General features: G+C 66.7%; 52 protein-coding genes, 4 tRNA genes and 1 other RNA gene (1 of these 57 only partly in view). 27 read left to right on the forward strand and 30 right to left on the reverse strand.

Going from position 1 to position 56267, the window contains the following annotated elements; all coding sequences use genetic code 11:
- Positions 1-24: 24 nt before the first annotated feature.
- A complete protein-coding gene (locus V5F89_RS10995; RefSeq protein WP_338445687.1) occupies positions 25-615 on the reverse strand; it encodes an RNA polymerase sigma factor in 591 nt (196 codons plus the stop codon).
- An 82-nt stretch (positions 616-697) separates the two neighbouring features.
- On the opposite strand from V5F89_RS10995, the gene V5F89_RS11000 reads away from it, so the two are divergent.
- The gene (locus V5F89_RS11000) at positions 698-3685 is read left to right on the forward strand and encodes a TonB-dependent receptor (RefSeq protein ID WP_338445688.1); all 2988 of its coding nucleotides are present in this window, start codon (positions 698-700) and stop codon (positions 3683-3685) included.
- 65 nt (positions 3686-3750) lie between these two features.
- Complete coding sequence (locus V5F89_RS11005) at positions 3751-4896, forward strand: CehA/McbA family metallohydrolase (protein WP_338445689.1); 1146 nt, start codon at positions 3751-3753, stop codon at positions 4894-4896.
- A gap of 181 nt (positions 4897-5077) precedes the next feature.
- Here V5F89_RS11005 and V5F89_RS11010 read toward each other — a convergent pair whose 3' ends face one another.
- Complete coding sequence (locus tag V5F89_RS11010) at positions 5078-6052, reverse strand: SDR family NAD(P)-dependent oxidoreductase (protein ID WP_338445690.1); 975 nt, start codon at positions 6050-6052, stop codon at positions 5078-5080.
- Between the two features lie 128 nt (positions 6053-6180).
- Here V5F89_RS11010 and V5F89_RS11015 point away from each other — a divergent pair, with 128 nt between their 5' ends.
- The gene (locus V5F89_RS11015; RefSeq protein WP_338445691.1) at positions 6181-7110 is read left to right on the forward strand and encodes an AraC family transcriptional regulator; all 930 of its coding nucleotides are present in this window, start codon (positions 6181-6183) and stop codon (positions 7108-7110) included.
- A gap of 49 nt (positions 7111-7159) precedes the next feature.
- Here V5F89_RS11015 and V5F89_RS11020 read toward each other — a convergent pair whose 3' ends face one another.
- Together V5F89_RS11020 and V5F89_RS11025 are read right to left on the reverse strand one after the other, a co-directional pair.
- Positions 7160-7687 (reverse strand): SixA phosphatase family protein, encoded by a 528-nt coding sequence (locus tag V5F89_RS11020; protein ID WP_338445692.1) that lies wholly within the window; start codon positions 7685-7687, stop codon positions 7160-7162.
- Positions 7684-10434 carry an ATP-dependent DNA helicase gene (locus V5F89_RS11025; protein ID WP_338445693.1) on the reverse strand — a complete coding sequence of 917 codons (2751 nt, stop codon included), beginning with the start codon at positions 10432-10434 and terminating at the stop codon, positions 7684-7686. Before V5F89_RS11025 ends, V5F89_RS11020 begins: the two co-directional genes overlap by 4 nt.
- Positions 10435-10631: 197 nt before the next feature.
- Between V5F89_RS11025 and V5F89_RS11030 the strand changes: the two genes are divergently transcribed.
- Together V5F89_RS11030 and V5F89_RS11035 are read left to right on the forward strand one after the other, a co-directional pair.
- Complete coding sequence (locus tag V5F89_RS11030; protein WP_338445694.1) at positions 10632-11258, forward strand: hypothetical protein; 627 nt, start codon at positions 10632-10634, stop codon at positions 11256-11258.
- Between the two features lie 103 nt (positions 11259-11361).
- Complete coding sequence (locus tag V5F89_RS11035; protein WP_338445695.1) at positions 11362-12993, forward strand: lysine--tRNA ligase; 1632 nt, start codon at positions 11362-11364, stop codon at positions 12991-12993.
- Positions 12994-13020: 27 nt separating this feature from the next.
- Here V5F89_RS11035 and V5F89_RS11040 read toward each other — a convergent pair whose 3' ends face one another.
- Positions 13021-13689: a 2OG-Fe(II) oxygenase gene (locus V5F89_RS11040; RefSeq protein ID WP_338445696.1), complete on the reverse strand. Its 669-nt coding sequence runs from the start codon at positions 13687-13689 to the stop codon at positions 13021-13023.
- A gap of 87 nt (positions 13690-13776) precedes the next feature.
- Here V5F89_RS11040 and V5F89_RS11045 point away from each other — a divergent pair, with 87 nt between their 5' ends.
- Positions 13777-14334, forward strand: coding sequence for a cytochrome b (locus tag V5F89_RS11045; protein WP_338445697.1), 558 nt, complete (start codon positions 13777-13779; stop codon positions 14332-14334).
- Positions 14335-14432: 98 nt separating this feature from the next.
- Here the strand turns inward: V5F89_RS11045 and V5F89_RS11050 are convergent, their stop codons facing one another.
- The 7 genes from V5F89_RS11050 to V5F89_RS11080 all read right to left on the reverse strand — a co-directional run bounded on the left by V5F89_RS11050 (position 14433) and on the right by V5F89_RS11080 (position 21845).
- Positions 14433-15413, reverse strand: coding sequence for an RcnB family protein (locus V5F89_RS11050; RefSeq protein ID WP_338445698.1), 981 nt, complete (start codon positions 15411-15413; stop codon positions 14433-14435).
- Between the two features lie 210 nt (positions 15414-15623).
- On the reverse strand, positions 15624-17303 hold the full coding sequence (gene ettA / locus V5F89_RS11055; protein ID WP_338445699.1) for an energy-dependent translational throttle protein EttA: 1680 nt from the start codon (positions 17301-17303) through the stop codon (positions 15624-15626).
- 120 nt (positions 17304-17423) lie between these two features.
- Positions 17424-18806: an MATE family efflux transporter gene (locus V5F89_RS11060; RefSeq protein WP_338445700.1), complete on the reverse strand. Its 1383-nt coding sequence runs from the start codon at positions 18804-18806 to the stop codon at positions 17424-17426.
- 63 nt (positions 18807-18869) lie between these two features.
- Positions 18870-18946, reverse strand: a tRNA-Pro gene (locus V5F89_RS11065).
- A 21-nt stretch (positions 18947-18967) separates the two neighbouring features.
- Positions 18968-19044: transfer RNA gene (locus V5F89_RS11070), tRNA-Ile, on the reverse strand.
- 54 nt (positions 19045-19098) lie between these two features.
- The gene (locus V5F89_RS11075; RefSeq protein ID WP_338445701.1) at positions 19099-20097 is read right to left on the reverse strand and encodes a polysaccharide deacetylase family protein; all 999 of its coding nucleotides are present in this window, start codon (positions 20095-20097) and stop codon (positions 19099-19101) included.
- Between the two features lie 32 nt (positions 20098-20129).
- Positions 20130-21845, reverse strand: a complete 1716-nt coding sequence (locus V5F89_RS11080) for a histidine kinase dimerization/phospho-acceptor domain-containing protein (protein ID WP_338445702.1) — start codon at positions 21843-21845, stop codon at positions 20130-20132.
- Positions 21846-22057: 212 nt separating this feature from the next.
- Between V5F89_RS11080 and V5F89_RS11085 the strand changes: the two genes are divergently transcribed.
- Positions 22058-22522, forward strand: a complete 465-nt coding sequence (locus tag V5F89_RS11085; protein WP_338445703.1) for an Lrp/AsnC family transcriptional regulator — start codon at positions 22058-22060, stop codon at positions 22520-22522.
- A 109-nt stretch (positions 22523-22631) separates the two neighbouring features.
- Here V5F89_RS11085 and V5F89_RS11090 read toward each other — a convergent pair whose 3' ends face one another.
- The 8 genes from V5F89_RS11090 to V5F89_RS11125 form a co-directional block, all read right to left on the reverse strand.
- Positions 22632-22988 (reverse strand): endonuclease domain-containing protein, encoded by a 357-nt coding sequence (locus V5F89_RS11090; RefSeq protein ID WP_338445704.1) that lies wholly within the window; start codon positions 22986-22988, stop codon positions 22632-22634.
- An 82-nt stretch (positions 22989-23070) separates the two neighbouring features.
- Positions 23071-24432, reverse strand: a complete 1362-nt coding sequence (accC, locus tag V5F89_RS11095) for an acetyl-CoA carboxylase biotin carboxylase subunit (protein ID WP_338445705.1) — start codon at positions 24430-24432, stop codon at positions 23071-23073.
- A gap of 8 nt (positions 24433-24440) precedes the next feature.
- The gene (gene accB / locus V5F89_RS11100; RefSeq protein WP_338445706.1) at positions 24441-24938 is read right to left on the reverse strand and encodes an acetyl-CoA carboxylase biotin carboxyl carrier protein; all 498 of its coding nucleotides are present in this window, start codon (positions 24936-24938) and stop codon (positions 24441-24443) included.
- 78 nt (positions 24939-25016) lie between these two features.
- A complete protein-coding gene (locus V5F89_RS11105) occupies positions 25017-25451 on the reverse strand; it encodes a type II 3-dehydroquinate dehydratase (RefSeq protein ID WP_338445707.1) in 435 nt (144 codons plus the stop codon).
- Positions 25452-25454: 3 nt separating this feature from the next.
- Entirely contained in the window at positions 25455-25721 is a 267-nt protein-coding gene (locus V5F89_RS11110; RefSeq protein WP_338445708.1) for a Txe/YoeB family addiction module toxin, read from the reverse strand.
- Complete coding sequence (locus V5F89_RS11115) at positions 25718-25972, reverse strand: type II toxin-antitoxin system prevent-host-death family antitoxin (protein WP_338445709.1); 255 nt, start codon at positions 25970-25972, stop codon at positions 25718-25720. Before V5F89_RS11115 ends, V5F89_RS11110 begins: the two co-directional genes overlap by 4 nt.
- A 59-nt stretch (positions 25973-26031) precedes the next feature.
- Complete coding sequence (locus tag V5F89_RS11120) at positions 26032-26445, reverse strand: holin family protein (protein ID WP_338445710.1); 414 nt, start codon at positions 26443-26445, stop codon at positions 26032-26034.
- Between the two features lie 73 nt (positions 26446-26518).
- Positions 26519-27427, reverse strand: coding sequence for a CoA ester lyase (locus tag V5F89_RS11125; RefSeq protein ID WP_338445711.1), 909 nt, complete (start codon positions 27425-27427; stop codon positions 26519-26521).
- Positions 27428-27732: 305 nt separating this feature from the next.
- On the opposite strand from V5F89_RS11125, the gene V5F89_RS11130 reads away from it, so the two are divergent.
- The gene (locus V5F89_RS11130; RefSeq protein ID WP_338445712.1) at positions 27733-27990 is read left to right on the forward strand and encodes a hypothetical protein; all 258 of its coding nucleotides are present in this window, start codon (positions 27733-27735) and stop codon (positions 27988-27990) included.
- Positions 27991-28130: 140 nt separating this feature from the next.
- Here V5F89_RS11130 and V5F89_RS11135 read toward each other — a convergent pair whose 3' ends face one another.
- Positions 28131-28583 carry a hypothetical protein gene (locus tag V5F89_RS11135; protein WP_338445713.1) on the reverse strand — a complete coding sequence of 151 codons (453 nt, stop codon included), beginning with the start codon at positions 28581-28583 and terminating at the stop codon, positions 28131-28133.
- 172 nt (positions 28584-28755) lie between these two features.
- Positions 28756-28832, reverse strand: a tRNA-Pro gene (locus V5F89_RS11140).
- Positions 28833-29042: 210 nt separating this feature from the next.
- Between V5F89_RS11140 and yajC the strand changes: the two genes are divergently transcribed.
- The 3 genes from yajC to secF are packed head-to-tail and all read left to right on the forward strand — an operon-like array spanning position 29043 to position 31962.
- A complete protein-coding gene (gene yajC / locus V5F89_RS11145) occupies positions 29043-29363 on the forward strand; it encodes a preprotein translocase subunit YajC (protein WP_047805889.1) in 321 nt (106 codons plus the stop codon).
- Positions 29364-29376: 13 nt separating this feature from the next.
- Positions 29377-30972: a protein translocase subunit SecD gene (gene secD, locus V5F89_RS11150; RefSeq protein WP_338445714.1), complete on the forward strand. Its 1596-nt coding sequence runs from the start codon at positions 29377-29379 to the stop codon at positions 30970-30972.
- Between the two features lie 12 nt (positions 30973-30984).
- Complete coding sequence (gene secF / locus V5F89_RS11155; RefSeq protein ID WP_338445715.1) at positions 30985-31962, forward strand: protein translocase subunit SecF; 978 nt, start codon at positions 30985-30987, stop codon at positions 31960-31962.
- Positions 31963-31996: 34 nt separating this feature from the next.
- Here the strand turns inward: secF and V5F89_RS11160 are convergent, their stop codons facing one another.
- On the reverse strand, positions 31997-33175 hold the full coding sequence (locus tag V5F89_RS11160) for a glycosyltransferase (protein WP_338445716.1): 1179 nt from the start codon (positions 33173-33175) through the stop codon (positions 31997-31999).
- Complete coding sequence (locus tag V5F89_RS11165) at positions 33172-33744, reverse strand: helix-turn-helix transcriptional regulator (protein ID WP_338445717.1); 573 nt, start codon at positions 33742-33744, stop codon at positions 33172-33174. Before V5F89_RS11165 ends, V5F89_RS11160 begins: the two co-directional genes overlap by 4 nt.
- A gap of 98 nt (positions 33745-33842) precedes the next feature.
- On the opposite strand from V5F89_RS11165, the gene V5F89_RS11170 reads away from it, so the two are divergent.
- Positions 33843-34319, forward strand: a complete 477-nt coding sequence (locus V5F89_RS11170; RefSeq protein ID WP_338445718.1) for a DUF6456 domain-containing protein — start codon at positions 33843-33845, stop codon at positions 34317-34319.
- A 46-nt stretch (positions 34320-34365) separates the two neighbouring features.
- On the opposite strand, the gene V5F89_RS11175 is transcribed toward V5F89_RS11170, so the two are convergent.
- Both V5F89_RS11175 and V5F89_RS11180 read right to left on the reverse strand, forming a co-directional pair.
- Positions 34366-36201: an ABC-F family ATP-binding cassette domain-containing protein gene (locus V5F89_RS11175; protein WP_338445719.1), complete on the reverse strand. Its 1836-nt coding sequence runs from the start codon at positions 36199-36201 to the stop codon at positions 34366-34368.
- Between the two features lie 49 nt (positions 36202-36250).
- A complete protein-coding gene (locus tag V5F89_RS11180; protein WP_425334385.1) occupies positions 36251-37795 on the reverse strand; it encodes an amidohydrolase family protein in 1545 nt (514 codons plus the stop codon).
- Positions 37796-37946: 151 nt separating this feature from the next.
- On the opposite strand from V5F89_RS11180, the gene V5F89_RS11185 reads away from it, so the two are divergent.
- The 4 genes from V5F89_RS11185 to V5F89_RS11200 all read left to right on the forward strand — a co-directional run bounded on the left by V5F89_RS11185 (position 37947) and on the right by V5F89_RS11200 (position 41322).
- Positions 37947-38675: an SIMPL domain-containing protein gene (locus tag V5F89_RS11185; protein WP_338445721.1), complete on the forward strand. Its 729-nt coding sequence runs from the start codon at positions 37947-37949 to the stop codon at positions 38673-38675.
- An 80-nt stretch (positions 38676-38755) separates the two neighbouring features.
- Positions 38756-39061, forward strand: a complete 306-nt coding sequence (locus tag V5F89_RS11190) for a PepSY domain-containing protein (RefSeq protein WP_338445722.1) — start codon at positions 38756-38758, stop codon at positions 39059-39061.
- Between the two features lie 124 nt (positions 39062-39185).
- Positions 39186-39863 (forward strand): response regulator transcription factor, encoded by a 678-nt coding sequence (locus V5F89_RS11195; protein WP_338445723.1) that lies wholly within the window; start codon positions 39186-39188, stop codon positions 39861-39863.
- A 127-nt stretch (positions 39864-39990) separates the two neighbouring features.
- Entirely contained in the window at positions 39991-41322 is a 1332-nt protein-coding gene (locus V5F89_RS11200) for a HAMP domain-containing sensor histidine kinase (protein ID WP_338447566.1), read from the forward strand.
- Positions 41323-41343: 21 nt separating this feature from the next.
- On the opposite strand, the gene V5F89_RS11205 is transcribed toward V5F89_RS11200, so the two are convergent.
- Complete coding sequence (locus V5F89_RS11205) at positions 41344-41667, reverse strand: chorismate mutase (RefSeq protein WP_338445724.1); 324 nt, start codon at positions 41665-41667, stop codon at positions 41344-41346.
- A gap of 78 nt (positions 41668-41745) precedes the next feature.
- Here V5F89_RS11205 and V5F89_RS11210 point away from each other — a divergent pair, with 78 nt between their 5' ends.
- The 9 genes from V5F89_RS11210 to V5F89_RS11250 all read left to right on the forward strand — a co-directional run bounded on the left by V5F89_RS11210 (position 41746) and on the right by V5F89_RS11250 (position 52255).
- Positions 41746-42774 carry a polyprenyl synthetase family protein gene (locus V5F89_RS11210; protein ID WP_338445725.1) on the forward strand — a complete coding sequence of 343 codons (1029 nt, stop codon included), beginning with the start codon at positions 41746-41748 and terminating at the stop codon, positions 42772-42774.
- A 106-nt stretch (positions 42775-42880) separates the two neighbouring features.
- Entirely contained in the window at positions 42881-45346 is a 2466-nt protein-coding gene (gene hrpB / locus V5F89_RS11215; RefSeq protein WP_338445726.1) for an ATP-dependent helicase HrpB, read from the forward strand.
- 17 nt (positions 45347-45363) lie between these two features.
- A complete protein-coding gene (locus V5F89_RS11220; protein ID WP_338445727.1) occupies positions 45364-45642 on the forward strand; it encodes an NADH dehydrogenase ubiquinone Fe-S protein 4 in 279 nt (92 codons plus the stop codon).
- Positions 45643-45709: 67 nt separating this feature from the next.
- Positions 45710-45804, forward strand: an RNA gene (gene ffs / locus V5F89_RS11225) — signal recognition particle sRNA small type.
- 45 nt (positions 45805-45849) lie between these two features.
- Positions 45850-47685, forward strand: coding sequence for a DNA polymerase III subunit gamma/tau (locus tag V5F89_RS11230; protein WP_338445728.1), 1836 nt, complete (start codon positions 45850-45852; stop codon positions 47683-47685).
- Between the two features lie 27 nt (positions 47686-47712).
- On the forward strand, positions 47713-48054 hold the full coding sequence (locus V5F89_RS11235) for a YbaB/EbfC family nucleoid-associated protein (protein WP_338445729.1): 342 nt from the start codon (positions 47713-47715) through the stop codon (positions 48052-48054).
- Positions 48055-48183: 129 nt separating this feature from the next.
- Positions 48184-48978, forward strand: a complete 795-nt coding sequence (locus tag V5F89_RS11240; protein WP_338445730.1) for a class II aldolase/adducin family protein — start codon at positions 48184-48186, stop codon at positions 48976-48978.
- A 357-nt stretch (positions 48979-49335) separates the two neighbouring features.
- The gene (lon, locus tag V5F89_RS11245) at positions 49336-51762 is read left to right on the forward strand and encodes an endopeptidase La (protein ID WP_338445731.1); all 2427 of its coding nucleotides are present in this window, start codon (positions 49336-49338) and stop codon (positions 51760-51762) included.
- Positions 51763-51982: 220 nt separating this feature from the next.
- Positions 51983-52255: an HU family DNA-binding protein gene (locus tag V5F89_RS11250; RefSeq protein WP_160732729.1), complete on the forward strand. Its 273-nt coding sequence runs from the start codon at positions 51983-51985 to the stop codon at positions 52253-52255.
- 109 nt (positions 52256-52364) lie between these two features.
- Here V5F89_RS11250 and V5F89_RS11255 read toward each other — a convergent pair whose 3' ends face one another.
- Together V5F89_RS11255 and rlmB are read right to left on the reverse strand one after the other, a co-directional pair.
- A complete protein-coding gene (locus V5F89_RS11255) occupies positions 52365-53249 on the reverse strand; it encodes a hypothetical protein (protein ID WP_338445732.1) in 885 nt (294 codons plus the stop codon).
- A gap of 30 nt (positions 53250-53279) precedes the next feature.
- Positions 53280-54068, reverse strand: a complete 789-nt coding sequence (gene rlmB / locus V5F89_RS11260) for a 23S rRNA (guanosine(2251)-2'-O)-methyltransferase RlmB (RefSeq protein WP_338445733.1) — start codon at positions 54066-54068, stop codon at positions 53280-53282.
- A gap of 138 nt (positions 54069-54206) precedes the next feature.
- Here rlmB and V5F89_RS11265 point away from each other — a divergent pair.
- A tRNA-Tyr gene (locus V5F89_RS11265) sits at positions 54207-54292 on the forward strand.
- Between the two features lie 58 nt (positions 54293-54350).
- The gene (locus V5F89_RS11270) at positions 54351-55481 is read left to right on the forward strand and encodes a beta-ketoacyl-ACP synthase III (protein ID WP_338445734.1); all 1131 of its coding nucleotides are present in this window, start codon (positions 54351-54353) and stop codon (positions 55479-55481) included.
- Here the strand turns inward: V5F89_RS11270 and V5F89_RS11275 are convergent.
- On the reverse strand, positions 55442-56267 hold the 3' portion of the coding sequence (locus V5F89_RS11275) for a phosphatase PAP2 family protein (protein ID WP_338445735.1). The gene runs 257 nt beyond the window's last position; the window shows 826 of its 1083 coding nt (coding positions 258-1083); its start codon lies beyond the right edge, outside the window — the gene reads right to left on this strand; the stop codon is at positions 55442-55444. The genes V5F89_RS11270 and V5F89_RS11275 overlap by 40 nt on opposite strands.

The following is a 56267-nucleotide window of genomic DNA, read 5'->3' on the forward strand; positions in this document are numbered from 1 at the left end:
GGCATCTGCCCTGTTCCGGCATGATCACCACGACGGGTCGTCCGATCGGGCCAGATCTCGCGAAATCTTGACCAGCGCCCGTTCTATCAGGTGGCTCACCTGTTTCGAGGTGAGGCCGAGCTTCTTTCCGATGTCCGCGTGTGACAGGCCGTGTACGCGCGCCTGCACGAGCGCCTCGCTCTCTCTTGTGTCCAGCCGCGCGAGCGAACCTTCCACATCGGCCACGCGCGCCCGGGAGAGCGCGATCCTTTCCGGATCGAACGCGTTGTCGTCAATCAGGTACAAATGGTCATCCAATCCAACATGCCGATCCGAATTGCGGGCATTTTTGCGCCGAAAGCTATCGATCAGAATGTTTGACGCAACCCGCGTCAGAAATCCGCGCCAATCGCGAATTTGGGATCGTTTTTCCGCATCGAGCGCCAGCACCCGGGCCCATACTTCCTGGATGTAGTCGTCGCATTCGTGGTCATTCTTGAGCCGCTTCGACAGATAACGCCGCAAAAGCAAGCTATTAGCCTCGAAAGTGACCTCGTCGCGCCACGGCGTGCCGGTAGCAGCGGTGTCTCGCTCTTCGTGGAGAAGGGCCCCCGTATCCTTTTTTTTCGTGGTCACGCCGGAATTGCCCTGCGGCTTGCGTCAAGTCGGTTGGATCGAACCACTAAGGGGAATTTACGGCATGCGAGTTACAGGCAGAATGGCAGCTTTTCTGGTGGGCACGGCGTTTGTCGGGGCGCTTCCAGCCGCGCCGCTGATGGCGCAGGAAACCGCTGCGGCAAGCCTGGAGGGCGTCGTCGTGGACGAGGACGGCCTTGCCGTTCGCGGTGCAACCATCACTCTGCGCGATACCCAAACCAATGCGAGCCAGGTCGCTCTTTCGGACAGCCAGGGGCGCTTTTCGGAAACCGCGCTGGTCGCAGGACGCACCTACGAGGTCACCGCCCGCGGACCCGAAGGGAAGCGCACCGAGCCGCAGACCGTGACCGTTTCTGCAGGGAGCAACCCGGAACTGCGCCTAGCTTATGAGGTCGGCATTGTCGTGACCGGCTCCTTCGCCGGGAGCCTCGAGCGTTCGCTCGACACCAAGCGCCGGGCGGCAACCATCTCCGACGCGGTCGTCGCGGCGGATATCGGCAAGCTGCCCGCAGCCAATGTCGCGGAGGCTCTGCAGCGCGTCCCCGGCGTCACGATCGTGCGCGAGGCGGGCGAGGGCCAGTTCATCAGCGTACGCGGTCTCGGTCCGAACTTCCAGGTGGTGACGCTCAACGGCATGCCGCTGGCCTACAACGAGAATATCCGCAATTCGGGCCAGTCCGGGCGCCAGTTCCGCCTGCGTGTGCTGCCCGCCGACCTCATCGACGGGATCGTCGTGACCAAGGCACCTACGGCTGACATGGTCGAAGGCGGCATCGGTTCCAACGCCGACATCCGCTACATCCAGCCGCTCGAGCGCGACTCTTTCGTCGGCATCAATGTGGCAGGCAATTACGTAGAGCGCGCGGATGCCTTTGCGCCCGAAGGATCGCTTTCGGCCGCCTGGCGCAACCAGGATCGCACGTTTGGGGCGTTTGCAGGCGTTTCCTATTCCGAGCGCGAAGTGCAGTTCGAGCGGCTGCGCTATGGCTGGACGGACGCCGAGATCGACGGCCTGGGCACGGTCCGCAGCCCGGGCGATATCCAGCCCTATCTGGAACAGGAGGAGCGGCAGCGCATCAGCGCGGTAGCGGGCCTCGAGTGGCAGCCGGGCCCGGACGTCACCCTAAGCCTGGGCGGCCTCTATTCGGTATTCAACAATGCGGTCACCGAACGGCGCCTGACCTATTACATCCCGAGCGAGCTGGAGCGGCTCGATCTTTCGACCGCAGTGGTCGAGGAGGGCCGACTGGTCGCGGGCACCATCAACGGTGCGCGCATCCGCAATTACACCGAGTTCATGGACCAGTCTCACGAGAACTTCCAGCTCAACGGATCGGTCGAGTGGGCGCTCGGGGATTGGACCATCACCCCGCGGGTGAGCTACGCCGAAGCGCGCAGCGACCTCGATACGCCGATCTCGCGCGTCGAATATCGCACCGCGAGGGGCGCAGGCGGCAACCTGACCTTCGACGTCAGCGGCGATATCGCGAACAAGGCCCGTATTCCCGCGCTCGTCACCGATCTCGATCTGACCGATCCCGCCGCAGTCCCGTATTATCGTTTCCGCATCCGGCCGATCAATTCGCGCGACGACGATACGACCGCAATTCTCGACATTTCTCGCCGGCTCGACGCCGATCTTGGCGGGCTGTTTCTGACCGAACTCCGCTTCGGCGGGCAATATTCGGATCGTTCGCGCGACTATCAGCGCCGCGACCGCGACCTGCGCGACAGCCTGCGGCCCGGCTTCTCGCCCGACGATCCGGAATTCCTCGGCACGCTTGTCCCGGGCAATGCGTTCGATCAGTCGATCGACCGGTTCCAGCGCTGGACGAGCGCGGATATCGGCCGCTTCGGCGAGGCCTTTTTCGTCGATGGGGAATTCGACGGAGCCGCGCCGAGCGCCTACGACCTCGAACCGACTGCCAGCGACTTGCGCAATTCCTACCGGATCGGCGAAGAGATCTGGGCAGCCTATGGCAGGTTCGATTTCGAAAGCGTGTTCGGCGATGTGCCGGTCTACGGAAATATCGGCGTACGGTACGTCGCCACCGACACGACCGTCGACGGCACGCAGGTGGTCGCGGTCACCGACGATCAAGACAATGTGACGACCGAAACCTCGCCCGCCCGGTTCGAATCGTCCTATTCGAAATGGCTGCCGAGCTTCAACGCCAATTTCGAGCTGAGCCGGGACGTGCTGCTGAGGCTCGCGGTATCCAGGACGATGACGCGTCCTTCGCTTTCGGAGCTGCGCAACTCGATCAACACCAACAGCTCGACCGTGTCCGAGATCTTCATCAACGGCGCGGCCGCGCTCGACGATCCGACGCTCGAACTGACGGCAAGCGCGGGCAATCCCGACCTGAAGCCTTACACCTCGTGGAATGCCGACGCTTCGCTCGAATGGTATTTCAACGAGTTCGGTGCCTTCACCGTCGCGGCCTTCCACAAGAGCGTTTCAGACTACATCGCGAGCGACGTCGAACTGCGCACGCTTCCGTTCGCGGTCCAGGACGGATCGACCCTGCCGGTCGACGTGCTGGTCTCGACCCCCGTCAACGTGGGCGATGCCACCATTACGGGGCTGGAATTCGGCTTCACCGGCAAGCTCGATTCGGGCTTCGGGGTGACGGCCACCGCCACCTTCGCCAGCACCAATCTGGAACTCGACAAGGAGGGGCAGGGCTTCGTTTCGGCGCGCGTGCAGGGTGTTTCCGATACCAGCTTCTCGATCACGCCGTTCTTTCAGAAGGGCCCGTTCGAACTCAATGTGAGCTACACCTACCGCGGCGACTATCTCACCGACACTGGAGCCACGGTCACCTCGCGCCCGACCGAAGAGGACACGTCGCCTTTCTTCCAGAAGGGTTTCGGCGTCGTCGATCTCGGCGCGCAGTTCGAATTCACCGACAATGTCGAACTCTATCTGCAGGCGGTGAACATCCTGAACGACCGGCAGGTCTCGTTCCAGGGGAGCGAGAAGGAGGTCGCCCAGATCCATACCTTCGGCCGCACCTTCAACTTCGGCGTGCGCGCCCGGTTCTGACATCGTGAAAATGCGGCTGGCGGCGCTCTTTCGCGCGTCGCCGGCCGCGACAGGAGCTACGTGCAATGCGATTTGGATGTTTTCTCCTCGCGGCCCTGATCGGCCCGGCCGTCGCGCAGCCTGCGTCGTTCGAGGCAGGACGACTTGCGCAAGGCGAGGGCGAATGGCTGGCGGGGGATCTGCATTCGCATTCGCGCCACAGCGAGGATTCCTCGAACCACCCGATCCGGGCAATGCAGGAATTCGCCGCGCGCCACGGCCTCGATTTCCTGCTGATTTCCGATCACGACAACCATGTCGGCGGAGCGACCGCGCAGCACACCTGGGTGGATCCCGAATTCGCCTCCGACGAGATCGTGATGCTCTATGGCGCCGAACTCACGGCCGAACGCGGGCACATCAATACGATGAGCTGTGCGCCCTACGATCATCAGCGGCTCTACGACCTGCGCGACGCTCTCGATATCCAGATACAGGCGGCGGCCAGGGACATGGGCGTACAGCTGTCGGCCAATCATCCCGCCGGCAAGGATGCGTTCAGCTTCTCCTACGACATGGTCGCCTCGGTCGAGGTCTGGAATTCAGCCTTTTTTGAGGACAAGCAGGCCGCGCTCATGCTGTGGGACGATCTGCTCAAGTCGGGCAGGATGGTCACCGGCATCGGCGGAAGCGACAGCCATCACGGGATCCGCGCGAATGGCGATCGCAGCACCCCGCGCGCGCTCGAGGCGCTGACCACCAACCTCGGCACCCCGACGACCTGGGTGCTCGCACAGGCTCGCGATTGTGCGTCGGTGCTCCGCGCGATCGACCGCGGGCGGGTCTCGATCAGCGCCAACCCTTACGCTCCGCGCGTCGAACTGGCTGCCGATACCGATGGCGATGGGGCAATCGACATGCTGATGGGCGACAACCGGGCGGCGACGGGCCAGGAAATATCGTTCACCGTCCGCCTCGCCGGCGGCGACCTCGCCGACGCCGCCTATTCGATCGCCATCGTCAAGAACGGCCATCCGTTCAGGACGCTGGAGCTCGTCGGAGCCCGGTCGCTGACCTTCGCCGACACGACGGAGCCGGGCAAGCGATCCTATTATCGCGTCGAGGTGCTCGGCCCCGTTCCGGACCATCCCTCCGTGCCCTACCAGAAGAGCGTCGCGGGGCAGACGGTGGCGCTTTCGAACCCGCTCTTCTTCAACTTCGACGGCGGCTGAGCGACCGGGTTCGCTTCGAAACAGCATCGGCCAAGGAGATTGGCGAGGCCGGGTTCGACCTGATCACAATGTTCGACTGCCTCCACGACATGGGGCCCCCGCAGCTGTGCGGAGCACGTGAGCGGCCTCCTCAAGGATGACGGAACGTGGATGCTCGTGGAGCCGGATGGCCGATGCCGCTTCAGCCCTGCTGAAAACGACCCTGGGACGCTCCGATGCCTGTCATCGCTGCCGAGAGGTCCCACAGGCGCGAGGCGGCATTCGCGTCGATCGCATAGCCTTTGACGCCTTCCAGCGTTGCTTCGGCCGTTTCGTTTCTCTCGGCGACGTCGCAATCTTCGCAATACAGCCCGCCAAGGCCGTCGAGCAGAGGCGACGTCGCGGCCCAGACCTGCGTCGCCGCCCCCTGCGCAGGCGTCTTGAAGGTCGGGTCGGCAGGGTTCCCCTCGCTGTCTATCCAGCCGGCCTCGATCATTTCGGCCCGGCTTACATGGCGCAGAAGCGGGGTGAATATCTTGCCGGGATGGATCGAGAACGCGCGGATGCCCCGGTCCCGCCCGATCCGGTCGAGATGGACGGCGAACAGGGCATTTGCCGTCTTGGACTGGGCATAGGCCAGCCACCTGTCGTAGCCGCGTCGAAACTGCAGATCCTGCCACCGCATAGCCGAATATTGATGGCCGGCCGACGACACGGAAACCACGCGCGCGCCGTCGCCCAGCAAGGGCCATAGGAGGTTGGTCAGCGCGAAATGGCCGAGATGGTTGACGGCAAAGTGCGCTTCCCATCCCGGTCCCAGGCGGGTTTCGGGGCAAGCCATGATGCCGGCATTGTTGATCAGCATGTCTATGCGATCGCCTCGCTCGCACACCCGCTCCGCAAATCGGCGAACGCTCGCGAGATCTCCGAGATCGAGGGACGCCACGGTCACATTGGCGAGATCGGCAGTGGCGGTTCGTGCCGCGGCGCTGTCACGCGCGGCGACGATCACTTCGGCGCCGGCCCCGGTCAGCGCGCGCGTGGTCTCCAACCCCAGCCCCGAATGGCCTCCGGTAACGATCGCACGCCGACCGCTCAGGTCGACGTCGGCAAGCACGTCCGATGCGGTGGAGCGGGCGCCGAAGCCCGATCCCGCCGGTTGCTGATGGTCCGTCATGAGCTTTCTCCGAAATCTGGTTTCCGCGAAACCCGGCGGGTCCGCGATGGCGAACATGATCTTCGACGCGCGGACGATCCATGCGCTATGGTTCGCGAATCTTTCGCGGCCATACGGAAACCGTCACCTTGGATCCCCTCTCCGACGTTCTTTCCCTTCTGCGGCCGCGGACCGCCATCAGCGCCGGGCTGGATGCGGGCGGGCAATGGGCGATCCGGTTTCCCGGCCATGAGGGGATCAAGTTCAACGCCGTCATGCAGGGCGCCTGCTGGGTGTCGGTGGAAGGCGAAGTCGAGCCGCAGCGGATCGCCGCGGGCGACTGCTTCCTGCTGACCCGCGGTCGGCCGTTCCGGCTGGGCACCGACCCGTCGCGACCGACGATCGATTCGGCGACGATCTACGAGCAAGCGAAAGAGGGGATCGCGACTTGCAACGATGGGGGCGATTTCTTTCTGATCGGCGGGCGCTTCGCTTTCGAGGGCGATCATGCCGGCCTGCTGTTCGGCGAGCTTCCCCCCATCGTCCACGTACGCAATGCGACCGATCAGGCTGCGGTGCTGCGCTGGTCGCTGGGCCAGCTGGCGATCGAACTGAAACGAACGTCGCCGGGCAGCACTCTGATGAGCGACCATCTGGCGCAGATCATGCTCCTCCAGGTCTTGCGGCTATGGCTGGCCGGGGAAAGGCGTTCGGGCTGGCTCGGCGCTCTGGCCGATCCGCGACTGGGCCGCGCAATGCAGGCCATGCATGCCGAGCCCGCGCGACGCTGGACGCTGGCCGGGCTGGCAGCAGAAGCCGGCATGTCGCGGACCAGCTTTGCCGAGCGCTTCCGCGATGTCGTGGGCCAGACCCCGTTCGATTATCTTTCGGGATGGCGCATGCGACTTGCCGCCGACCGCCTTCGCCGCACCGAAGACAGCGTCGCCGCGATCGGCTACTCGGCCGGCTATGCCTCCGAAGGCGCCTTCAGCTCGGCATTCCGCCGTGCGATGGGGTGCACACCGACACAATATCGACGCACCGCCGCCGCTGTCCTGTCGGCGCAGGACAGGGCATGACTCCGCGCAGGTGCGGCCCGGTGCCGCTTCGGCCGCGCCGAAACCGAATCTAGTCTTCCGGGCCCAGGGCCGGATCGAGATCGCGCGGGCGGACGAAATGGACCAGTCGCCCGCAATCGGGGCGCAGGTCGGCCCAGTCGTCGATATCGAGTTCGAACACCGCGAAAGTGGCGGTCGGATATTTCGTGGCCGCCTTGTCGAACAGCCGGTCTTCCGCGGACGGGGGGACCAGAGCGAAGAGCGCCTCCTGCAGGCCGGGGTTGTGGCCTGCCACCAGCACGTTGTCCGCATCGCCCGCATGATCGCGCACGACCTCGAGGATGGTTTCCGCCTCTGCGAGATAGAGCCGTTGATCGAACACCGGTTCATGCCGGGGCAGCGCCGCCTCCAGCGTGCGGCGCACGCGTTCGGCCGGGCTGGCCAGCACGATCCCCCAATCCACCCCGTGCGCGGCAATGTGCCGGCCGATCAGCCGCGCACCCTTGCGCCCGCGATCGTTGAGGCCGCGGTCGAAATCGCGCTTGCCCACGTCGTCCCAGTCCGACTTGGCATGGCGCAGCAATCCCAGGATCTTCACGACGGCTGGCAATCCTCTGTCTGGCTGTCGGCCCCGGCCCCTGAAGCACCTGTGGCCACCCGTTGTAAAGCTTCCGCCAGCGTCAGCCTGATGACAGGCGTGCCGGCGGGGAAGGCGGAGAGGAGCCGGCTGGGAAAGGCGGCCGACAGAACGACGAAGTGGCCGCGATCGTCTTTCGAACGGATCAGGCGGCCGAAGGCCTGGGCCAGCCGGGCCCGGATGATCCGGTCGTCGTAAGCCGATCCGCCGTTCGCGGCGCGCCGGGCGCGGTGAAGGATGTCGGGCCGGGGCCAGGGCACCTGCTCCATGACCACGCAGCGCAGCGAACGGCCCGGGACGTCGACACCGTCGCGCAAGGCGTCGGTGCCGAGCAGGCTGGCGACCGGATCGTCGCGGAAGATGTCGACCAGGGTGCCGGTGTCGATCGGGTCGACATGCTGGGCATAGAGCGGCAACCCGGCGCGGGCCAGCCGGTCGGCGATCCGTCCGTGAACCGCGCGCAGCCGCCGGACCGCGGTGAACAGGCCCAGCACGCCGCCGCCCGCGGCCTCTATCAACCGGGCATAGGCGCCCGCCAGCGCGGGCAGATCGCCGCGCTTGATATCGGTCACGATCAGAACTTCGGCGCGCGAGGCGTAATCGAACGGGCTTTCGGCATGGGCGCGGTGCAACTCCACCTCGATATGCCGCGCGCCTGAGCGTGCGATCGCGCTTTCCCAGTCGTCCCCGTCGCGCAAGGTGGCGCTGGTCAGCATGACGCCGTGCGCCGGTTGCAGCACGACTTGCGCAAAGGGCTTCATCGGGTCGAGCCAGCGCCGGTGGATGCCGACATCGAACTCGCGCGCGCCGTGATCGGCGGGGCTGCGATCGACCGCGAGCCAGTCGACGAATTCGGGATCTCCCGGGCCGCCCAGCCGGTCGAGCAGCGCCTCCCACGCCTGGATCAGGTCGATCCGCCAGGCGAGCGAATGGCGCGCGCCCTCGATCCGGGCGCGGCCCTGGCCGTCGAGCCAGTCGGGCGCGTCTTCGACGACCGCTTCCAGCCGGGCGCCGAGCTTCGCCAGCGGCCGCCGGATCGCGGCAAGCGCAGACTGCGCGCTCTGGGCCGCCTCGATCACGTTTCCGGGCAGGCCCGCAGCTTCCGTTTCGATGCCATAGCCTGCTTCCTGCCCTCCGCTCTCGTCCCGGGCGTAGACGCAGGCTCTCACCGCGGCGAGCAGCGCCTCGACCGGGCCGTAGGGCTCGCCATCGTGCAGCCGCTGGAGCCACCCGTCGGAGGGGAGCGCCTGCGCAGCCTCCAGCGCGGCTGCGATCGCCTCGCCGCCCGCCCCGTCGTAACTCGCGACATCGGCCAGTCGCGCCGCGAGGCCGCGCCGGCGCCCGCGATTCTTGCGTTCAGGCCCGACGATCCAGCGCCGCAGCTCGATCGTCTCCTGCCCGGTCAACGCGGCTGCGAACGTGCTGTCGGCGGCATCGAAGACATGGTGCCCTTCGTCGAACACGATCCGCGTCGGGCGTTGCGCCTGGTCGCGTCCGGGGCCGAACCCGGCCCGCGCGGCGTTGATCATCACGAGCGCGTGGTTGGCGATTACCAGATCGGCCTGGGCCGAAGCCCGCGCGGCGCGCTCGATGAAGCATTTGCGATAGTGAGGACACCCCGCATAGACGCATTCGCCGCGCTGGTCGGTAAGCGCGGCGATCCCGCGCTTGCGGAACAAAGTGCCGAGCCAGCCGGGCAGGTCCCCGCCGATCATGTCGCCGTCGCGGCTATAGGCGGCCCAGCGCGCGACGAGGTGGGCCAGGATCGCCGCCCTTCCGCCGAAGCCGCCCTGCAGTGCATCCTCCAGGTTGAGCAGGCACAGGTAGTTTTCCCGCCCCTTGCGGACGACCACCGGCTGCGTGTCGTCGGCGCGCCGTTCGGGCCAGGCGCGGCGGCTTTCGGCACGCAATTGGCGTTGCAGGTTCTTGGTATACGTCGAAACCCATACCGTACCGCGCGCCGCCGCGGCCCAGAGCGAGGCCGGCGCGAGGTACCCCAGCGTCTTGCCGATTCCGGTGCCCGCTTGCGCCAGCAGGACATGCGGCGCCCCGCGTCCGGCGCGGGGCGCGAAGACTTTGCCCGCTTCGCGCGCGTAGAGGTATTGGCCCTCGCGCCGTTCGGCGCCGGTGCCGGTGAGGTGGGCCAGTTGCCCCTCGATCTCGGCCTCTTCGATCAGAACCTGGCCGGGCGGGGGGCGCTCGGGCGCATCTTCCCATTCGGGCAGGCGGGAGAACAACCACTTTTCGGCCCGTTGCGGGCGAGCGATATGGGGGGAGAGCACTTGCGCCCAGGGCCAGCGCAGCCTGACCAGCGATTGCAGGGCCGACCAGGCGCCTTCGCGTTCGGGCCACGCGGGATCGGCACAAGTGGCGAGCAGGACCCCGGCGGCCTGCTGCAGGAGGGCCGGGATAGCGTCGTCCGCCTGCGGTTCGGCCAGGCCGAGCGCGTGCGCCAGCCCCTTGGGGGTGGGGACGCAGAAGCGCGCGGGATGAACGAACGCGAACAGCTCCAGCAGGTCGAGACCGGAAAGGTCGGGATACCCCAGCCGGTTCGCGACCAGCGGCGCGTTGAGCAGCAGGACGGGCGTATCCGCCGCTGCCGTGATCGCCTCCCCCTTGGAACACCCGTGCGTCGGCCCCGCGGCTTCGCGCAGCCAGGTCCCGGCATGGCTGGCATGAAGCGCGGGGAGGGCGACCGGCGGAGGCATCGGCCGACGATGCGGCAGCCGGAACGGAAAGTAAACAAGGCCGAACCGCCCGATCCGGCGCCAGACGATCCGGCGCGCGAGGCGGCGTTCCGATCGCGATGCCGGCAGCGCCGGTGCCGGAAATACATTGGGGATCGAAGTATTGTTTTTTCGGAACGGGGAACGCGGCAAATTCTTGCTGCGTTGTGGATCTAGACATGACTGCCAACGACCATCATCGCCGCTATGCTCGCTTCGCAATCGCCGCAATCTTCGCATTTGCCGCCGCGCCGCAGGCCTGGGCGCAGAAGGCGCAGGCGACGGGCGCAAGCAGCGCCGAGCGCGGAATTATCCTGCGCCTGCCCGTGGACCCGATGGTCGAACCCGACCCGCCCGAATCGGAAACCGCTCCCCTGCCGCTCGACACTTCGCAGCGTGCCAGCAACCCGGTGGTGATCCAGCTCCCCCCTGCGGAAACGACGCCTCACGAACAGCCGTCCGCTATCGCGCCTTCGGCGGAGACGCCGGACCCGGCCTCTCACCCTTCCGGCCCGTCCTTCGCTCCGGAGGGCCAGCGCGCCGAACGCTTTGGCCGGGCAGGCACCTCCGGTCCGGCCGGCGCCGCGACGCCGGATGCGGAGCGCAGCGCGCCGCCGTCGTCGGAGCGTGCCGCACCGGCGCTCTCGCCGGATGCGTCGGCGGTCGCATCGCACGACAGCGCGCCTGGTGCGCAATGGCTCGGCTTTATCGCCCTGGCGTTAGCCGGCCTCATTCCCATCGCCCTCGCGCTCGTGGCATTCGTGTGGGTGCGGCGGCGCACGCGGTCGGCACGATCCAAGTCATAACCCGTCAGGGTCGCAGGGAAGGGGCGTTTCGCGAGAAGCGCCCCTTTTCGCTGTCCGGCCTTCGCGCTTGCAACGCGGTGCCGCTTGGGCAAGAGGCGGCACGATGACCGAGCAGACCCTTATCGAAGCCGCCCGCGTGTCCAAGGCCTGGCCGTTCCAGGAGGCGCAGAAGCTGCTCAAACGCTATCCCGACGGCAAGCCGGGCGGCGCGCCGGTGCTGTTCGAAACCGGGTACGGCCCTTCGGGCCTGCCGCATATCGGCACGTTTCAGGAAGTTCTGCGCACCACGCTCGTGCGCCGCGCCTACGAGGCGCTGATCGGCGCGCGCCCGGAAGACGGGAAGACGCGGCTGATCGCTTTCAGCGACGATATGGACGGGCTGCGCAAAGTGCCGGACAATTTGCCCAACCGCGAGATGCTGGGCGAACACCTGGGCAAGCCGCTGACCCGGATCCCCGATCCGTTCGAGGCCGGCTTCGACAGTTTCGCGCATCACAACAACGCCAGATTGCGCGAGTTTCTCGACCGGTTCGGTTTCGCCTACGAGTTCGTTTCCGCCAGCCAGATGTACAACGACGGCGCGTTCGACGAGGCGCTGCGGCAAGTGCTGCGGAACAATCGGGCGATCCTCGATATCATGCTGCCGACCCTGCGCGAGGAGCGGCGGAGGACTTATTCCCCGGTGCTCCCGATCAGCCCGACCACCGGTGCGGTGCTTCAGGTCCCGGTGGAGGTGGTCGATGCCGAGGCGGGGATCGTGCGGTTCGAGGACGAGGACGGCAGCACCGTCGAGCAGTCCGCTCTGGGCGGAATGGCCAAGCTGCAATGGAAAGTCGACTGGGCGATGCGTTGGTATGCGCTCGGCGTCGATTACGAGATGTGCGGCAAGGACCTGACCGACAGCGTCACCCAGTCGGGCAAGATCGTACAGGTGCTCGGCGGACGCAAGCCGGAAGGGCTGATCTACGAGTTGTTCCTCGATGCCAATGGCGAGAAGATCTCCAAGTCCAAGGGCAACGGCCTGACGATCGAGGAATGGCTGACTTACGGCAGCGAAGAGAGCTTAGGCTTCTATATCTTCCCCAATCCGAAGAGCGCCAAGCAGCTCCATGTCGGGGTGATCCCGCGGGCGGTGGACGATTACTGGCAGTTCCGCGAACGTCTGGCGGAGCAGCCGCTCGACAAGCAACTGGGCAATCCCGTCTGGCACCTGCTGCGCGCCAACGGCGGTTTCGACGGGGCCGAGGCGCCGGGCGCGGGCGAGAGTCTGCCGGTGACTTATGGCCTGCTGCTCAATCTCGTGGGCGTGCTTGGCGCCGGGGCGACGCGCGAACAGGTCTGGTCCTACCTCGGCAACTATATCGACGATCCCGATCCGGCGAAGCTGCCCGAACTCGACGGGCTGGTCGACAGGGCGCTCGCCTATAGCCGCGACTTCATCGCGCCCACGCTGAACCGGCGCGCGCCGGCAGCGAACGAAGCGGCCGCGCTCGAAGCGCTCGACCGGGCGCTGGAGACAGTGGCGCCGGATGCCGGGGCGGAGGAACTGCAGACGATCGTTTACGAGATCGGCAAGCAGGAGGCGTTCGGGTTCGAGAACCTGCGCGACTGGTTCCGCGCCCTGTACGAAACCCTGCTCGGGTCGAGCCAGGGGCCGCGCATGGGCAGCTTCATCGCGCTTTACGGCATCGACGACACGCGCAAGCTGATTGCCGAGGCGCTGGCGCGCGCCTGAGGGTTGCTCGATCCCGGCTGGTGCCGGTCAGCCCCACTTGCGGGTGCGATACCACTTGGTGATGACATATTTCACCCCGCGTTCCACCGGGGTGCCGGCGTGAAGCGTGTCGTCGTTGGGCGTGCCGTCGGGCCGGGCGTTGTTCCAGGTCAGCAGCACGCCGGGCTTGGGCGGGATCTTGATGCCGACTTCGGTGAAGTGCGTTTCGCCGCCGGCCTCCACCGCGTTGAGAAAAGCCATGGCGGTCCACGATCGCTGGCCGCCGCGCTTGCGTTCCGACTTCCAGTAATCCTCGGTCGTATAGAACCAGTCGTTGTGCGGCTTGAACTGCTGGCCGGGCATATAGCGCTGGCCCTGAATCGCCTCGCCGGTTTCGGCTTTCAGGCCCAGGGCGTCGTCGATCCGCCGCGAAATGCCCGCGACGAACCGATCGCGCGGATCGAGATTGCCCGAATAGGACGTGCGGAAGCCGGTCGAATAGTCGGCGTCGAACAGCGTGCTGGGCTGGGCCACGGCGTCGATCATCAGGATCAGCCGCTGGCATTCGGCCGCGCTCAGGAAATCGCCGAAGGCATAGATCTCGGCCTTTTCGGTCGGCACCTTGTAGGCCTGCGGATCGGCTTCGAGCCGCTTGCGGACCGATGCGCCGACGCGCTTGAGCGCATCCTTGTCGGGAATCGTTGCGGTCTTGGTCATTGCGCGCTTTCCTATCAGCGCCAGAATGTGCTTCAAGAGGGCGAACGGGGGCGCCCGTTGGAAACGAGATCCGGGAGGAGAGACGCGATGACCGATATTCCCGCACGCCGATACCCGAAAGTGGCGATGGTCCTCCACTGGCTACTGGCGATCGGGGTGATCGCGCAGTGGCGGCTGGCTGTGGCGGGCGAGAACGCCGCGTCCGAGGCGGCCGGGCGCGAGATCATGGGCAATCACTTCTCCCTCGGGGTCGTCATATTGCTGCTGGCGCTGGCGCGCCTGGCGTGGCGCCTGGTGCAGCCCAACCCGCCGCTGGCGAGCGATCTTGCGGCATGGGAACGCTGGTTGGCGAAGACGACCCACACGTTATTCTACGTCCTCCTGATCGTCATGCCGCTGGCGGGCTGGTATGCGATGTCGAAGTACGGCAACGGGGTGGACGTGTTCGGGGTCTTCTCCCTGCCTGCCCTGCCGGTCGCGCCGGATCCGGAAGGGGCGAGCGAGATCTTCGGCCTCCACGCCGCCGCGGGCGTCGCGCTGCTGGTGCTCGCCGGGCTGCACATTCTCGGCACGCTCAAGCACACGCTGGTCGACCGCGACGGCAACCTGTTCCGCATGCTGCCCTTCGGCCAGCCGCGGGCCTGACTGTCCGCGCCATCCACGCGAAAACCCCCGCCAGGCTGCTGGCGGGGGTTCGCAAAGGGTCGCCGGGCTGAGGGACCCCGGCGACGGGAAAGGCATTTTTACCAGAAGAAGTCGTAGATCACGTCGACCACCTGGCCGTTGTAGGTGTTCACCAGCAGGACGTCGTCGTAATAGCGGACCCAGCGATAGGGGCCGTATGCCGGCGGCAGGCGATAGCGCCACGGATCGTTGATCCAGTAACGGTTGCTGTAAAACACGCTGCCGATGTGCAGGCCGATGCTCAGGCGGTCGTAGCGATAGCCGCGATAGGGCGCGTAGTAGCGGCCCGGGCGATAGACATGCCGGTTGGCGGCGCGATAGCGATGCCAGTTGTAACGGTTGTTGTTGCGCCAGGTGCGGTTCCATGCGCGATGATTGCGGTTGTCGCGGCGGTTGTCCCACCGGTCGCGCCGACGGTCCGATCTGTCGCGGCGGTTTTCATGGCGATCGCCCCATCGATCGCGCCGATCGTGGTTGCGATCGCGGCGGTTGTCGCGGCGATCCTCCCACCGATCCCGGCGGTCGTCATTGCGATCGCCCCATCTGTCACGCCGGTTGTCGCGCCGATCTTGCCAGCGATCGCGCCGGTTCTCGTTCCAGTCCCGCCGGCTTTCGCGCCGTTCGCGGGCCTGTTCGCGGCGACGTTCGATCGCGCGTTCGGCGCGCTGGCGTTCGCGCTGCTGTTCGGCGCGTTGCCGCGCCACGGCCCGGCGCGGGCTCTCGGCATCGCCCGTCTCAATGCGTGCCGGGCGGGTATTCTCGCGGTTCCAGCCGGTGTTGGAGCGCAGCCCTGTGCGATCGCGGCGCAGCTCGCGGCGGCGTTCGCTGCGCTGGCCGCGCGCCTCGCGCCGCTGCTGGGCGCGCTCGCTGCGGACCTGGCGGCGATGCTGCCGTGCTTGCTGGCGTTCGCCGCGCTCACGCTGCGCACGCGGTTGCTCGGCCGCTTCGGCGGCGAAACTCGGGGCGGGAAGGGCGGTCAGCGCCATTGCACCGGCCAGGCCGGTCAGCGCGCTCCCTTTCAGGAATTGTCCAAATGTCATGTGCGGCTCTCCGTTCGGTCGAGAAACGCCGCGCCCACCACCAGCGGCCCCTCTGCTGTAATGAGGGCCTTGTACGATGAGGCGAATGACCGCGAACTGAACCGCTCGTGCAGGCTTCCGTTCAGGTTGAGCGTTGCTGACCTGAATGCGTGCGCACGGTCTGTCGCTCGTCGGGAAGGCCGCGACGAGCGGACAGGCCGCCGGTCTATCTCACCGAGTCAGCTTCTTGTACGCCAGCCTGGTCGGGCGGTCCGCCGCATCGCCCAGCCGGCGCCGCTTGTCTTCCTCGTACGCTTCGAAGTTGCCTTCGAACCATTCGACGTGGCTGTTGCCCTCGAACGCCAGGATGTGCGTCGCCAGGCGGTCGAGGAAGAAGCGGTCGTGCGAGATGACCACGGCGCAGCCGGCGAAGTTTTCGATCGCCTCTTCCAGCGCGCCGAGCGTTTCCACGTCGAGGTCGTTGGTCGGCTCGTCGAGCAGCAGGACGTTGCCGCCTTCCTTCAGCATCTTGGCCATGTGCACGCGGTTGCGTTCGCCGCCCGAGAGCTTGCCGACGTTCTTCTGCTGGTCCTGTCCCTTGAAGTTGAACGCGCCGACATAGGCGCGGGTGGAAACGTCGTGGCCGTTGACTTTCATGTAGTCGAGGCCGTCGGAAATCTCCTCCCACACGTTGTTCTTCGGGTTCAGATCGTCGCGGCTCTGGTCGACGTAGCCGAGATGCACGGTGTCGCCGATCTCGATCGTCCCGCTGTCGGGCGTTTCCTGCCCGGTGATGATGCGGAACAGCGTGGACTTGCCCGCGCCGTTGGGGCCGATCACGCCGACGATCCCGCCGGGGGGCAGCATGAACGAGAGGTTTTCGAACAGGAGCTTGTCGCCATAGGCTTTCGTGATGTTCTTCGCTTCGATCACTTTGCCGCCCAGCCGTTCGGGCACCTGGATCACGATCTGCGCCTTGCCCGGCTTGCGGTCCTGCTGCGCGTCCTGCAGCTGTTCGAACTTGCGGATACGCGCCTTGGACTTGGTCTGGCGCGCGCTGGGCGTCTGCCGGATCCATTCCAGTTCGCGGCTGAGCGCCTTCTGCCGGCCCGATTCCTCGCGGCTCTCCTGCTCCAGCCGCTTGGCCTTCTTTTCCAGATAGGTCGAGTAGTTGCCTTCGTAGGGATAGTACGATCCGCGATCGAGTTCGAGGATCCAGCCGACCACGTGATCGAGGAAGTAACGGTCGTGGGTGATCATCAGCACCGCGCCGGCATATTCCTTCAGGTGGTTTTCCAGCCATTCGACCGATTCGGCGTCGAGGTGGTTGGTCGGCTCGTCGAGCAGGAGGATCGAGGGCTTCTGGATCAGCAGGCGGGTGAGGGCGACGCGGCGCTTCTCGCCGCCCGAAAGGTCGGTCACCGGCCAGTCGCCCGGCGGGCAGCGCAGCGCCTCCATCGCGATTTCGAGCTGGTTGTCGAGCGTCCAGCCGTCCACCGCGTCGATCTTTTCCTGGAGAGTGCCCATCTCCTCCATCAGCGCGTCGAAATCGGTGTCGTCCTTCGGATCGCCCATCTCGGCGCTGATCGCGTTGAAGCGTTCGACCATGTCGGCGACTTCGCGCGCGCCGTCGCGCACGTTCTCGAGCACGGTCTTGCTCTCGTCCAGCTGCGGCTCCTGCGGCAGGTAGCCGACGGTGATGTTCTCGCCCGGCCAGGCCTCGCCGGTGAAATCGGTGTCGATCCCGGCCATGATCTTCATCAGGGTGGACTTGCCCGCGCCGTTGGGGCCGACGATGCCGATCTTCGCACCCTGGTAGAATTGCAGGTTGATATTCGACAGCACCGGCTTGGGCGCGCCGGGGAAAGTCTTGGTCATGTTCTTCATGACGAATGCGTATTGGGCGGCCATCAGTCGTCCTTCGGGAAATTCGCGGGGTTTCGGAGTTGGCGCGCAGATAGGGCCTGCCGCGCGCGCGGGCAAGCCGCACTTGGCGGGGAAGCGGCCAGTGCCGTCTCGACCGGAGCGGCTCTACGTCCCGCTGGCGAAGCCCCGTCGCAACAGGAACGGCAGCATGGCGGCCTGAAAGGCGGCGCGGGCGACCAGGAACAGCGTGAAGGCGAGCCACAGCCCCCAGTTGCCCTGCGGCCAGGCGAACCACAGCGTCAGGGCATAGACCGCGCTGGCACCCAGCATCGACAGCAGCAAAGCACGCGTCCAGCTCGCGCCCACGAACACGCCGTCGAAGACGAAGCCGGCGACCCCGGCAAAGGGGATCAGCACCAGCCAGATCGCCTGTTCCTGCGCAGCGCGCGCCACCGCCGGTGTCGCGGCGAAGCTGGCGAGGACGGGGTCCGCGAGCAGCGCGAAGGCGAGCGCGACCAGCGCAGCGGCACCCATTCCGCGGACCATGATCGCGCGGATATAGGCGGCAAAGCCCGCCCGATCCTCGGCGCCGCGTCGTTCCCCGTTCAGCACTTGCGCCGCGTTCTCGAATCCGTCGAGCAGCAGCGCGGTGAAGACGAACATCTGATAGAGGATGCCGTTCGCCGCCAGCACCACCGCGCCGCGCTCCGCGCTGAGCCGGGTCAGCGCGGCGAGGGCGATCATCAGGACGACGGTGCGCAGGAACAGGTCGCGGTTGAGCGAGAGGAAGGGGCGCAGGCTGGCCCAGCGCAGCACGGTCTTCTCGCGCGCGGCGGCGAGCAGCGTCGCCCCGTGGCTGCCACGCGCGACGAAAGCGGCCAGTATCGCCAGCTTGGCATATTCGGCGATGAAGCTCGACCAGCCGACCCCCGCGATTCCGGTGTCGAGCCCGAGCACGAACCACAGCCCCAGCGCGACGTTGAGCAGGTTGTAGACGACTTCGATCACCAGCACCGCCGCCATTCGCCGCTGCCCGACGAGATAGCCGACAAGCGCGAGGTTCAGCATCACGCCGGGCGCGGACCAGTACCGGATATCGGCATAGATCCGCGCCGCGGCGAGCACGTCCCCGCGCGCGCCCAGCGCATCGAGCAGGGCGGGCATCAGCAGCGGCTTGGCCAGCAGCAGCGCGGCCGCGATGGCAAGGCCGATCGTCGCGCCGCGCAGCAGGATCGCCGCCTGCTCCGCGGTGCCGCTGCGCGTTCCGGCCTGCGCGACGAGGCCCGTGGTCCCCGTCTTGAGGAAGTTCATCACCGTGAACAGCATCGCGAAAAGGCGCGCGCCGACGTCGACCGCGCCCTGCGTCGCCGCGTCGTCGAGCCGGCCGACGATCCACATGTCGCCCAGGCCGATCAGCGCGGTGGCGACGTTGGTGACCATCGCGGGCAGGGCGATGGCCCAGATCGCGCGGGTATCGAGAGCGTGGCGGGCGCGGCCGGCGGGGGAGGGCGTTTCAGCGGAGATGGCCGTTGCTCCTTTCCGCCTCACGCGCTTCGCTTGGGAGCATTTTGGCCGAACCTGTCCCCCGGACACGTTCGAGTCGCAAAATGCTGGTCGGGGAGACAGGATTCGAACCTGCGACATCTTGCTCCCAAAGCAAGCGCGCTACCGGACTGCGCCACTCCCCGACCGATGATCGCCGCGGTACCTGGTGGGCCCGGCAGGACTCGAACCCGCGACCTAGCCGTTATGAGCGGCCAGCTCTAACCAACTGAGCTACAGGCCCCCGGGTACCGTTCGGCGCGCGCGGGTTAGCCCGCGCAGCGCGTGCGTGCAAGCATCAGACGACGACCGACTGCATGATCTCCGCCACGGTGGTCGGGCGAATGCCGTGCCGGTCGAGATAGGCGAAGACCGCGCGAAACCAGTCGTAGAGGGCGTCGAGATCGTCGTCGGTCTCGACATAGGGCGTGTGGCCGAGCGCGAGCGAGGGGCTGTGAAACGACAGCACGATCAGCGGCAGGCCGTCGTCGATCGCCATGTCCAGCGCGCGGATCGCATCGTCGACGGTCGTTCCTTCGGGCGTCAACGGGATGCGTTCGAGCAGGCCCAGGTTTGCGGCCAGGCCGCGCATCCGCGGCAGCCGCGAGAGGAGGGGATAGAGCAGGCGCCCCTGCCGGCGCAGCATTCCCCAGTACACGGTCGTCAGCGGCAGTTCGAGAACCGACATCTCGCCGTCGAGCCAGAACGGTTCGAGCGGATAGTCGGCATAGTCCGGCCCGTGTCCCTTGCGATAATCGAACAGCGGGCGAAAAGAGGTATCGACCCCGACGCCGGCTTCGCGAAGCAGATCGGTCGTCGCGCTGCCGAAGCCATAGCGCCCGGCGCGATAGAGCTGCGGATTCGCGCCGAAATTCTCCGCGATCGCGTTGCGCAAGGTCAGGAACTTCGCGCGTTCGAGATCGGGCGACAGGTTCCCGGCATAGGAATTGTGCGCATCCACATCTTCTTCGAACGGCGGATTGACCCAGGGGTGCAGCTGGATGCCGACTTCGGCAGTGCCCCGCGCCACCGCACCGCCAAGAATATCCTTCGCGACGGTCGAATTGGCTATCGGCCAGTCGATCAGGTAGCTGGGCACGACCCCTTTCGCCTCGCAGAATTCCTGGAAATTGCGGAGGCGGGGTACGTGCCGCAGGCCGTGGCGATCGCGCGTGAACGGCCCGTCCCAGTCGAACTCCTCCTCGGTATCGACGGTCAGCAGGAAGCGGCGCCCGAAGGCGGACGAGAAGCGGGCCCTGGGGCCGGGGGGTGGCAAAGTGCGGGTGGTCTTGTTCAAGCGCCGATACTCCAGCGGAACGCCGTTGCGATTCAGCGCGCTTCGGGATGTCGCTTCGGCTCGCGACTTTCGGTGGGGCTAGAATCGCGTCCGGTCTCGGTCAAGCGCGGCAGCGCGAGCCGAAGGGCATCGTCCACACGTTCGAGCGCTCCGCCGACAAGCCCCGCTTCCGCGCGCACCAGCCGCAGCGCGAAGCCGGCGCCGAACATCCCCGCGCTCACCCCGCCCTGCGGCGCGCGGGGCTGGGTCGCGAACACGTCTTCCTCCGCAGCAAGGGCCGCCGGCAGCGTGGCGCTGAGCAGGACCACGCCGCGCTCCGCGCGCAGCGCCAGTTCCACCGTCTCGCCTGAGCCCAGAGCGGACGCGAGCGTCGCCAGCAGCCGCCAGGCCAGCGCTTCGCCTTCGCGCAGGGCAAGCGGGACGATTGCCGGTTCCTGGGGAATGTCGAGCGCGAAGCCCGAGAGGCGGGGTGCCAACACCGGTTCCAGCTGCTTCGCCAGCGCCCGGCACAGCACGGCGAAGTCGCAATCGCCCTCCAGCGGTTCGAGCGCGCCGGTCTCGATCCGCGCCAGCCGATCCAGTTCGTCGAACCCGGCCAGCATCCGCGCTGCGTCGCCGGCGATATTGGCGGCCAGCGCGCGGTATTCGTGCGGCACTTCGCCGAAGACCTGCTGCTGGATGACTTCGGCGAAACCCTGGATCGCGTTTACCGGCGTGCGCAATTCGTGGAGCAGTTGCCGGATACGATCCGCTTCTGCGCAGCTGCCGCCTTCCCGCTCGGTCGCGAGGTGCAGGGCGGGGCGGCGGAACTTGCCTGCCAGACCGTAAAACCGGCCCCCTTGCGCGGTGAAGCGTGGGCCGGCGTCGACGATCCATTCGCCCGCGATTTGCGGGGCGCCGTGCAGCGCCATCCGCGCGCCTTCCAGCCGCTGCCACTTTTGCAGGGCAGCGCGGGCCTCGGGCGTGGCGAGCCGCATGCCCACGACCATCGACGCGACGCCGGGTTCGGCCCAGTCGATGCGGCCGGCAGCGTCGGTGGTAAAGGCGAAGCCGCGCAAGGGCGGCACGTCGTTGTCGCCCTGCTCCCCGAGCGGGAGGCGCGGCGCGGAATCGATCGCAGGCCCCTCCGCGCGGGCGCGCTGGAAGGCTTCGATCCGCCGCACGAGCGCGCCGATCGCGGTTTCCTCGTCCTCGTCCTCGCCCTCGTCGTCCCCGCTGTCGTTCGCGGGGACCGTCAGCTCGAGCGGCTCGCGCTCGTCCGCCCGCGGCATCGGCTGGACGACGCTCTCGCGGTCGATGCCGCCCCCCGGATCGGGCAGCCCGCGGTCGTGGATTCCCAGCCTTTCCAGCAGTTCGATGGCGCGCGGCGGCAGGTTTCGGCGCAGGCGCAGGAAGCCGCGGGCGCGGATCGGCAGGCGCGGGATCAGCGCTTCCCAGTCTTCCGCGTCGAGGTCGGCACGCGCCAGCGCCGCCGCCGCCACTTCGGGCTCGTCTTCGGCGAGATGGGCGGCAAGTTCGGGATTGCGGAAACGCCACCCGGAATCGCGAATCATCGCTGCCCGGTCGGGCGCCGGGATGATTTCGCCGAGCGCGCCCAGCCGAAGCCAGGCGGAGGAGGTGAGGCCCCGGTCGAACCCGCCGCGCCGGGCACCCAGCAGGTCCAGCAATTGCCGGAATTGCGCGCGCGCCGCGCGCCCGCCGCTCGCGCGGTGGCGCAATACTGTGGCGAGGCGGTCGTCGAACTGCATGAATCTCCGGTGGGCATAGGCTCTTGGCGGAGCCTCGTGAACGCATCATTCTAGCAGTTTCCACGACCATAGGGCATCTTGCTGCTCAGCGCGTTGCAAAGCGGGACAATTGCTGGCAAGGCTAATAATATTAGGTGGCTGCCGCTGGCGACACCGGTTTAGTTGCAATTTTGGGGTCGTGCGGTCGCACGGCGCACGTGGGGGCACCCGCAATGGCGAATCTGGACGAAATCGATCGGCGCCTGCTCGCCGAACTGCAGAACGAAGGGCGTGTCACGAATGTCGAGCTGGCGCATCGCGTCGGGCTGACCGCGCCGCCGTGCCTGCGCCGCGTGCGCTCGCTCGAAGAAGAAGGCGTAATTCGCGGCTATCATGCGGAACTGGACGCATCGAAGCTGGGCTTCGCAATCACCGTGTTCGCAATGGTCAGCCTGAAGAGCCAGGCGGAAGATGCGCTGCGCGAATTCGAAGCGCATATGCAGGAACTGCCCGAGGTGCGCGAAGTGCATATGCTCAACGGCGAGATCGACTTCATCCTCAAGATCGTGAGCCGCGACCTCCAGAGCTTCCAGGAATTCCTGACCAGCAAGCTGACGCCCGCCCCCAACGTGGCCAGCGTGAAGACCAGCCTGACGATCCGGACCAGCAAGCACGAACCGGGCGTGCCGCTGGAGTGACGCTTTCCCGGGCTGCGCTTCGCGAAACGGAGCGGGGCAATGCGGTCCTCCCCATTTTCACGCAGTGCAAATGGGGAGGTGGCAGCCGCGCCAGCGGCTGACGGAGGGGTTACTTGCTTTGGCAGTAACGAACGATCGAATCTGCAATTTCGTTCGCGTCGCGTAGAACCTCGCTCGCCGGAATACGAATGACCTCAATATTCTGTGCGCGAAGCCATCGGTCTCGGGCGATATCCCGCTCAGGCCGATCGCCCATGTCGTGTGCCTGGCCGTCAATCTCGATAGCGAGCTTCAGTGCCGCCACGTAAAAGTCCAGCACATACCGGCCGAGAGGGTGCTGCCGCCGAAATTTGATATCGCAAGCCTTCCGGCGTAGCTCCTGCCAGAGAAGCACTTCGGGCAAACTCATCTCTGCGCGCAACCGGCGCGCCCTGCCAATGTCCCGGATGCGCTTCGTGCGCGGCACTTTCCCCCTCCGTCACCCGCCTGCGGCGGGCGCCACCTCCCCATTTGCGCCTGCGGCGAAAACGGGGAGGAACCCGACCGGCTCACGCCTGGCTGTCGGTGCTGCGCTCCTTCAGCCATTCCTCCAGCCACTTGATCGAATAGTCGCCGTTCAGCACGTCGGGCTGCTTGATCAGTTCCTGGTGCAGCGGGATCGAGGTCTTTACGCCCTCGACCACCATTTCCTCCAGCGCGCGGCGCAGGCGCATGATGCAGCGTTCGCGGTTGCGGCCGTAGACGATCAGCTTGGCGATCATCGAATCGTAATAGGGCGGGATGCGATACCCGGCATATAGCCCGCTATCGACGCGCACATGCATGCCGCCGGCCGCGTGGTAATAGTTGACCGTGCCGGGGGAGGGGGCGAAAGTCCACGGATCTTCCGCATTGAGGCGGCATTCGATCGCGTGCCCGGTAAACGTGATCTCGTCTTGGGTGCACGACAGATCTTTGCCGTCGGCGATGCGGATCTGCTCGCGCACAAGGTCGATCCCGGTGATCATCTCGGTCACCGGATGTTCGACCTGGAGGCGGGTGTTCATCTCGATGAAGTAGAATTCGCCGTCTTCCCACAGGAACTCGATCGTGCCCGCGCCGCGATAACCCATGTCGGCCATCGCCTTCACGCAGACGCCGCCCATGCGGTCGCGCTCTTCGGGCGTGATGACCGGCGACGGCGCTTCTTCCAGCACTTTCTGGTGGCGGCGCTGGAGCGAACAGTCGCGCTCGCCCAGATGGATCGCGCCGCCGCGCCCGTCGCCGAACACCTGAAATTCGATATGGCGCGGGTTGCCGAGATATTTCTCGATATAGACGGTGGCGTCGCCGAAGGCGGCCTTGGCCTCGCTGCCCGCCTGTTTCATCAGGGTTTCGAGCTGGTCGGGCCCTTCGCAGACTTTCATCCCGCGCCCGCCGCCGCCGCTCGCGGCCTTGATGATGACGGGATAGCCGATCTCGCCCGCGATCCGCCGCGCCTCGTCGTAATCCGATACGGCGCCTTCGCTGCCCGGCACCAGCGGCAGGCCCAGCGCGCCGGCGGTGCGCTTCGCCTCCACTTTGTCGCCCATCGTGCGGATATGTTCGGGCTTGGGCCCGATCCACTTGATGTCGTGCGCCTCCACGATTTCGGCGAACTTGGCGTTTTCGGACAGAAAGCCGTAGCCGGGGTGGATCGCGTCGGCCTGGGCGATCTCCGCCGCCGAGATGATGTTGGCGACGTTGAGATAGCTTTCGTTCGCGGGCGGCGGGCCGATGCAGACCGCGTGATCGGCCAGCCGAACGTGCATCGCGTCGGCATCGGCGGTCGAATGGACCGCGACCGTTTCGATCCCCATTTCGTGGGCCGCGCGGTGGATCCGCAATGCGATTTCGCCGCGGTTGGCGATAAGGATGCGTGAAATGCCCACGATTCGCCTCAGCCGATGACGACCAGCGGCTGGTCGAATTCGACCGGCTGCGCGTTTTCGACCAGGATCGCCTTGACCGTGCCCGCCTTGTCCGCGGCGATCGGATTCATCACTTTCATCGCTTCCACGATCAGCAGCGTGTCGCCCTGCTTCACGCTGTCGCCGACCTTGACGAAAGGATCGGCGCCCGGCTCGGCAGCGAGATAGACGGTTCCGACCATCGGCGATTTCAATGCGCCGGCGTGATCGTCCGCCGCGGGCGGCGGCGAGGCTTCGCCGCCGGGGGCGGCCGGGGCGGGTGTCGCCGGTGCCGCCGGTGCCGGCGCGGCGAAGGTCGCAGGTGCAGCGGCCACCCCGCCGCGCGAAACGCGGACTTTGCGGTCGCCGTCCTCGACCTCGATTTCGGTAAGCCCGGTCTCGGCAAGCATTTCGGCCAGCTCGCGGACCAGAGCGGTGTCGACGTCCATGCCGGGCTTGCGCCCGGCGCTGCCTTTGTTCTCGGCCATTAAACAACCCTTGTTCGTTACGAACGCCCGCCTATGCGCGGCCCGGCCCGGGCTGGCAAGGGGGCGAGGGGGGAGAGGTTACAATTCCGCTACGGCCTCCAGCGCGATCAGATAGGATCGCGCGCCCAGACCCTTCACCGTCCTTACCACTGCCTCGCCGACATAGGAATGGTGGCGAAACGCCTCGCGGGTGGAGGGGTCGGACAAGTGCACTTCGATAACCGGCGTTCGGATCGCCTTGACCGCATCGAGCAATGCGATCGAGGTATGGGTATAGGCGGCGGGGTTGAGCAGGACCGCTTTCGCCCCTTCGGCCTGGGCCTCGTGCAGCCAGTCGACCAGCATCCCTTCGTGGTTGGTCTGGCGCATATCGATCGCCAGCCCCAGTTCGCGCGCGCGATCTTCCAGCATGGCGGCAATGTCGTCGAGCGTGTCCGATCCGTAGATCTCCGGCTCGCGCAGACCGAGCAGGTTCAGATTCGGCCCGTTGAGGACATAGACGGTGTTGGACATTGGTCAGTAGTGCCCCTTGCACTGAACGATTTCCAGCCTTTGATCGGGGTGTTTCCCGGCAATGCGATAGACGAGACGGTCCCTGTGGTTGACCCTGCGGGACCAGAGGCTGGCAAGCTCGCCTCGAAGCGGTTCGGGCTTGCCCGATCCTTTGAACGGATTCCTGCGGCTCTCTTCGATCAGGCCGTTCAGGCGCAGCAACATCTTCCGGTCGTTCTCGCACCAGTATCGATAGTCTTCCCATGCGTGGGAGGAGAAGACGATCTTCACGGGCGGATCAATTCACGCTCGATGCCTTCGCCGCGGTCGAGTTCGGCGATGCTTTCGCGCAACCGCCCGGCGTTTTTCGGATTTGCCAGCAGGTGCTCGGTCTCGACGATCGAGTTCCATTCGGACAGGGAGACCATCACCACGGCCTCTCCGTTGCGGCGGGTGACGACCACTTCGGAACAGTGGTCCACCACCTTGTCCATCACGCTCTTCAGGTTCTTGCGCGCATCGCTGTAGGTTATCACATCCACGACAGGTCTCCTTGCGGTGCATATGTACATGAAATTGTACATATGCAATGGGAACGGGCTCAGGCGTCGATGCCCTTTGCCTTCCCCCACTGGCGTGCGGCGGTGTAGCCGAGATAGCCGGTGCCGAAGAGCATGTAGAGTTCTTCGGGCAGGCCGCGCAGATAGGCGGTGATGCCGGCCCCGATGTTCTGTGCGGCGACCGGATCGAACGCCGACAGCACGCCCATCGGCAGGGCGAACAGCAGCAGGACGTACATGACGTAGAGAAAGCTCGGGCGCGCGCGGCTGGTCCAGGGATCGCGCGAACGGGCCTCCGCCACGATGGCCGAGAGGCGCGTCTCGATCCGTTTCAGTTCCTGCGTTCCCTCGAGTTCGAGCAGTTCGAGCTTGGCCCTGGCGCGGGCTTCCTTGTCCGGGATGACCTTGTCGATGATCGCGGAAATCGGTCCGATGAGTGATTCGATGAGAGGCATGGCGAACTCCTTGGTTGCGAGTCGCCAATTCATATAACCATAACGGTTAGTGTAGGAAAGTGTTTTTTGCCGGTCAGGCGTCCAGCCCGGCGTCGGCCAACAGGTTGCGCGCGAGGGCGAGGTGGGGCCGGTCGAGCATCGCGCCGTCGAGGCCGACGGTCCCGGCGCCGGGATTGGCATCGAATGCGGCAACGACCTTGCGGGCATGGGCGATTTCCTCCTCGCCCGGCGTGAAGGCGTCGTTGATCGCCTCCACTTGCGCCGGGTGGATCGCCAGCATCCCGCGATAGCCCTGGCCGCGCACCATGCGCGCCCGCTCGCGCAAGCCGTCGAGATCGCGGAAATCGGCCTGGATCGTCTCGATCGCCGCCACGCCCGCCGCTGCGGCGCCCAGCAGGCACAGGCTGCGGGCGAGTTCGAAGGTCGGCATGTAGCGCCCGTCCGGGCCGAACTGGACGCGCGCGCCGAGAGCCGAGGAGAGATCTTCCGCGCCCCAGCTCATCGCGACCAGCCGCGGTGCGCCCTCGTAGTCGCCGGTGCAAAACATCGCCCGCGGCGTTTCGGTGACGAGCGCGGCCACCCGCGTCGTGCCGGGGGCTATGCCGTGAATCGCCTCCAGCTTCGTGAGATGGGCATCGAGCGCCTCGACATCGGCGCGCCCTTCGGCCTTGGGCAGCATCACGCCGCCCGGACCGGCGGGCATCACCGCCTCCAGGTCGGAAAGCGTCTCGCCGCCCGCCAGCGGATTGACTCTGACCCACAGCCGCTCGCGATCGTCCCGCGTAGCCAGGAAATCGTGCACCAGCGCCCGCGCGGCGGGCTTGCTGTCGGGCGCGACCGAATCTTCCAGATCGAGCAGGACGATATCCGCCGGCCCGTCGGCTGCCTTGGCCATCTTGCGCTCGCTGTCGCCCGGGGCGAACAGCCACGATCGCATACGGGGCCGGGTGCTGGGTGCGGTGCGGGAAGTGGGCGCGTTCATCGGCAAATCCTCCTGCCGCGCGCGCTAGGGCCGAAGCGGGAAGGGTGCAAGGCCGGCGATGGCCGTTGGAACTGGGGGACCGCCGGGATGGGGCGATGGGTGAAACCACTGGTCGGGACGACTGGATTCGAACCAGCGACCCCCACACCCCCAGTATCTTCCGCGCCAATTTTACGCAGCTTTGCGCAGCCTTATGTAGCTTTATAATCAAGCGAGATCAGTTGCTTGGCTCTCGGAACTCGCCGTACCCAAGTTGGCGTAGCTTTACCGCTGCCACTTACGGGAATCTTACGGGAGCCAATTCCATGCCAAAGGGCAACTTCCAAGGGTTCGTCGTGCCCGAGCCGTGGGCGAATGACGGCGGAAAGCGGCGCGAGCCGGTGTTGGATGCTGACCACACACCGCCGCGTGTCGTTCGGCATGTCGGCTGGCAGCACTGCATCACCTGCCGCAAGCCGTTCTGGTCGAATGATGTGATCGCCCTACGCCGCTGCCCGTCATGCAAGGGCGTGAAGAACGAATACGCAAAGCCGCTGCGCAAACAGGAGACGGGACGGGCGTAGCGGTGCTCGGTCCGAGTCCAGCCGAGCCGGGGCTTAGCGGAGCAGTCCCCCGTTAAATCCAACCTCCGCAGTAGCGGGGAACTACGCCACCTGACGCTGCCGCCACCTCGCTCCTTCGGAGCGGGGCGGTGTTCTGAGCTTTAGACGAAATACACGTCCTCCGGCGAGAACTTGGAATCGAGCGAGTTTGCCTCAGCGGGCGCATTAGCCTCAATGGCCTTCCAGAACTTCTCATCGAAGCGTCCGTCGATGCGGAAGTATTCAAGGGCGTGAATCAGCTTGATGCGGTTCGCTTTATAGCCACCAAACTTCTCTTCGAGTTTGTAGAATCCCAACCCTTCGAAATCCTCAGCACGTTCCAGTTCATCAACGTACCTGAGCACCTCCGTGGCAAACTCCGCTTTGACGGCATAGACGTCCGCGAATGGATCAGCGCCGTAGGTTTCAAGCTCAATGTTCTCATGGAGGATCGGCGCGACGCGATTGAAGTAGGCGAACGCGAGCGCATCATTGAAGCTCTCTGGATTCTGCTTGTATCCAAGCAAGAATGTGAGGCGCTTCAGTTCGTAAAGAGCAACGAGATTCTGTTCCAAGGTAACACCCCCTGCTTGATTGATTGTTTATAGATGGGGAGTTCCCGTCGAACGGGCAAGAGTTATGCGGAATTCCCGCCACCGCTTACGGTAGGCTTATCACCGACCGCGCATAAGCAAACGGGGCGGCTCATGCTGCCCGCTTAACTTGTTGGTTTTGCTTTAAAACCACTGGTCGGGACGACTGGATTCGAACCAGCGACCCCCACACCCCCAGTGTGATGCGCTACCAGGCTGCGCTACGTCCCGTATCCAGTGGAGGGCGGCCCTATAGGGTGCCGGCCGGGTGGTGGCAAGCGCCGATCTTCGCGCCGTGCGCTATGCGCGATTCGTTGCTCTCATCTTCCAATGCTGCTAGGCGCGCCCACTTGATCGCCGGGGAGGCGAAGGGCGGGCAGTCGCCGGGCTCTACGCACCCCCCGCACATGTTCTTGGCTCAAGCTCGATAGGCACATTTCCATGCTCGATTTCCTTGCCGCGGCGGCCAGCGCAGACGCGCCGCCCGCGTGGATCCAATGGCTTCCGATCGTCGGCATGATCGCGATCTTCTGGTTCCTGATCATCCGCCCGCAAATGCGCCAGCAGAAGCAGCACCGCGAGAAGATCGCCGGGATCAAGAAGGGCGATCAGGTCGTCACCGCCGGCGGGATCGTCGGCAAGGTCGTCAAGGTGGACGACAACTACGCCGATATCGAGATCGCGCAGGGCGTTCGCGTCAAGACGGTGAAGAGCACGATCGGCGATATCGTGCCGCCCGGCGGCGCGGCGGCGAACGACTGAGCGGGGCCGGCGGATGCTCGATTTCCCGCTCTGGAAGCGCGGCTGGTTCTGGGGGCTCACACTGGCCCTGACGGCGCTGGCGCTGCCATCGATCTTCTCGCTTTCGGGCGCCCGCTGGCCGGCGGCGCTGCCCGATCCCGAGGTCAACCTCGGGCTCGACCTTGCCGGCGGCAGCCACATCCTGCTGGAGGCCGATCCCGCCGAAGTCGCGAGCCAGCGCCTGCGCAACATGGAGGAATCGGTCCGCTCGACACTCCGCCGGGCGGAGCCGAGCGTCGGTTTCGGCGACGTTTCGACGGCCGATGGCCGGCTGAGCTTCATGGTCGAAAGCGTCGCGGACGTCGATCGCGCCCGCTCCCTGCTGGAGCCGCTATTGAACGGCGAGGGGCTGGTTCGCGAATGGAACCTGTCGGTGGTCGACGAAACCCGCATCGTGCTGACCCCGACCGAGGCCGGGCTGGAAGCTGCGGTCAATGCGGCGATGGATTCGTCGCAGGACGTGATCGACCGGCGCATCAACGCGCTGGGCACGCGCGAACCGACCATCATCCGCCAGGGCGAAAACCGCATCGTGGTCCAGGTGCCCGGCCTGCAGGATCCCCAGCAGGTCAAGGAACTGGTGGGTCGCACGGCCAAGCTCGAATTCAAGCTGGTCAACGAAAACGCCCTGCAGACCGATCTGGCGCAGGGCATTGCCGAACCCGGGCAGCAGATCTTCCCTTATGCCGCCGACAGCGGCTTTGCCGGGCAGAACGTCGCCGTCTACCGCCTCGGCGGGATCGACGGCGGATCGCTGATCCGGGCGCAGGCCAGCCGCAATCAGGACAATCAGGACGTCGTCGTCATCCAGTTCGACCAGCAGGGCGGCAACCGCTTCGCCAAGCTGACCTCGGAAAATGTCGGCAAGCAGTTCGCGATCATCCTCGACGGCGAGGTGATTTCCGCGCCCGTGATCCAGGATCGCATCCTCAGCGGCGTGTCCGAGATTTCAGGCAACTTCACGCCGGAAAGCGCGCAGCAGCTGGCGATCTCGCTCCAGTCCGGCGCGCTGCCGGTGGACCTGACCGTGGTCGAGGAACGGACGGTGGGGCCGGACCTCGGCGCCGAATCGATCCGCCTCGGCCTGCTCGCGATGCTGGTCGGCTCGATCGCGGTCGTGACGCTGATGATCGCGTCCTACGGCCGCTTCGGCGTCTATGCGACGATCGCGCTGGTTTTCAACGTGCTGATGATCCTGGGGATCATGGCGCTGATGAACACCACGCTGACGCTGCCGGGCATTGCCGGCTTCGTGCTGACGATCGGCGCGGCGGTGGACGCCAACGTGCTGATCAACGAACGCATACGCGAAGAACGCAAGCGCGGCCGGCGGGTGATCGCAGCGGTCGAGAACGGATATCGCGAGGCGAGCCGCGCGATTTTCGACGCCAATATCACCAACTTCATCGCCGGCGTCCTGCTGTTCATGTTCGGCACCGGCCCGATCCGCGGCTTCGCGGTGGTCCTGGTGATCGGCCTGTTCACCAGCGTTTTCACCGCCGTTTCGCTCACCCGCATGTGGGTGGCCGGCTGGCTGCGCCGGGCGCGGCCGCAAGACCTGAACATTTGAGGGAGACGATCGATGAAACTCCTCAAACTCGTCCCCGACGATACCAACATCAAGTTCCTGCGCTGGCGCGTGCCGTTCTATGTGGTCAGCATCCTGCTGATCGCGGCGAGCTGGGGCCTCGTGTTGACCAAGGGCCTGAATTACGGCGTCGATTTCGCCGGCGGATTGAACATAACCGCGACTTTCACCGAAAGCACGCAGGCCCCGGTCGGCGAACTGCGCGAAACGGTGGCGGACCTGGGATACGGCGAACCGATCGTCCAGCGCTTCGGCGAGGACAACCAGGTATCGATCCGCGTCCCGCTGCCCGACAGCGCGGAGGGCAATCCCGAGGCGGCGCAGAATATCGCCAATGCCATCGTGGCCGAACTGGAAGCAGGCTTCGCCGATTTCCGGCTCGACGGCAACGAGAACGTCTCTGGCAAGGTCTCGGACGAATTTCGCAGCGATGCGGCCTTCGCGCTGATTGCCGCGATGCTGGCGGTGGCGCTCTACATCTGGATCAGGTTCGAATGGCAGTTCGGCGTGGGCGCGCTGTTCGCGCTGTTCCACGACGTCTCGCTGACCCTGGGCATGTTCGCGCTGTTCCAGCTCGAATTCAGCCTGCAGATCATCGCCGCGATCCTGGCGATCATCGGCTATTCGCTGAACGACACGATCGTTGTGTACGACCGCATTCGCGAGAATCTGAAGAAATACCGCAAGATGCCGACGCCCGAACTGCTCGATCTGTCGGTCAACGAAACGCTGGCGCGTACGGTTATGACCTCGCTGACTCTGCTGATCGCGCTGGTGCCGTTGCTGCTGTTCGGCCCGGCCAGCCTGTTCGGCATGGTCGCGGCGATCACGCTGGGGATTTTCGTCGGCACTTACAGCTCGGTCTACATGGCGGCGCCGATCCTGATCTGGCTGGGGGTCGATTCGCACAGCTTCGTGCCGGGCGAAACCGATGCGGACAAGCAGGAGAAGGTGGCTCGGGGCGAGGTCTGAGGGCGAGTCGCGTGAGCGCTGCTGAAAAGGATCTCTAGATAAACCCTTCGTAAAGCGCGGCGAGCCGGGCCGCATGCGCCGGCCACCCGAACCCGGCCACCGTTGCAGCCACGCGCTCGCGCGGCGGCGGATCGGCGAAAATCCGGCGCAGGGCGGCCGCGATCGCGTCGATCTCGCGCGCGACGACGTATCCCGCGTCCGGCCCGGTCACCAGTTCGCGCGCGCCGCCGGCTTCGGAGATAACGATCGGCGTCCCGCAGGCGAGCGCTTCGACCCAGGCGTTGGCCAGGCCCTCCTTCTTCGAAGGCAGCACCATTGCGTTGGCGGCAGACAGGATCACCGGCAGCGTGTCGTGATCCACCGAGCCGACGAAGTGCACCCGGTCCGCCACGCCAAGATCGCGTGCGAGCGCGCGCAAATGCTTTTCGTCCTCACCCTTGCCGACCAGCAGCAGGCGAGTGCCGGGAATGCCGGCGATCGCGCCGATCACCAGATCCTGCCCCTTGCGGTCGATCAGCGCCCCCACGGTGGCGACGAGCGGGTCGTTCTCGCCAAGCGGGATGCCAAGCGTCTCGCCCAGGCGCGTGCGCAGGCCGGAATGGGCCAGCGGGCGAAAGCGGTCGCGGTCGAGGCCGGTATAATGGATCGCGATCTTGCCCGGCGGCATGCCGAGCGCGATCATGTCGTCGGCCAGGGCCTGCGACACCGAGAGCAGGCCGCGCGCGCCGGCGGCGGCGTCCAGCATCTGCTCGCGCGCGAAACCCTTTGTGCCCCACAGCGTGATGTCGGACCCGCGCGCCTTGATCGCATAAGGCAGGCCGAGCTGCTCCGCGAGCCAGGCGGCCGCCGGACCGTCGGGATAGAAGAACTGCGCATCGACCAGGTCGAACGGGCGCTGCGCATGAAGCTCGCGAACGAGGGGCAGAACGGCGCGCGCGATCAAGCTGGGGTTGATGCGCCCGCCCATGCGCGGCACCAGCAGATAGCTGGGGCGCCGCACGTCCACGCCGTTTTCCACCCCGTCCACCGCCGCCGCCGCCAGCGCGCGGTAGCGGCCGAGCGCGAGCGGGGGAATGCCGATCGGGTTGATCAGCGTCACGTCCCAGTCGTCGCGCGCCGCCAGCGCTTCCAGCGAGCGGGCAACGAATGTCCCGAACTGCGGGGTGGAGGCATTGGGATAGAGCGTGGAAATCGACAGCAGGCGGCGTGTCACAAGCGGCGCACCAGCATTTCCGCCACTGCCAGCCATTCGGGCGAATCGACAACCTGCTGCTTTTCGCCCGCGCCATGGGGCAGAATGCCGACGAGCGTACCCTTGCGATCGATCAGGCGGCCGAACGCGAACCTGCCGCCCTTGCGCGGGACGAGCACGTCGCGGTTGATGGCCCGCGCGCTCTCCGCCGGATCGATCCGGCGCAGCCAGACCTGGTCGCCGGCGAGATAGGGGCCGGTGGCGGCCTCCACCGCCAGCACGACGAGCGGTTCCTCGCCCCCGATGGCCGTCGGCGGGATCGCGTCGCGCGGGCGCGCGAGCGGCTCGGCGCCGTTCGCCGCGAGCGTGGCGACGACTTGCGCATGGGCGCTTTCCTCCGCCCGCACGAGCGCCTCCGGCGAAACGCCCAGCGCCTTGCCGATACGATCCATCCACTTGATGGACAGATTGCGCATCCCGGTTTCGAGACGGCCGATCGTCTGTGCGGTCGTGGGCGGGTCGCAGGCTGCGGCAAGATCCGCCAGCGTCATGCCCTTTTCCTTGCGAATATCGCGGATGCGATTGATCACGACAGTCTCCGTATAACCAAATTGGTTTTTCACTTTCCTACAGGCGGCACCATTTGGCAAGCCTCGATTCGCACATTGCACAAATGGAGGAGCAGCCGATGCCGCGCAGACTTGCCGAACGCGAACTGACCGGGGAAGGGCCGCGCCGCGATGGCGACGCGCGGGGGAAACGGCGCACGGTCACCGTCAACCTTGCCGAATCGCCGCTGTCGTGGCTGCACGCCCGGGGCCACCTCGACGATCGCCTGTTCGCCGCGGGCGAGTGCCTGCGGGCCGATTACGAGCGCGCGCAGCTCTCGCCCGGCGTGACCATGCGCTGGGACCCGGTGCGGATCAAGGTTCCCGGCGGCGCGCCCGCCCTGGCCGCGACAGAGCGGCAAATCGCGGCGAAGCAACGGTTCGACGGCGCGCTGGCGCAGGCCGGGCGCGGGCTGTCCGACATCCTCTGGCGCGTGGTCTGCGGCTGCGAAAGCCTGCCCGACGCCGAACGCGCGCTCGCCTGGCCGGCCCGCAGCGGCAAAGTCGTGCTCAGGATCGCGCTGGACCGGGTGGCCGACTACTACCGTATCGGCTGAACGGCCCGGGCGGGATCGGGTCGATGCGGGGCTTGGCGGGGCCGCATCAGCCCGGCTGAACGCGGCCCTGATCTTCCACCATTTCCGCCAGTTCGAGCCAGCGTTCCTCCGCGGCATCCTTTTCCGCGCGGGCGTTCTCCAGCCCCTGGGTGATATTGGCGAATTTCTGCGGATCGCGGGTGAACAGCTCCGGGTCGGCGAGGATTGCCTCGCCGCGAGCGATGGCGGCCTCCAGCTCCTCGATCCGGGCCGGCAGCTGTTCGTAGTCGCGCTGGTCCTTGTACGACAGCTTGGCCGACCGCGGCGGAGGCGGGGGCGGCGGAGGCGACGGCGATGCGGCCTTGGCACCGGACGTCCTGGCCCGCGCGGGACCGGATCGTTCCCTGCGCTTCGCCTCCCAATCCTCGTACCCGCCGGCGACGATATCGACGAAGCCGCTGCCGTCGAGCCCCAGTGTGAGCGTCACCGTGCGGTCGAGGAAATCGCGGTCGTGGCTGACGATCAACACGGTGCCGTCGTAGTCGGCGATCACTTCCTGCAGCAGGTCGAGCGTTTCGAGGTCGAGATCGTTGGTCGGCTCGTCGAGCACCAGCAGGTTCGACTTGCGGGCGAATTCGCGCGCCAGCAGCAGGCGGCTGCGCTCGCCGCCCGACATGATCCCGACTTTGGTGTCGACGACCTTGGGATCGAACAGGAACTCCTTGAGGTATCCCTGGACGTGCTTGCGCGCGCCTCGCACGTCGATCCAGTCGCCGCCCTCGGCGAGCACCTGGCGCACCGTCTTGTCGCCTTCCAGCAGGCTGCGCTGCTGGTCGATCATCACACCGGTGAGCTTCTTCGAAATTTCGACCGTGCCTTCGTCGGGCGCGATCTCGCCGGTCAGCAGTTTCAGCAGCGTGGTCTTGCCCGCGCCGTTGGCACCGACCACGCCGATCCGGTCGCCGCGCTGGATGCGCAGGGTGAAATCGCGGATGATCTTGCGCTCGCCATAGGACTTGGAGACGCCCTCGGCCACGATCACCGACTTCGACTTGAACTCGTCGTCGCTCGCGAGGCCGAGCTTGGCGGCCCCCTTGGGGGCGATCATCGCCGCGCGCTGGGCGCGCATTTGCCACAGTTTCTCCAGCCGCCCCTGGTTGCGCTTGCGCCGCGCGGTGACGCCGCGTTCAAGCCAGTGCGCCTCGATCTTCAGCTTGGCGTCGAGCTTTTCCGCCGCGCGCGCTTCCTCGGCATAGACCTGTTCTTCCCACGCCTCGTAACCGCCGAAGCCGACTTCCTTGCGCCGCAGCGTCCCGCGGTCGAGCCAGATGGTCGCGCGGGTCAGGCGCTTGAGGAAGGTACGGTCGTGGCTGATGACGACGAACGCACCCTTGTAGCGGTCGAGCCAGCCTTCGAGCCAGTCGATCGCCGCGAGGTCGAGGTGGTTGGTCGGTTCGTCCATCAGCAGCAGGTCCGGCTCCTGCGCCAGCGCCTTCGCGATCGCGGCGCGGCGCCGCTCGCCGCCGCTCGCGCCTTTCGCCTTGGTGCCCATGTCGATGCCGAGCTGACCGGCGATCGCTTGCACCTCGTGCTCGGCCGGCGCGTGTTCGCCGCGCAGAGCGAAGTCCATCAGCGTGTCGCAGCCGGTAAAGTCGGGATCCTGCTCCAGCAGCACGATGCGCGTGCCGGGCTTGACCTTGCGGATGCCGCGGTCGGCCTCGATCCGGTCGTCGATCAGGCGGAAGAGCGTGGTCTTGCCGGCGCCGTTGCGGCCGATCAGCGCCAGCCGGTCGCGCGGGCCGATGTGCAGGTCGATGTCGGCCTGCTCGGGCCCGCCGAACAGCCAGCGGCCGCCCTGCTGCAGCCCGAGACCTTCCCAGGAGAGGATCGGTGGTTGTGCCATGAGGCGCGCGAGGTAGGCGAGGGCGCGCCGCGCCGCAAGCGGCGAAGCGTTACTGCCCCTGCGCCGCGCGCTGCTCCTCGACCATCCGCGCCACGCTTTCGAGCAGGGCGGGCGCGTCGTAGACCACGCCGTCCTTGATCGTCCAGCGCACGCCGCCGACGGTCTCGATCCGGTTCGTTTCACGGTTCAGGCGCTTGTGACCGGTGCCGTAAAGGACCTTGAGGTTGTCGAGCGGATTTTCGGGCACGATCACCAGATCGGCCAGCTTGCCGGCCCGGATGCTGCCCATCGGCGGCTCGATCCCCTTCGGCTCGTAGATCTCGCGCGCGCCGTTGATCGTCGCGGCCTGGATCACCTCCAGCGGGCTCAGCCCGGCCTCGCGCAGCATCTCCAGCTCGGCGATATAGGCGAAGCCCCAAGTCTGGTAGATATAGCCGGGGTCGGAGCCAGCGGTGACGCGGCCGCCCTTGTTCTTGAACGCGTTGGTCAGCCGCATCCACGGGCGGTAGAAACGGCGCCAGGCCACTTCGTCCTCGGTCGTCCAGTCGTGGTAGTAGCTGCCGTGGTTGGTCAGGCTCGGCTCGTAGAACTTCATCAGCGAGGGCAGAGTGTACGTGTCGTGCCATTCGAGCGTGCGGGCGCGCATCACGTCGCGGCTGGCGGCGTAGATGTTGAACGTCGGACTCAGCGTCACGCCGCTTTCGACCAGGAAATCGACGTATTCGTCCCATTTCTCGCTGCCCGGCGCGACGATCTGGTCGGCGAGGCGGGCGACTTCGCCGAAGCGGTCCTGCTCGTCGAGATAGTTGTAGCCGGCCGGGTAGCGCGGCACGGTGCCGTCGTTCAGCAGGCTTTCGAAATGGCCGTAGAAGTGCGTCACGCCGTCGAGCCCCAGTTCGACCGCCTTGCGCGCGTTGACCTGCGCGACGCCGACTTGCGCGAGATGCGCGACGGTGCCGAGGCCCAGCTTGTCCGCTTCGTCCAACGCGGCCGCGAGCACTTCGGGCGTTTCGGAGTTGAAGAACTTCACCCCGTGATATCCGGCCGCCTCGATCCAGCGGACCCAGGCGCGCGCCTTCTCCGGCGTGTCGGGCGTGCCGCCGTCCCACTTGTCGCCGAACGCGGCGTAGGGGATCAGGCGCGGGGCGACGATCGTATTCGCTTCGCTGCGCGCCGCGTCGCCGATGTCGGGCTGGTCGGGACCGAAATAGAACGATACGCCGCGCACCGTCGTCACCCCGTGCGCCAGCCACAGCTTGTATCCGTAGGACGGCTGCGGCGCCTTGGCCGGGTCGCCGTTGTGCCCGTGCGTGTCGACGAAGCCGGGCAGGACGTACATGCCGCTCGCGTCGATCGTGCGGCTGGCGCTGTCGAGCACGTCCTGCGGCGCACCGGTCAGGTGGACGGCTGCGATGCGGTCTCCCTCGACCACGATGTCGACCGGCCCCATCGGTGGGGCGCCGGTGCCGTCGATCATCGTCGCGCCGCGGACGACGAGCACGGGATAGGGCCCTTCGCCTTCGCCCGGCTGCCTGTCGGGCACAGGTTCCATCGCCGGCTGGGCGGCAATGGCCGCGCTCCAGGCCAGCAGCATCGTCGCGATTGCGCGCAGGATCGTCGTCAAAGTCTGTTACCTCCCTGTCGATTGCCTCTATTGCCGTCCTGGAGCGCAGGAACAAGCCGGTTCATCGGCGCGTAATTGACAGGGCCGCATCACGCGCGGCCTGAACAAGGAGAACTCTTCCATGATCCGTCACGCCATTCCCCTGTTCGCCGCGACTGCGCTCGCTTCGGTTCCGCTCGTCGCCCCTGCCCATGCTGCCGAACTGCAGATCCAGGCGCAGGGGCCGGTGGTCGAGCTGACCGTGAACGAGATCGTCTATGCCGAGCCCGACGTTGCCCAGATCGGAGCCGGAGTAACGACCCGCGCGGCCACCGCGCAGGCGGCGGTGCGCCAGAATGCGACCGCGATGGCGCAAGTCGTCGCCAGGCTGCGCGAGCTGGGCATCGCCCCGCGCGATATCCAGACATCCAACTTCAACCTCAACCCGCAGTACGATTACGATCGCGAAGGCGGCACGCGCACATTCGTCGGCTACGACGTCAACAACCAGGTGCAGGTCAAGCTTCGCGACCTCGATCGCGCGGGCGAAGTGCTCGACGCGCTGGTTTCGGCCGGCGCGAACAACATTTACGGGCCCAACTTCATGCTCGAGGCGGACGAGGCGGCCAAGCGCGAGGCGCGCGGGAAAGCCTATCGCAAGGGGCAGGAAATGGCCCGGGAATATGCGCGCATGGCCGGGTATTCCGAGGTCCGCCTGCTCGAGATCTCGGAAAGCTTTCAGTCCTATGGCGGACCGCAGCCGGTCGCCCTGCGCCAGAGCGCCGAAAGCGCGGACGCCGGCACGCAGATCGTGCCGGGCGAGGTCGGCACCGGCGCAACCGTCACCGTGAAGTACGAAATGACGCGATAGCGCCGGATGCGTTGCTGAACCGGACGCCGTGGCGGTATTCAGAGCTTGTTCAATCGTTTCTGTCTAGGCAGGTTGACGTTATGCGAAAGCTCATCGTCTCCTGCCTTGCCACCACGCTTGCGATCACCGGTTTCGCCATGCCTTCCGCGTATGCGCAGTCGCTCGACGATCAGAGCGACGCGCGGCGCGAGATGCGTGCGGGCAACCAGCTGCGCCTTGCCGATATCGAGCGGCGCGTGGTTCCGACCATGCGGGATTCGGAATATATCGGCCCGGCCTACGATTCGACGGCCAAGGTTTATCGGCTGAAATTCATCCGCGACGGCCGGGTGATCTTCGTCGATGTCGATGCGCGGACCGGCCGGATCGTGCGCCGCAGCCGCTGATATGTGCGACGCAGAGCTGCAGCCCGGCGAAACCGCAGCCTTGTTGACGCGTTCGGCGCGAAAGCCCACTTAACGAAGGCCCGATCCATGGGGTGGAAGCCCGATCCAGGGGGAACGACCGGCAATGCGCATATTGATCGTCGAGGATGAACCGACACTCGGCCAGCAGCTTAAATCCACGCTCGAACAGAACGGCTATGCCGTCGACCTGTCGACCGATGGCGAGGACGGCCATTTCCTCGGTTCGACCGAGGATTACGATGCGGTTATCCTCGACCTCGGCCTGCCCGAGATCGACGGCCTGACCGTGCTCGGCATGTGGCGGCGCGAAGGGCGCACGTTCCCGGTGCTGGTGCTGACCGCGCGCGACAGCTGGTCGGACAAAGTCGCCGGGCTGGACGCCGGCGCCGACGACTATCTCGCCAAGCCGTTCCAGACCGAGGAGCTGATCGCGCGCCTGCGCGCGCTGATCCGCCGCGCATCGGGCAATACTTCGTCCGAACTGGTTGCCGGCGACGTGCGGCTCGACACCCGTTCGGGGCGGGTCACGCTGAAGGGAGAGCCGGTCAAGCTGACCGCGCAGGAATACAAGCTGCTGAGCTACCTCATGCACCACAAGGGCAAGGTGGTCAGCCGGACCGAGCTGATCGAACATATCTACGATCAGGATTTCGACCGCGATTCGAACACGATCGAGGTCTTCGTTACCCGTATCCGCAAGAAGCTGGGTGCGGACGTGATCACGACCATCCGTGGCCTCGGCTATAGCCTCGACGACCCCGAAGACGCCCCCCGCGCCTGACGATCCGGCTCTCGTGCCCGCTGCGCGCGGTGCCGAACCGGTCGCCGGCCAGGGCGAAGGGGGAGGGGGTGTGGACGGCATCGGGCCGGACGGGGCCGCGCCGCATACCGGCAGCCTGGCCCGGCGCATGCTGCTTATCGCGGCGGGATGGATCCTGGTTCTGCTCGTGGGCGGGGGGATTGCCCTCGAACGGACGCTGACCGGCCAGGTCGAACGCAGCTTCGACGAACGGCTGGGTTACCTGCTCAACACGATGATCGTGATTTCCGAAGTCGCGCCCGACGGGGAAGTCTATTTCATCCGCCCGATCGGCGAACCGCGCTTCCTCGAACCGAACAGCGGAATGTATTGGCAGATCACCGCCGAGGGGCGCGAGGGGTTCGAATCCTACTCCCTTGAACCGTCGCAGTCGCTGTGGGACCGGACGCTGACCCCGCGCGGCGGGCACCTCGACAATGCGCCGCATTACTACGACAATCTGGAATTCCCGGAAGAGCCGCTGCGCGTGGTCGAACGCAGCGTGATCCTGCCCGACAGCGACACGCGCTGGACTTTCATGGTCGCCGCCGCGCGCGAAGAACTCGACGCGCAGATCGTGCGTATCCGATCGATCCTGATCTGGAGCTTCGCCGCGCTCGGCCTCGGCCTGTTCGGGATGGCCGTGCTGCAAAGCTATTACGGGCTGCGCCCGCTGCGGCGCATTCGCGCCGCGATCCAGCGCATTCGCACGACCGGCAGCAACCGCGTGTCCGACCCGCTGCCGCTGGAAGTCCAGCCGCTGGTGGAAGAACTCAACATGCTGCTTGCCCATTCGGAGCGGCAGGCGGAGGAAGCCCGGACCCATGCGGGGAACCTCGCCCACGCGCTCAAGACTCCGCTGACCGTGGTCAACAACGCCGCCACCGCGCAGGCGCCGGACCTGGCCGATACCGTGATTCGCGAGGCGCGGACCATGCGGCGGCACGTCGATCACCATCTGGCCCGCGCGCGCGCGGTCGGCCGCCGCTCGGTCGGCCATGCGCGCACGCCTGCCTGCGACAGCGCGGAGGCGGTGCGCCGCGCGGTCGAGCGCCTCTATCCCGAAGTCCGCTTCGACATCGACGGGAACCGCCAGGCGCGCGTCGCGATCGAACGGCAGGACCTCGACGAAATCCTCGGCAACCTGATCGAGAACGCGGCGAAATACGGCGGCGGCAGCGTGTTCGTGACGATCGACGCCGAACCCGATGCGGAACGCTGCGTGATCTGGATCGAGGACGACGGCGCAGGCATCCCGCCGGCAGAACGAACGCGCATCTTCGATCGCGGCGCGCGGCTGGATACGGACAAGCCGGGCACCGGCCTGGGCCTTGCCATCGTGCGCGACGTCGCGGAGATTTACGGCGGCGCTGTCGAACTGGGCGAAAGCGAGGACCTGGGCGGCCTGATGGTCAAGCTGATCCTGCCGCGCGCGGCCTGACCGGCCGCGATCGTCCGACCGTCAGCCTCCGCGTGCCCGCTCGTGGTGGCGGATGACCTCGTCGATGATGAAGCGCAGGAATTTTTCGGAGAATTCGGGGTCGAGCTGCGCTTCCTCCGCCAGCGCGCGCAGGCGGGCGATCTGCTCGCTCTCTCGCGCGGGGTCCGCCGGGGGCAGCGCATTGGCTGCCTTGTACTCGCCCACTGCCTGGGTGATGCGGAATCGCTCCGCCAGAATGTGGATCAGGGCGGCGTCGATATTGTCGATGCTGCGGCGAAAGGCGGCGAGCTGCGCATTGCCGGTGGCGGGGGCGCTCTTCGCATCGGCGGGGGCGGAATCGGGCATCGCGAGCGGACTTATCACGCGTTTGCGGACAATTCCAAGCTTGCCAAGCATGGCCGGGAACAGCAATGCGGGCGCGATATGACAGCCGACGTCGTTCCTCTCCCGCCGCGCCGCCCCCCCGCCGACGCGCGCCCGACGCTGGAGCCGATGCTCGCGCTCACCGCGAACGGGATGAATTCGGTCAATGCGGTGATTCTCGAACGGATGCAGAGCGAGATTCCGCTGATTCCGCGTCTTGCCGGGCACCTGATCTCCGGTGGCGGCAAGCGCCTGCGCCCGATGCTGACGCTCGCCGGGGCGGAACTGGTCGGCTATCAGGGTACGCGCCACTATCGCCTCGCCGCGGCGGTGGAGTTCATCCACACCGCCACCCTGCTGCACGACGACGTTGTCGACGGTAGCGAGCTTCGGCGCGGCAAGGCGGCGGCCAATATCATCTTCGGCAACCCGGCGACCGTGCTGGTCGGCGATTTCCTGTTCAGCCGCGCTTTCGAACTGATGACCGAGGACGGCAGCCTCAGGGTGCTCAAGATCCTGTCCGGGGCCAGTGCCGTGATCGCTGAGGGCGAAGTTTCGCAGCTGACCGCGCAGCGGCAGATCGAAACGAGCGAGGAACGCTACCTCCAGATCATCGGCGCCAAGACCGCCGCCCTGTTTGCCGCCGCCAGCCGCATCAGCGCCGTCGTGGCCGAATGCGGGGAGCGGGAGGAGCAGGCGCTGGAGGACTACGGCCGCAACCTGGGCGTGGCCTTCCAGCTGGTCGACGATGCGATCGATTACGATTCGGACGCCGCCGAAATGGGCAAGGACCAGGGCGACGATTTCCGCGAGGGCAAGATGACCCTGCCGGTCATCTTCGCCTATGCCCGCGGCACGGGGGAAGAGCGCAAGTTCTGGCAGGCCGCGATTGCGGGCCACCGCAGTTCCGATGCGGACCTGGCGGAAGCGATCCACCTGATCGGCAAATACGACGCGGTCGAGGCGACGCGCGAACGCGCCCGCCATTTCGCCGCGCGCGCGGTCGACGCGATCTCGATCTTCCCCGATGGCAAGGCACGCTCCGCGATGGCCGAGGCGGCGCATTTCGCGGTCGCACGGGGGTATTAGCCTTCGCTCCGATCGCTCCTCTGGACGAGGGGGCGAGGGACGACAGGAGAAGGATCGGCGGCCCAGCCCGCGCCCGGGGCGGGCCGAGGACACGTCTCGAACGACTATGCAAGACCTCCCCATCCACGCCGTCCTCCCCGACCTGCTCGCCGCCATGCGCGCGGGCGGCGCGGCGGTGCTCGTCGCGCCGCCGGGGGCGGGCAAGACGACCGCGGTGGCTCCGGCCCTGCTGGACCAGGCATGGTGCGACGGACAGATCATCCTGCTCAGCCCGCGCCGGGTCGCGGCGCGGGCGGCGGCGGAGAGGATGGCCGCGCTTCTGGGCGAGAAGGCGGGGGAGACGGTCGGCTACCTGACCCGGCTCGACAGCCGCACGTCGGCGAGGACACGCATTCTGGTGATGACCGAGGCGATCTTCGTCAATCGCATCGTCGAAGACCCCGAACTGGCCGGCGTTTCCGCCGTCCTGTTCGACGAGGCGCACGAGCGGCACCTCGACAGCGATCTCGGGCTTGCGCTCGCGCTCGAAAGCCGGGGCGTCCTGCGCGAAGACCTGCGCATCTGCGTGATGTCGGCGACCATCGACGGTGCGCGTTTTGCCGGGCTTCTGGGGGCCGGAACCCCGGTCGTGGAGAGCGAGGGGCAGGCATTTCCGTTGGAAATCCGGTGGTTGGGGTCTTCTCCTGACAAACGGATCGAGGATGCAATGGCCGCCGCCATCATGACGGCATGGCGCGAAACCGCGAGCGGAGGCGGCCCTGCCGGCGGCGGGGAGGGCGGCGATCTGCTCGCCTTCCTTCCCGGCGTGGGCGAGATCGAGCGGGTCCGCGAACGCCTCGCGACCCGTCTGCCGGATACCCCCGTTCTGCCGCTGCACGGGCAGGTCGAACCGGCCGCTCAGCGGGCCGCGATCCGCCGCGATCCGCAAGGGCGGCGGCGGATCGTGCTCGCCACGGCGATCGCCGAAACCTCGCTCACGCTCGACGGGGTCTCGGTCGTGGTCGACAGCGGACTTGCCCGCCATGCGGAATTCGACAAGGCGGCAGGCACGACGCATCTCGTCACCCGCCGCGCCAGCCAGGCGTCCGCCGGCCAGCGCGCCGGCCGTGCGGCACGGCAGGGGCCGGGCGTCGCCTATCGTCTGTGGGAGGAGGCCGCCCATGCCGGCCGCCCCCAGTTCGACGTGCCCGAGATCGCGAGCGCGGATCTCGCCCCTCTGGTCCTTGCCCTCGCGCGTTGGGGCACGGCCGATCCGGGCTCGCTCCCCTGGCTCGACCCGCCCCCGCCCGCCGCAGTGGCTTCGGCCCGCGAGCGCCTCGCACGGATCGGTGCGTTCGACGAGGCGGGGCGGATTACCGAACGCGGCGAGGCGCTCGCCGCGCTCCCGCTCGACCCGGCCCATGCGGCCATGGTGCTGTTCGGCGCCGAACACGGCGCGGCCCGCGAGGCCGCCCGGGTCGCCCTGCTGCTGCAGGAGCGCGGGCTGGGCGGGCGCGGCGAAGACCTGGCGGCCCGGCTCCAGCGGTGGGGCGGCGATCGCTCCCCCCGTGCCGAAGCCAGCCGCAAGCTGGCGGGACGCTGGGCCGTGCTGGCGGAAAGGCTGGTGACATCGGGCGAAGGCGCCCGCGATGTGCCGCCGGGTGTCCTTCTCGCCGCCGGAATGCCGAACAACGTCGCCCGTCGCCGCGACCCATCGGGCGAGCACTGGCTTTCCGCCGGGGGGCGCGGGTTCGTGCTCGATCCGGCCAGCTCGCTGGCGCGCAGCGAATGGATCGCCATCGGCGACGCGCAGGGGCACGCGAAAGGCGCACGGATCACCGCCGGGCTGGCGCTGGAGGAAGCCGATATCGAGCGCTGGTTCCCCGAACGGATCGCGCGGCGCCAGGTGCTCCGCTGGAACGACGGGGAGCAACGGGTGGAGGCGCGACTGGAACGGCGCCTCGACGCCATTGTCCTTGCCAGTGGCCCCGATCCTGCCCCCGATGACGAGGCGGTTGTGGATATCCTTGTGGAAAAAGCTGTGGGTCGGCTGGGGGCGTGGCTGCCGGCCGACATGCTTGCCCGTGCGCGGTTCGCCGGTGTGGAGGCTCTTTCGCCCGCCGCGCTGGCCGCGAATGCGGACCTCTGGCTGCGCCCCCTGCTGGCGGGGCGGCGCGACCTTGCCGTGCCGCGCGGCCGGGTGGCGGAGGCGCTGCTGGGCCTGCTCGACTGGGACAGCCGGCAGGCGCTCGACCGCGCGGCGCCGCGCGAATTCGTCTCCCCCGCGGGCACCCGGCACGCGATCGATTATACTGGCGACGATGCGCCCAGCGTCGAGGTGCGGGTCCAGGCGCTGTTCGGGCTGGAACGGCATCCGATGGTCGGGCGCACGCCGCTGCTGCTCAAGCTTACCAGCCCGGCCGGCCGCCCGATCCAGGCGACCCGGGACCTGCCCGGTTTCTGGCGCGGATCGTGGGCGGACGTGAAGAAGGAGATGAAGGGCCGCTATCCCAAACATCGCTGGCCGGACGAACCCTGGGCGGAAAAGCCGAGCCTGAAGACCAGGAACGCCTTTTCACGCGGCGATTCGTGAATTAGAGGACCCTTCCTATGGCAGCCCGTATCTATCAGCGACCCAAGAACGCGATGCAGTCCGGCAAGGCCCGGACCGATGAATGGGTGCTCGAATTTGAGCAGTCCGAGGCGCGTAGGCCCGATCCGCTGATGGGCTGGACCGGAAGCCGCGATACGCAGGCGCAAGTGCAGCTGACCTTCCCCGACAAGGCGGCGGCGCAGGCCTATGCCGCGAAATACGGCATCCCGGCGCGCGTTCACGCGACCCCGCCCCGGCACATCAAGCTCCAGGCCTACGCCGACAATTTCCGCTGATCCGGCCGTTCCCGCCGGAGACGATCTCGACGGTTGAAATCCGCCGCGTCCCCGGCCATATGCCGGCGCGGGAGTCGGGTGGACGTTTGCGTTCGCTCACCGGGTCAGGTCCGGAAGGAAGCAGCCCAGGTGAATTGCGGCGGGTCGCCCGGCTCCTTTTTCCACACGAGCATGACAACGCCCCGGCAAGCGCCTACCTAGGCGGGCATGGGTGATTCACCGACAGATGCGGGGGAAAACGCGGGCGACCTTCCCTGGGATACGGGGGAGGAGGAAGAGCCGAAGCCGAGCGCCGCCGAACTGGAGGCCGAAGGGCAGGCGGCGATGTTCGGGGACGCGCCGGCCGAGCCGCCGGCCGCCGCGCCCGGCCCCGCTCCACCCGCCGCGACCGATGCCTCGCCCCCGGCGCAACCTGCCGCACCGGCCGATGCGAACCAGCCCTATCGCGTGCTGGCGCGCAAGTATCGTCCGCAGACGTTCTCGCAGCTGATCGGGCAGGAACCGATGGTGCGCACGCTCGCCAATGCGATCGAGCGCGACCGGCTGGCCCATGCCTTCCTGATGACCGGGGTGCGGGGGGTCGGCAAGACCTCCACTGCGCGACTGGTGGCCAAGGCGCTCAACTGCATCGGGCCGGACGGGCAGGGCGGCCCGACGATCGACCCCTGCGGAGTGTGCGAGCCGTGCCGCGCGATTGCCGAGGGGCGCCATATCGACGTGATCGAGATGGACGCCGCCAGCCATACCGGCGTGGACGACGTGCGCGAGATTATCGAAGCGGTGCGATATGCCGCGGTCAGCGCGCGCTACAAGATCTATATCATCGACGAAGTTCACATGCTGTCTCGCAATGCTTTCAACGCCTTGCTGAAGACACTTGAGGAACCGCCCGCGCATGTGAAATTCCTCTTCGCGACCACCGAGGTAGACAAGCTGCCGGTCACGGTGCTCAGCCGCACGCAGCGGTTCGACTTGCGCCGCATCCCGGCCGAACTGCTCCAGTCGCATTTCGCCTGGGTCTGCGAGCAGGAAGGCGTCGCCGCCGAACCTGAGGCCTTGCACATGATTGCTGCCGCTGCCGAAGGGTCGGTGCGCGATGGCCTCTCGATCCTCGACCAGGCGATAGCCCATGCCGACCTGGGCGAAGACGGCAAGGTCACGGCGGAGCGGGTGCGCGACATGCTCGGTCTCGCCGACAAGAGCGCGCAGCGCCGCCTATTGGGCACGATCCTGGAAGGGGATGCGAAGGCGCTGCTGTCGGGGGTTTTCGATCAATATGCCCTGGGGGTCGAGCCGCTGGCGCTGATGCGCGGGCTGATGGACCTGGTCCACCGGATCACGGTGGCGCAGATCGGACGGGCCGAGCCCAACGCGCCGAGCGCCGAGGAACGCGCCGCGCTGGCCGAGTGGGCGGGCCGCCTTTCCGCAGGCCAGCTTCACCGTCTGTGGCAGCTCCTGCTCAAAGGCTACGACGAAGTGCGCCAGGCGCCCGATCCGCTGGTTTCGGCGCAGATGGCGCTCCTGCGCGTGCTCCACGCCGCAGACCTGCCCGATCCTGGCAAGCTGGCGAAGAAGCTCGACGAAATGGCCGCCAGCGGCGTTGCCGCATCGTCTGCCGGCGGGGAAGGGGCGCCCGGGAGTTCTCCGGCCGCCACTGCCGCGATGGACTGGCAGGCGCTGGTCGAGCGGGTCGATGCCGCGGGGGCGCTGCGCGTGGCACAAACCATGCGCGACTGGGTGCGCCCGATCGAACTGGCGCAGGGCCGGCTGGTCTATGCCCTCGCGCCCGGCTTCGTCGGCGATCCGGCGGGCGAGTTTCGCGACGCGCTCTCCAAGCTCACCGGCGTGCGGTGGGAAGTCGAACAGCGCGAAACCGGCGGCGAGCCGAGCTTGCGCGAACGCGAGGAAGCGGCGAAAGCGCAAGCCGAGGCCGAGATGCGCGCGCATCCGCTGGTCGAAGCCGCCTTCGAGGCTTTTCCCGAGGCCGAACTGGTCGAGGATGCCGACATTCAGCCCGCCGGGCGCCAGGCCCGACACGGCTGACGCACAGGAACAACGAGGACGCAACCGATGCAATCGATGGAAGAGATGATCCAGGCCGCACAGAAGGCCGCCGAACAGATCCAGACCCAGATGGGCGAGATGCAGGCCAAGCTCGACGCGATCGAGGTCGAGGGTGCCGCCGGCGGCGGCCTGGTCAAGGTCCGCGCCAGCGCCAAGGGCCGCATCCTGCGCGTCGAGATCGACGAGAGCCTGCTGAAGCCGGACGAGAAGCAGATGGTCGAAGACCTCGTCACCGCCGCCTTCAACGACGCGCGCGACAAGGCCGATCGCGTTTCCGAAGAGGAAATGAAGAAGATGCAGGGCGGCATGGGCCTTCCGCCGGGATTCAACCTGCCGGGAATGGGCTGACCCGGGGCCCCGCTCTATCGGATCGCCGCGCCTGACGGCGACTGGGACCGGACCTGAGCCTCTACGGGATGGCGCGGCCCGCCCAAATCATGCTACCGGTGGCGAAAGACAACCAATCGGAGAGGCAGCATGGCAACGGTGATGAACGACAATGCGATCGGATCGGACGCAGACGTTCGCGCGCAGGTTTCGGACGAGGAATGGGCGGTTCGGGTCGATCTCGCCGCGGCCTATCGCCTCGTCGCGCTCTATGGCTGGGACGACCTGATCTTCACGCACCTTTCCGCCCGCGTGCCGGGGCCGGAACACCATTTCCTGATCAACCCTTACGACATGATGTTCGAGGAGATCACGGCCTCCAGCCTGGTCAAGATCGACGTCGAGGGGCAGCCGGTCATTCCTACGTCACACCCGGTCAACCCGGCAGGCTTCACGATCCATTCGGCGCTGCACATGAATTGCGAGGATGCCCATGCGGTGATGCACCTGCACACCCCGGCGGGGCAGGCGGTCAGCGCGATGGCCGACGGGCTGATGGAGCATACGCAGACCGGCATGATCGCGCGCAGCGACATCGCCTATCACGAATACGAAGGGATCGCGACCGACCTGGAGGAACGCGAACGCCTGGTCGAGGACATGGGCGACAAGCACGCGATGATCCTGCGCAACCACGGCACGCTGGCGATCGGCCGCACCGTGGGCGAATGCTTCCTGCGCCTCTATTTCCTGGAACGCGCCTGCGACGCGCAAGTGAAGATGCTCTCCGCCGGCCGCGACGGCCTGCACAATCCGCCGCAGGGTACGCCCGAGAAAGTGCGCGACCAGACGCCGCCCGCCGGCATCGGCATGGTCGCCAACGCGCTCGCCTGGCCCGCCCTGCTGCGCAAGCTCGACCGGATCGACCCGGGATTCCGGGAGTAGGGCTGGGCTGACGAGGCGCTCACCTTGATCCGGGATCCCGCTAGTCTTCGCACGCCGCTTGAAAAGCGGGACCCCGGGTCGAGCCCGGGGTGACGAGTGGGGATTGGTCGGCTGTTCGCTGGACGAATGGCTGCCCTGCGGTCGCCGCCCCAGGCTCCATCGTCCCCGTAGCAGCACCCGGAGACCGCATTTCGCGGCGCTCGCCGCGGCAGTACAACAGACGGTCGGCCTCTCTCCATTCGACGCGGCATCCACAGGTTCGCGGGGTTCAGGCGTTGCGGCGGGCCGGGCGGGTTCCCATATCCCTCGGCCAAGTGAGGCGCGCCTGTCGCAGCGCCCGGCCGACGGATTGACGCAATGAACCAGCATTACCCTCTTCTCCCCCTCCGCGACATCGTGGTGTTTCCCGGCATGGTCGTTCCCCTGTTCGTGGGACGCGACAAGTCGGTCGCCGCGCTCGAAGCGGCGATGGAAGCGAGCAGCGCAGACGGCAGCAAGGATATCTTCCTGCTCTCGCAGCTCGATCCGGGGTGCGACGATCCGGGCGCTGACGATCTCTACGACATCGGCACCGTCGCGCAGGTGCTCCAGCTGCTCAAGCTGCCCGACGGCACCGTGCGCGTGCTGGTCGAGGGCATGGCGCGCGGGCGCCTGGAGAGCCTGCAGCCCAACGGCGACTTCCTCGTCGCCGAAGTCTCGCCGCGCGAGCCGGGCACGGCCTCGGGCAACGAAGTCGTGGCGATGATGCGACAGGTGATCGAGCAGTTCGAGGAATATGCCAAGCTCAACAAGAAGCTGGGCGAGGGCGCGGGCGACGAACTGGGCGAGATCGACGATGCCGGCCAGCTTGCCGACACCGTCGCTGCGGCGATCGGGGCCAAAGTGGCCGACAAGCAGGCGCTGCTGACCGAACTCGACCCGCTCAAGCGGCTCGAAATGGTCATGTCGTTCATGGAAGGCGAACTCTCCGTCCTCCAGGTGGAGCGCAAGATCCGCGGCCGCGTGAAGCGGCAGATGGAGAAGACCCAGCGCGAATACTACCTCAACGAACAGCTTAAGGCGATCCAGAGCGAGCTGGGCGGGGGCGACGGCGAGGAGGGCGACGAGATCGCCGAACTGCAGGCCAAGATCGAAAGTCTAGAGCTTTCGAAAGAGGCCAGGGCCAAGGCCGAAAGCGAGCTGAAGAAGCTCAAGACCATGCAGCCGATGAGCGCCGAGGCGACCGTCATCCGCAACTATCTCGATGTCCTGCTCGGCCTGCCCTGGGGCAAGACGAGCGAGCTCAAGAAGGACATTGCCGAAGCGCAGGCGGTGCTCGACGAGGACCACTACGCGCTCGAGAAAGTGAAGGACCGGATCATCGAATATCTCGCGGTCCAGGCGCGGACCGACAAGCTGAAGGGGCCGATCCTGTGCCTCGTGGGTCCGCCGGGGGTCGGCAAGACCTCGCTCGGCAAATCGATTGCCCGCGCCACCGGCCGCGAGTTCATTCGCCAGAGCCTGGGCGGCGTGCGCGACGAGGCCGAGATCCGCGGCCACCGCCGCACCTATATCGGCTCGCTGCCGGGCAAGATCGTCACCAACCTGAAGAAGGCGGGGGCCAGCAATCCGCTGTTCCTGCTCGACGAGATCGACAAGCTCGGCCAGGATTTCCGCGGCGATCCCGCCTCGGCCCTGCTCGAAGTGCTCGACCCGGAACAGAACAGCAAGTTCCAGGACCATTACCTGGAGCTGGATATCGATCTGTCGGACATCATGTTCGTCACCACGGCGAACAGCCTCAACCTGCCGCAGCCCCTGCTCGACCGGATGGAGATCATCCGGCTGGAGGGTTATACCGAGGATGAGAAGGTCGAGATTGCGCAGCGACACCTGATCCCCAAGCAGATCGAGACGCACGGGCTGAAGGAAGGCGAGTTCGAGCTGACCGAAGACGGCCTGCGCGCCCTGATCCGCCACTATACCCGCGAGGCGGGGGTGCGCACGCTGGAGCGCGAGATCGCGCGGCTGGCGCGCAAGTCGCTGCGCCGGATCCTCGAGAACAAGGCGGAAAGTGTGCGCATAACGCCCGACAATCTCGGCGACTTCGCCGGGGTGCGCAAGTTCAAGCACGGCATGTCGGAAGAGGAGCCGCAAGTGGGCGCCGTCACCGGTCTTGCCTGGACCGAGGTCGGCGGCGAATTGCTGACGATCGAGAGCGTGACCACGCCGGCCGTCGGCGGGGGCCGGGGCGAGATCAAGACCACCGGCAAGCTGGGCGAAGTCATGAACGAAAGCGTCGCCGCCGCCTTCAGCTTCGTGAAGGCGCGCGCGCCGGCCTATGGCATCAAGCCGAGTATCTTCCAGCGCAAGAACATTCACATCCACCTGCCCGAAGGGGCCGTGCCCAAAGACGGGCCGAGCGCGGGCATCGGCATGGTCACCTCGATCGTGTCGACGCTGACGGGCATCGCCGTGCGGCCCGACGTCGCGATGACCGGCGAGGTCACCCTGCGCGGGCGGGTGCTGGCGATCGGCGGTTTGAAGGAAAAGCTGCTGGCGGCCTTGCGCGGCGGGATCAAGACCGTGCTGATCCCCGAAGAGAACGTGAAGGATCTGGCCGAAATTCCCGCGAACGTGAAGGATGGGCTGGAGATCGTGCCGGTCGCTCATGTCGATCAGGTGCTTGAAAAGGCGCTCGTTTCCGAGCTGGCACCGATCGAATGGACCGAGGCCGACGATCTCGCGAGCCAGCCGGCTCACCCCGGCCAGACGCTGGGAGAACAAGCCCCGACCGCGCACTGACCCGGCGTTTCGGCGGCGAGGAAGTGCTATGCCGCGCCTGCCGCTACGGCACGGCGCGGCCTCGATTTGGTGTAAAATCTTGACAGAAGATTACCGCGCGGACGCGTTCGCGGGGATTTGCCTTTGACAGCCCGGCCAAAAAAGCGTTCAAATCCTGCCCTTTCGGAGAGGCGATTCACCGAAACCGGTCTCAAACGCGAACTTTTAGGGGGTTCCCAGAATGAACAAGAACGATCTGATCAGCGCCGTCGCGGATTCCAGCGGTCTTTCGAAGAGCGACAGCGCCAACGCGGTCGAAGGCGTTTTCGACGCCATCACGAAAGCCTTGTCGAAGGGCGACGAAGTGCGACTGGTCGGTTTCGGAACGTTCTCCGTGGCGCGCCGCAAGGCTTCGACAGGCCGCAACCCGCGCACCGGTGAGCCGATGACGATCAAGGCGTCGAACCAGCCGAAGTTCAAGGCCGGCAAGGGCCTGAAAGACAGTGTGAACTGAACTTCGGCGCGCTGCGTTGGCCGGCTGTGCCGGCCAAACGGAACCGAAAACGCCGCGTCTGCGACCGGGCAGGCGCGGCGTTTCGTCTTTCGGCCCGGTTCGCGGGCGTTCAGTCCGCCAGCTTCACCAGAGCGGTCGGGGCCACTTGCGTCCGGGTGTTGACCTGCCATTCGAGCATCTTGCCATCGGCCGTTTCGACTGGCCCCTCGTCGGTGTTGTTGGCCAGGATATCGCCATCGGTGACGATGCGGAACGTGCCGTTCAGCTCGGGGACTCCGGCGGCGGATTTCGAGCCGTTGCGGCCTTCGCGATCTCCGGCGAAACCTTCGGCCATTCCGGCCATCATGCCCTGGAACGGATTCCCGCCGGCAGCCATCGCGAAGCCGGGCGCGTCGACCCGGACCGTGCCGTCGTCGCGATTGGCGGCCAGCAGGAAGAAATTCGACATCTGCATCTGTTCGATGGTCGGGAACATGAAATCGTGGTCGAGCCGCCCCGAGATGCGGAAAACGACGTCGAACAGCCCCTCGCCCCGGTACTCCACGCGCTCCCACCCGGCCTGACGCTGCAGTCGCCGGGCGAATTCCTCCGCCGCTTCGGGATCGGCGGGATCGAGCCCGCCCAGCATCGCGCGGGCCATGTCCGCGCCTCTTTCCCGGTCGCGCTTCTTCTCTTCGCGCGCGTCCTCCCATTGGGCCAACTGCGCAGCGCGCTCCTCCTCGCTGCACGCACGCTCCTCGAGCGTGTCCTCATCGTAGCAGGCAGGTTCGAACGTTTCCCCGGCGCTTTCCATCTCCTCGCCCATTTCGGCGAGCTTGCTGAGCGCGAGGATGTAGATCTCGCCTTCGTACGAGTAGCTGAACGTTCCGCCCTTGCGCAGTTCGAGCTGCGAGGTGAAGGCGCCGGGCGCGAGCAGGCAGCCGCCCAGAACAAGCGCGAGTGCCGCGGCGAGCCCCATCGCGCCAGCGCGCCGGACCCTTGTGGAAATGGTCATTGTGATCCCCCCGTTCGTGACTCCACGATTCTATCGCACCGCGATTGCATAAAGCGCGATGGCCGCCGCGTTCGAGACGTTCAGGCTCTCCATCCGCTCACCGATCGGCAGGCGAGCCAGCGCGTCGCAATGCGCGGCGATGTTCTGCCGCATTCCTTCCCCTTCGGCCCCGAGCACGAGCGCGACCGGACCGGCCGGCAAAGCCTCGGCCAGCGTTGCCTCCGCCTCGCCGGCCAGGCCGATGCGCCAGTACCCGGCCTCCGCCGCGCTTTCGAGCGCACGCGCAAGGTTTACGACGCGCACCCAGGGCACGATCTCCAGCGCGCCCGAGGCCGACTTGGCCACGACGCCCGATTCGGGCGGAGCATGGCGGTCCTGCGTCACGATCGCACAGGCGTCGAAGGCGGCTGCGGAACGCAGCACGGCGCCCACGTTGTGCGGGTCGGTGACCTGATCGAGGAAGACCAGCGGGCCGGTTGGCTCACTTGTCAGCACGTCCTCCATGTGAACGTCGTCGAGCGGCGCGCATTCGAGAACGAGGCCCTGGTGCGGGGCATCGCGGGCCACCAGGCGGGCGAGGTCCTGCACGTCGGCATATTCCACGGGAAAGCCGGGCGGCAGATCGCCGTCGAGCGAATCGATCCCTTCGCGGGTCGCCCACAACTTGCGATGGCTGCGATCGGGGTTCTTGAGCGCGGCTTCGACCGCGTGGCGGCCCCACAAGCGCACCTGGCCGGCGCTCGCCCGGCCGCTGCCGCGCCCGCCCTGCATACGCCCTGCGCGGCCACGCAATGCCCGCTTGCGATCACCCTTGGCCAATCGAAAACCCCTTTGAAATCCTGTGCCCCGCCCATGCCAGCGGCCCCATTGACAGGCAAGCATGGCTTCGCCAAAGGGGCGCCTCTCGGCAAGGGTGCCCCTTACGGCGGCACCGTTTTCCCGCAGGCGCAGGCATGTGGACAGGTGGCCGAGTGGTTAAAGGCAGCAGACTGTAAATCTGCCCGCGCAAGCGTACGCTGGTTCGAATCCAGCCCTGTCCACCACCCTGCCGCCCGTCGCGACGACCTTGCCCCGCGCGGCGAGCGGCTCTACTCCGCGGCGATGGAAACAGCACAGCGCCCCGTCATTTCCGCGACCGGCCTCTTCACCCCGGAAGAGAGCATTTCCAACGAAGAACTGGTCGCGAGCTTCAACGCCTACGTCGAGCGCTTCAATGCCGAGCACGCGGATGCGATAGCGGCCGGCGAACTCGGCGCGCTGGAACCCAGCTCTGTCGAATTCATCGAGAAGGCGAGCGGGATAAAATCGCGCCACGTCATGGCGAAGGCGCCGGTGCTCGATCCCGATATCATGGCCCCGCGGTGGGACGAGCGACCGGACGAGGATCTCTCGATCCTGGCGGAGATCGGGGTGGCCGCGGCGCAGGACGCGCTGGCGAGGGCGGGGCGGGAAGCGCGCGATGTCGACGCGGTTCTCTGCGCGGCTTCGAACATGCAGCGCCCCTATCCGGCCATGGCCATCGAGATCCAGCAGGCGCTGGGGATCGAAGGGTTCGCGTTCGACATGAACGTCGCCTGCTCCTCGGCCACGTTCGGGATCCAGACCGCCGCCGACTATATCCGCGCAGGTCACGCGCGATCGGTGCTGGTCGTCAGCCCCGAGATCACGAGCGGGCACCTCAACTGGCGCGACCGGGACAGCCACTTCATCTTCGGCGACGTGGCGACCGCGGTGCTGGTGGAAGATGCCGCGATTGCACCCGAGGAACGGTGGGACATTCTGGGCACCCGGCTGAAAACGGTGTTCTCCAACAATATCCGCAACAATTTCGGCTTCCTCAATCGCGCTCATCCCGAAACGGCCGACACGCCGGACAAGCTTTTCGTTCAGGAAGGGCGCAAGGTGTTCAAGGAAGTCGTGCCCATGGTCGCGCAGATGATCCTGGACGAAGCGGAACGGCTGGGGATCGATCCCCAGTCCCTGCGCCGCCTGTGGCTGCACCAGGCCAATGCGGGCATGAACCGCCTGATCGCCCAGCGCGTGCTGGGGCACGAGGCCAGTGCCGACGAAAGCCCGACCGTGCTCGACACTTACGGCAATACCTCTAGCGCCGGGTCGATCATCGCGTTCCATCTGCACAGCGACGACTTGCGCGGGGGCGACATCGGGCTGATCTGCAGCTTCGGCGCGGGTTATTCGGCCGGGACGGTCTTCGTTCGCAAGGCGGGATGAATCTGGCGCGCAGTATGCGCGAGGCGATTGTCCCACCAGGCGATCGCCGCACCCGAAATGCGCCATAGCGCCGCCACCAGGACAACCGACACCAGCCCGTCGACCGCATAGTGATAGGCAAGGTGGACCGAGCCGATCCAGGTCAGGACGAAGAAGGCGAACATCCACCGCCCGGCGCGCGGCGAGATGCGCCGCACGGCCAGCCAGAAGAGGAATGCGATCGCGACATGCATGCTGGGCATCGCGGTGATCCCGCTGCCAAGCCCGTTTGCGTCGTTGTGATGCCAGTCCAGCAGCATCTGCTGGACGGCCAGGGGCATGACCGGGATCTGTGCGTCGGCGGCATGGAGATAGGCCATCTGCGCATCGAAAGCGGGATCGCCGAGCAGGGGGCCGAGGAAGCACGGTCCGACCGAGGCGAGCAGGGTCGCAGCGCCTCCGCCGATGACCGACCAGGACAGCGTGTAGGAGAGGAAGAACCGGCGGCGCAGGCCGGGATCGATCGCAGCGAACGCCATATAGAGGCAGCCGACGTAGAGCAGGAGGAACCAGAGCTGGTACAGCAGCCCGAGCAGGGCGGTCACCGGCGGATAGCCGAACAGCGGCTGGAGCACCTGCCAGGCGTCGTAGCCGAAGAAGATCGCCCGATCCCAGGCGATGAACGTCGCATCCCAGGTATAGGCGTTGAACAGCGGGATCGCCGCCTTCATCTTCGAGAAGAACGGCATCAGCAGGATGCACAGCGCCAGCAGCGGCGCGCCGGCGATCCAGCGGCGAATCGCCGCC

The organism is Pelagerythrobacter marensis (assembly GCF_036700095.1).
GTDB lineage: Bacteria > Pseudomonadota > Alphaproteobacteria > Sphingomonadales > Sphingomonadaceae > Pelagerythrobacter > Pelagerythrobacter marensis_A.

Excerpts from the sequence above, each read along its gene's own strand:
- V5F89_RS11000 (WP_338445688.1), top strand. The coding sequence starts at position 698 with ATGGCAGCTTTTCTGGTGGGCACGGCGTTTGTCGGGGCGCTTCCAGCC.
- V5F89_RS11005 (WP_338445689.1), top strand. The coding sequence starts at position 3,751 with ATGCGATTTGGATGTTTTCTCCTCGCGGCCCTGATCGGCCCGGCCGTC.
- V5F89_RS11010 (WP_338445690.1), bottom strand. The coding sequence starts at position 6,052 with ATGACGGACCATCAGCAACCGGCGGGATCGGGCTTCGGCGCCCGCTCC.
- V5F89_RS11025 (WP_338445693.1), bottom strand. The coding sequence starts at position 10,434 with ATGCCTCCGCCGGTCGCCCTCCCCGCGCTTCATGCCAGCCATGCCGGG.
- V5F89_RS11030 (WP_338445694.1), top strand. The coding sequence starts at position 10,632 with ATGACTGCCAACGACCATCATCGCCGCTATGCTCGCTTCGCAATCGCC.
- V5F89_RS11035 (WP_338445695.1), top strand. The coding sequence starts at position 11,362 with ATGACCGAGCAGACCCTTATCGAAGCCGCCCGCGTGTCCAAGGCCTGG.
- V5F89_RS11040 (WP_338445696.1), bottom strand. The coding sequence starts at position 13,689 with ATGACCAAGACCGCAACGATTCCCGACAAGGATGCGCTCAAGCGCGTC.
- V5F89_RS11045 (WP_338445697.1), top strand. The coding sequence starts at position 13,777 with ATGACCGATATTCCCGCACGCCGATACCCGAAAGTGGCGATGGTCCTC.
- V5F89_RS11050 (WP_338445698.1), bottom strand. The coding sequence starts at position 15,413 with ATGACATTTGGACAATTCCTGAAAGGGAGCGCGCTGACCGGCCTGGCC.
- ettA (WP_338445699.1), bottom strand. The coding sequence starts at position 17,303 with ATGGCCGCCCAATACGCATTCGTCATGAAGAACATGACCAAGACTTTC.
- V5F89_RS11080 (WP_338445702.1), bottom strand. The coding sequence starts at position 21,845 with ATGCAGTTCGACGACCGCCTCGCCACAGTATTGCGCCACCGCGCGAGC.
- V5F89_RS11085 (WP_338445703.1), top strand. The coding sequence starts at position 22,058 with ATGGCGAATCTGGACGAAATCGATCGGCGCCTGCTCGCCGAACTGCAG.
- accB (WP_338445706.1), bottom strand. The coding sequence starts at position 24,938 with ATGGCCGAGAACAAAGGCAGCGCCGGGCGCAAGCCCGGCATGGACGTC.
- V5F89_RS11105 (WP_338445707.1), bottom strand. The coding sequence starts at position 25,451 with ATGTCCAACACCGTCTATGTCCTCAACGGGCCGAATCTGAACCTGCTC.
- V5F89_RS11120 (WP_338445710.1), bottom strand. The coding sequence starts at position 26,445 with ATGCCTCTCATCGAATCACTCATCGGACCGATTTCCGCGATCATCGAC.
- V5F89_RS11125 (WP_338445711.1), bottom strand. The coding sequence starts at position 27,427 with ATGAACGCGCCCACTTCCCGCACCGCACCCAGCACCCGGCCCCGTATG.
- V5F89_RS11130 (WP_338445712.1), top strand. The coding sequence starts at position 27,733 with ATGCCAAAGGGCAACTTCCAAGGGTTCGTCGTGCCCGAGCCGTGGGCG.
- yajC (WP_047805889.1), top strand. The coding sequence starts at position 29,043 with ATGCTCGATTTCCTTGCCGCGGCGGCCAGCGCAGACGCGCCGCCCGCG.
- secD (WP_338445714.1), top strand. The coding sequence starts at position 29,377 with ATGCTCGATTTCCCGCTCTGGAAGCGCGGCTGGTTCTGGGGGCTCACA.
- secF (WP_338445715.1), top strand. The coding sequence starts at position 30,985 with ATGAAACTCCTCAAACTCGTCCCCGACGATACCAACATCAAGTTCCTG.
- V5F89_RS11170 (WP_338445718.1), top strand. The coding sequence starts at position 33,843 with ATGCCGCGCAGACTTGCCGAACGCGAACTGACCGGGGAAGGGCCGCGC.
- V5F89_RS11175 (WP_338445719.1), bottom strand. The coding sequence starts at position 36,201 with ATGGCACAACCACCGATCCTCTCCTGGGAAGGTCTCGGGCTGCAGCAG.
- V5F89_RS11180 (WP_425334385.1), bottom strand. The coding sequence starts at position 37,795 with ATGCTGCTGGCCTGGAGCGCGGCCATTGCCGCCCAGCCGGCGATGGAA.
- V5F89_RS11185 (WP_338445721.1), top strand. The coding sequence starts at position 37,947 with ATGATCCGTCACGCCATTCCCCTGTTCGCCGCGACTGCGCTCGCTTCG.
- V5F89_RS11190 (WP_338445722.1), top strand. The coding sequence starts at position 38,756 with ATGCGAAAGCTCATCGTCTCCTGCCTTGCCACCACGCTTGCGATCACC.
- V5F89_RS11195 (WP_338445723.1), top strand. The coding sequence starts at position 39,186 with ATGCGCATATTGATCGTCGAGGATGAACCGACACTCGGCCAGCAGCTT.
- V5F89_RS11200 (WP_338447566.1), top strand. The coding sequence starts at position 39,991 with ATGCTGCTTATCGCGGCGGGATGGATCCTGGTTCTGCTCGTGGGCGGG.
- V5F89_RS11205 (WP_338445724.1), bottom strand. The coding sequence starts at position 41,667 with ATGCCCGATTCCGCCCCCGCCGATGCGAAGAGCGCCCCCGCCACCGGC.
- V5F89_RS11210 (WP_338445725.1), top strand. The coding sequence starts at position 41,746 with ATGACAGCCGACGTCGTTCCTCTCCCGCCGCGCCGCCCCCCCGCCGAC.
- hrpB (WP_338445726.1), top strand. The coding sequence starts at position 42,881 with ATGCAAGACCTCCCCATCCACGCCGTCCTCCCCGACCTGCTCGCCGCC.
- V5F89_RS11220 (WP_338445727.1), top strand. The coding sequence starts at position 45,364 with ATGGCAGCCCGTATCTATCAGCGACCCAAGAACGCGATGCAGTCCGGC.
- V5F89_RS11230 (WP_338445728.1), top strand. The coding sequence starts at position 45,850 with ATGGGTGATTCACCGACAGATGCGGGGGAAAACGCGGGCGACCTTCCC.
- V5F89_RS11235 (WP_338445729.1), top strand. The coding sequence starts at position 47,713 with ATGCAATCGATGGAAGAGATGATCCAGGCCGCACAGAAGGCCGCCGAA.
- V5F89_RS11240 (WP_338445730.1), top strand. The coding sequence starts at position 48,184 with ATGGCAACGGTGATGAACGACAATGCGATCGGATCGGACGCAGACGTT.
- lon (WP_338445731.1), top strand. The coding sequence starts at position 49,336 with ATGAACCAGCATTACCCTCTTCTCCCCCTCCGCGACATCGTGGTGTTT.
- V5F89_RS11250 (WP_160732729.1), top strand. The coding sequence starts at position 51,983 with ATGAACAAGAACGATCTGATCAGCGCCGTCGCGGATTCCAGCGGTCTT.
- V5F89_RS11255 (WP_338445732.1), bottom strand. The coding sequence starts at position 53,249 with ATGACCATTTCCACAAGGGTCCGGCGCGCTGGCGCGATGGGGCTCGCC.
- V5F89_RS11270 (WP_338445734.1), top strand. The coding sequence starts at position 54,351 with ATGGAAACAGCACAGCGCCCCGTCATTTCCGCGACCGGCCTCTTCACC.